The sequence below is a fragment of the Sphingomonas sp. PvP055 genome (assembly GCF_040546365.1).
In the GTDB taxonomy this organism is placed as follows: Bacteria; Pseudomonadota; Alphaproteobacteria; order Sphingomonadales; family Sphingomonadaceae; genus Sphingomonas; species Sphingomonas echinoides_A.
In genome coordinates this window covers 3,253,287-3,307,026 of the sequence record NZ_JBEPNS010000001.1, presented here as the reverse complement: position 1 = coordinate 3,307,026, position 53,740 = coordinate 3,253,287, and the positions used below count along the sequence as shown (strand labels likewise).

Genomic DNA, 53,740 nt, shown 5'->3' with positions numbered 1-53,740 from the left:
GTTGTCGCCTCGGCGAGCGGGAGCGTGACGATGGTCGTGAAGGTGAACGCCATCGCGGCGAGCCCGAGGACCGCGCGAGAGATATGCGTGCCGATTCGCTGCGTGGCGACCGAACGCCAGCCGGGGCCTGCCAAGACGATGCCGCCAATCAGGAATGACGCGCCCAGCTGTCGGAAGAACAGGATTTCTCCGAGCGCCGCACCGTGCCGTTCGGCGAGCTTGATGACGACGTTCATCACCGCGAAAAGGATCACCGACATGAGCCGCATGCCGATCGCGGCGCGAATGCGGTCAGTCTTGCGCTCGGAAAGCTGCGCCGTCGACGTCATCGCGCCCTCCTACGGCCCTGGTCGGGAATGGACGAGCCACTCCGATCAGGCAAGCGCGTCCCACGCGCTGACGAACGCGGCACGTTCCGTCTCGCTCAGGTGCAGTCCGATCTTGGAGCGCCGCAGCAGCACGTCGTCCGCGCTGCGCGCCCATTCGCGCGTCCGCAACCAGCGCGCCTCGACTTCGGTCACGCCGCCGCCCAGGTCAGCACCGAGATCGTCCACCGCCGTCACATTTTTCAACATATCCGGGAGCATCGATCCATACGCATGCGCCATCCGTTCGGATCGGGTTTCGCCGAGGAACGGCCAAGTCGCACGGACCTGATCGACGAAATGCCGAAAGTCGGTGATGGCACCGCCTGGGAACACGCGCGTGCGCGTCACCGGATGCGCGACGAACCCCATCGGTGCGGCCAGCTTGCCGAGGGCTTCCTCAGCGAGATGCCGCGCGGTGGTGATCTTGCCGCCGAAAATCGACAGAAGGACGGGGCCGTTGGTGTCGAGTTCGAGGACATAGTCCCGCGTGACCGCCTTTGCCTCGCTGGCCCCATCGTCATACAGCGGACGCACGCCGGACCAGGTGGATGTTACGTCGGAAGGCGAAATCTGCCGCGTAAAGTGGCGGTTCGCGGCGTCGCAGAGATAGGTGATCTCGTCCTGATCGATCACCGCGTCTTCCGGCATCTCGACCGGCACGTCGGTGGGTGCCGATCTCGGTAAAGCCGTCCTGATAGGGAATTGCGAAGACGATACGCCGATCGGGCTGTTGCAAAATGTATGCATGGTCGCCCTCATACAGGCGTGGCACGACGATATGGCTGCCCTTGACCAGCCGGACCCCCGAGGCGGCATTGACGCCGAGCCGTCCGAGCAGTTGCGCCACCCAGGGTCCTGCTGCGTTGACCATCCCGCGGGCGCCAACCGTGCTGCCGTCGGACAGGCGGGCTTGCCACAGTTCGCCCTCGCGCCGCGCGGAGTCGAGCGCGACCCCGACCCGCACGTCCGCGCCATTCGCGGCGGCATCCATCGCGTTGAGCACCGTCAGTCGCGAATCGTCGACGAAGGCATCGGAGTAGACGAAGCCTTTGGCCGTGCCTTTGAGCGGGGCAAGAAATGCCGCGTCACTCTTGCGAAGTCCGCGCGAGCGCGCGAGCGTCATTTTTCCGCCGAGGAAATCGTAAAGGTACAGCCCGAGTCGCACCATCCACCACGGACGCACTGCGTTCTCGTGCGGTAGGACGAAGCGAAGCGGATGGATGATGTGCGGCGCCGCTTTCACCAGCCGTTCGCGTTCGCGCAGCGCTTCGGCGACGAGCTTGAACTCGTAATACTCGAGATAGCGTAACCCGCCGTGAATCAGCTTGGTTGATGCCGACGAAGTGTGCGCCGCGATATCGTCGCGTTCGACGAGCAGCGCCTTGAGCCCAAGCAGGCTCGCCTCGCGCGCGATTGCGCACCCGTTGATACCGCCGCCGACGATGAGAAGATCATATGTCACCGCTGTCCTGTATCGTACAGTTACGGAGGATGCGACCCGCGTTTAGAAGGAGAGGCGATGCGGATTGCAGTCCGATCGCCCCGCTGCCATTGGCCCTGCCATGCCAGACAAATTGATCGCCGCTTTCGTGGGCGCGCTGCAGCGAGGCGCCGCGCCAAGTGCCGCATGGGTTGCATTGGCGGCGGGATCTCCAGTGCCGTCCCCCGTCATCCTGTCCGAAATGATCGACCCGTCGCCGCCCTATCCCCAGGCGCATGCGTCGACGATCGTGCAGTTGGCGGACGGCACGCTCGCTGCGGCGTGGTTCGGCGGGTCGGGTGAAGGGCGACCGGACGTCTCGATCTGGTTCGCGCGGCGGCTGGCGACGGGCTGGGAGAAGCCCGTGGCCGTTGCGATCGGGCGCCTGAAGGACGGTACTCGGACTCCGACCTGGAACCCGGTGCTGTTCCAGCCGCCCGGCGGTCCGTTGCGACTGTTTTACAAGATCGGCCCGAATCCCCGGGCATGGCAGGGTATGGAGATCGTCTCGAGCGATCGCGGGTGGCATTGGAGTGCTCCGCACTCTTTGCCGGAGGGGATCCTCGGACCAATCAAGAACAAGCCCGTCGCCCTCGCCGACGGCAGCTGGCTGTCCCCGTCGAGCCGCGAAGAGGGCACGCCCGAACATAATCGCTGGTTCCTCCGAATGGAACGATCGACCGATCGCGGGACAACGTGGCGCGCGCTGGACCCGATCGCATCCCCGATGGGGATAGAGGCGATTCAACCGAGCGTGCTGACCTATCCTGATCACCGGCTCGAACTTGTTGCGCGGACGCGGCAGGGGGCGCTTGCGATGAGCTGGTCGCGCGACAATGGGATATCGTGGAGCCCGCTCGCGGCAATCGATCTGCCCAACCCCAATGCGGGCACCGACGCGGTTACGCTGGCGGATGGACGGCAATTGATCGTGTATAACCACAGTGCGCACTGGCCCGACCGACCCGGTGATGGACCCCGCTGGCCCCTGAACGTAGGCCTATCCAGCGACGGCGTGCATTGGCGCAACGTCCTGACGCTGGAAGACAAGCCGATTCCCGATGGGTATGCCTATCCTGCGGTCATCCAGTCGCGCGATGGCCTGGTCCACATTACCTACACGTGGAACCGGGTTCGGATTAAACATGTGGTCATCGACCCGGCGCGGCTGGCCGAGTAAGGAAGCCGGACTCCTGCCGTACCGTTCGATTCCATAGGGGTGAACGAGCGATTCGGTTGACCCCGCTTGCGTCCCGCTGTATGCGCACCTCCGCTCGACCGGAGGTTTTCTCCGGGACGGTGCTTGAACATTGCTGGATGCATTCCAGGACCCGTGGGGCATATGTCCCTGACGGTCCTTTTTGTATTCCCGAAATTTTGTTCTCGGGGGGCGTCATGGCTCCAGCAAAGTAACCATCGATCCAAGGTGAAGAGATTCAATGCCGACAATCAACCAGCTGGTCCGCAAGGGCCGCGATCCGCAGAAGGCCAAGTCCAAGGTCCCTGCGATGGAAGCCAACCCGCAGAAGCGCGGTGTTTGCACCCGCGTCTACACGACGACCCCGAAGAAGCCGAACTCGGCTCTGCGCAAGGTGGCCAAGGTTCGCCTGACCAACCAGCGCGAAGTCATCAGCTACATTCCGGGTGAGGGCCACAACCTGCAGGAGCACTCGGTCGTGCTGATCCGCGGCGGTCGCGTTCGCGATCTTCCCGGCGTGCGTTACCATGTCCTGCGCGGTGTCCTCGATACACAGGGTGTCAAGGATCGTCGCCAGTCCCGTTCGAAGTACGGCGCCAAGCGTCCGAAGTAAGCCGGTCGGCTCTGATAGCCGACCATCTTATGGCTGAAGTTAGAAAAGGTTTTTGATATGGCACGTCGTCGTCGGCCCGAAAAGCGGGTCATTCTTCCGGATCCCCAGTATGGGGACGAGGTTCTCTCCAAGTTCATGAACAGCGTGATGCTCGACGGTAAGAAGTCGGTCGCGGAGCTGATCGTCTACGGTGCGCTCGCAACCGTCGAGACGCGCGCCAAGAAGGACCCGATCGCGGTCTTTCATGACGCGCTGACCAACGTGAAGCCTGGCATCGAAGTTCGCAGCCGCCGCGTCGGTGGTGCGACCTATCAGGTCCCGGTCGAGGTTCGCCCCGAGCGTGCCCAGGCCCTGGCGATCCGCTGGCTGATCACTGCCGCCCGTGCGCGCAGTGAGAACACCATGTCGGCACGTCTGTCGGGTGAGCTGATGGATGCGGCGAACAATCGCGGCAACGCGGTCAAGAAGCGTGAAGACACGCATCGCATGGCCGAAGCCAACCGCGCCTTCTCGCATTATCGCTGGTAATCGTTCAGACGGCGGCTTTTCGCCGACAGAACTAACACCTATATATTGGGGAGCCGGTTTCGCTGGCTCCCCATATCCTTAAGGAAGCACGATCATGGCCCGCAGCCATCCGCTGGACCGCTATCGCAACATCGGCATCATGGCGCACATCGACGCCGGCAAGACGACGACGACCGAGCGTATCCTCTATTACACCGGCAAGTCCTACAAGATCGGCGAAGTGCATGAAGGCACTGCGACGATGGACTGGATGGAGCAGGAGCAGGAGCGCGGGATCACGATCACGTCCGCTGCTACGACGTGCAAGTGGCGCGCCGAAGAAGGCAAGGGCGAAGAGCACCTGATCAACATCATCGACACCCCCGGCCACGTCGACTTCACGATTGAAGTCGAGCGCTCGCTGCGCGTGCTCGACGGTGCGGTCGCCTGTTTCGATGGCGTTGCCGGCGTTGAGCCGCAGTCCGAGACGGTGTGGCGTCAGGCTGAAAAGTACAAAGTTCCGCGGATGTGCTTCGTCAACAAGCTCGACCGGACCGGAGCTGATTTCTATTTCTGCGTTCAGTCGATCATCGATCGCCTGGGTGCGCGTCCCGCTGTGCTGTATCTCCCGATCGGCATGGAAGGCGGCTTCAAGGGTCTCGTCGATCTCGTCGAGAACCGTGCGATCATCTGGCTAGAAGAGAGCCTCGGCGCGAAGTTCGAATATGCCGAGATCCCCGAGGATCTTGTCGACAAGGCAGCGAAGTATCGCAGCGACCTGATCGAAATGGCGGTCGAGCAGGACGACGCGCTGATGGAGGCGTATCTCGAGGGCAACGAGCCGAGCACGGCCGACCTGAAGAAGCTGATCCGCAAGGGCACGCTCAACTTCTCGTTCGTTCCGGTGGTTTGCGGTTCGGCGTTCAAGAACAAGGGCGTCCAGCCCCTGCTCGACGCGGTCGTCGACTATCTGCCGTCGCCGCTCGACGTTCCGGCAATTCAGGGCCTCAAGCTCGACGGCACGACCGTCGACGAGCGTCCTTCGTCGGACGAGGCACCGTTCTCGGCGCTGGCGTTCAAGATCATGAACGATCCGTTCGTGGGGACGCTGACCTTCGCGCGCATCTACTCGGGCAAGCTCGAGACCGCGTCGCAGGTCACGAACTCGGTCAAGGACAAGAAGGAAAAGGTCGGTCGCATGCTGCTTATGCATGCGAACGAGCGCGAGGACATCCAGGTGGCATATGCGGGCGACATCGTCGCTCTCGCGGGCCTCAAGGACACGACCACGGGCGACACGCTCTGCGCGATGAACGCTCCGATCATCCTCGAGCGGATGGAATTCCCCGAGCCCGTGATCGAGCTGTCGGTCGAGCCGAAGACCAAGGCCGATCAGGAGAAGATGGGCGTCGCGCTCAATCGTCTCGCGCGCGAGGATCCGTCGTTCCGCGTTTCGTCGGACTCCGAATCGGGCCAGACCATCATCAAGGGCATGGGCGAGCTCCATCTTGAGATCCTGGTCGATCGCATGAAGCGTGAGTTCAAGGTCGAGGCCAACGTCGGCGCGCCGCAGGTTGCTTACCGTGAATATCTCGGCAAGCCAGTCGACGTGGATTACACCCACAAGAAGCAGTCGGGTGGTACCGGCCAGTTCGGTCGCGTGAAGGTCAAGGTCACGCCAGGCGAGCGCGGTTCGGGCATCATCTTCAAGGATGAGATCAAGGGCGGTAATATTCCGAAGGAATATATCCCGGCGATCGAAAAGGGCTTCCGTGAGACGGCGGCGACCGGTTCGCTGGTCGGCTTCCCGATCATCGATTTCGAAATCCTCGTCTATGACGGCGCCTACCATGACGTCGACTCGTCGGCGTTGGCGTTCGAAATCTGTGCTCGTGGCGCGATGCGTGAAGTCGCGCAGAAGGCCGGGATCAAGCTGCTCGAGCCGATTATGAAGGTCGAGGTCGTGACGCCTGAGGATTACCTGGGTGACGTGATCGGCGACATGAACAGCCGCCGTGGCCAGATCCAGGGCACCGACACCCGCGGCAACGCGCAGTCGGTGGACGCGATGGTTCCGCTGGCGAACATGTTCGGTTATGTGAACGCGCTGCGCTCGTTCACGCAGGGTCGTGCGAACTACTCGATGCAGTTCTCGCATTACGAGGAAGTTCCCGCGAACGTTGCCGACGAAGTGAAGGCCAAGCTGGCCTAAGGCACCAAACCTGACGCCCTCTTTGGGCGTCAGGGCTGGCGCTACCCAAAAACTCCCGCTATGGGGCGCGCTTCGCGTAGCGCTCCGGGCGAACCGAAAACGATCAATAAGGTAGGAAATCATGGCGAAAGCAAAGTTCGAGCGGAACAAGCCGCATCTCAACATCGGCACGATCGGCCATGTCGATCATGGCAAGACGTCGCTCACGGCTGCGATCACCAAGGTGCTCGCTGAGACCGGTGGCGCTACGTTCACCAGCTATGCCAACATCGACAAGGCTCCCGAGGAGCGCGAGCGCGGCATCACGATCTCGACCGCACACGTCGAGTATGAGACCGAAGCACGTCACTACGCGCACGTCGATTGCCCGGGCCACGCCGATTATGTGAAGAACATGATCACCGGTGCGGCACAGATGGACGGCGCGATCCTCGTCGTTTCGGCGACCGACGGCCCGATGCCGCAGACCCGCGAGCACATCCTGCTCGCACGCCAGGTCGGCGTGCCGACGATGGTCGTGTTCATGAACAAGGTCGACCTCGTCGACGACGCCGAGATCCTCGAGCTCGTCGAGCTGGAAATCCGCGAGCTGCTCTCGTCGTACGACTTCGACGGCGACAACATCCCGGTCATCCAGGGGTCGGCTGTTGCAGCCCTCAACGACGTCACGCCTGAGATCGGCCATGATGCCGTCCTCAAGCTGATGCAGGCTGTTGACACGTACCTGCCGCAGCCCGAGCGTCCGCTCGACAAGCCGTTCATGATGCCGATCGAGGACGTCTTCTCGATCTCGGGTCGTGGTACGGTTGTTACCGGCCGCGTCGAGACCGGCATCGTCAAGGTTGGCGAAGAAGTCGAGATCGTCGGTATCCACCCGGCAGTCCGCAAGACGACCGTCACGGGCGTTGAAATGTTCCGCAAGCTGCTCGACCAGGGCCAGGCAGGCGACAACATCGGCGCGCTGATCCGCGGCGTCGGCCGTGAAGAAGTCGAGCGTGGCCAGGTTCTCTGCAAGCCCGGCTCGATCAAGCCGCACACCGACTTCAACTCGGAAGTGTACGTACTGTCGAAGGACGAGGGTGGCCGTCACACGCCTTTCTTCGCCAACTATCGCCCGCAGTTCTACTTCCGGACGACGGACGTCACCGGCACGGTCGAGCTGCCTGAGGGCACCGAGATGGTCATGCCCGGCGACAACGTTGCCCTCGGCGTCAAGCTGATCGCACCGATCGCTATGGACGTTGGTCAGCGCTTCACGATCCGTGAAGGTGGCCGTACGGTCGGTTCGGGCATCGTTAGCGCGATCGCCAAGTAAGACACATCGTCTGAAAAAAAAGCTGCCGCCCGTGCCTCAAATCGAGGCGCGGGCGGTTGCCTTTTTATGGAGGCCGCTGTAATGCCCCGCCTCCGGTTTTAATTGAAACTAACTAGCGCCCGGTAACGGGCCCGCTCTTTCGCATTGGTAGGGACTATGGACAGCAACATCCGCATCCGTCTGAAGGCGTTCGATCACCGCGTGCTCGATCAGGCGACCGGCGACATCGCCGACACTGCGCGCCGCACCGGCGCACTCATCCGTGGCCCTATTCCCTTGCCGACGCGCATCGAGAAGTTCACGGTCAACCGTGGACCGCACATCGACAAGAAGTCCCGTGAGCAGTTCGAAGTCCGCACCTACAAGCGCATGCTCGATATCGTTCAGCCGACCCCGCAGACGGTCGATGCGCTGATGAAGCTCGATCTCGCCGCAGGCGTTGACGTCGAGATCAAGCTCGCCTAATAGCGACGCTTCGCAAGAGATTCGGCCCGTTTCGACGGGCCTGATAGGGATACCGCCAGCATATGCTGGGTCTGCGTCCCCCGACACGTTTCCCGCCATGGCGGGGGCACCAGCCCGGGTCGGGGCAGCAGTATAAAAGAAAATTGGGCTGAACCGGGTTCTCGTCGGAGCGATGCTTCGACGGGGGCCCAGCACGCATGTTTCGGAATGGTCCGGGATGTGCCTCTGCACTGATTGGAGCATTGGTCATGCGCACTGGCGTGATCGCGAAAAAGTTGGGGATGACCCGCTTGTTCCAGGACGATGGGCGCCATGTGCCCGTCACCGTCCTGGCACTGGAAAATCTGCAAGTGGTGGCCGTTCGCGAGGCCGACCGTGATGGATATACTGCCGTACAGCTCGGTGCTGGCGTTGCGAAGGCGAAGAATGTCGCCAAGCCGCAGCGTGGCCACTTTGGCAAGGCCGAAGTCGAGCCCAAGGCGAAGGTCGCCGAATTCCGTGTCGCCGAGGATGCAGTCCTCGAAGTCGGCTCGACGATTTCGGCAGATCATTATGTTGCTGGCCAGATCGTCGATATCCAGGGCGTGACCCAGGGTAAGGGCTTCCAGGGCGGCATGAAGCGTTGGGGCTTCGGCGGTTTGCGCGCGACCCACGGCGTCTCGGTCTCGCACCGTTCGCTCGGTTCGACCGGTCAGCGCCAGGATCCGGGCAAGGTCTTCAAGAACAAGAAGATGGCCGGGCAGATGGGCGACAAGAATCGCACCCAGCAAAATCTCGAAATCGTATCGACCGACGTCGAGCGTGGCCTCATCTTCGTCAAGGGTTCGGTCCCTGGCTCGAAGGGTGGCTGGTTGCTCGTCAAGGATTCGGTGAAGGTCGCGCGTCACGCCGATGCGCCTTACCCCGCCGGTCTCCGTCAGGTCGCCAACAACAACGACACCGCTCCCGCCGAGACGTCTTCCGACGTCGCGACCGTGGATGCGACTGACGGCCAGGAGGGCTGATCATGAAGGTTACCTCTCAGTCTTTCGACGGCGCAGCCGGCACGGAAGTCGAGCTCAACGACGAGGTCTTCGGCCTCGATCCGCGCGCTGACATTCTGCACCGCGTCGTCACCTGGCAGCTCGAAAAGCGTCGTGCGACCGCAAGCGGTACGCGCGAGCGCGCCGACGTTGCTCGCACCGGTAAGAAGTTTGGTCGCCAGAAGGGCGGCGGTACGGCGCGTCACGGCGATCGCCGCGCACCGATCTTCGTCGGTGGTGGTAAGGCGCACGGTCAGCGGACTCGCGACTTCAATCCCGGCCTGAACAAGAAGGTTCGTGCGCTCGGTCTGAAGATGGCGCTTTCGAGCCATGCGCAGGCTGGCACGCTGGTCGTCATGGACAGCCTGGCTGTCGCCGAGAACAAGACCAAGACGCTCATCGGCAGCTGGTCGAAGGTCGGCGCGGGCAAGACCGCGCTCGTGATCGACGGCGACATGGTCGACAACAGCTTCGCACTGGCCGCGGGCAACCTGCACACGATTAACGTGATGCCGGCTGCTGGCGCCAATGTGTACGACATCCTGAAGCACGACACGCTGGTTCTGACCCGCGCTGCCGTCGAAATGCTGGAGGCGCGCTTCAATGGCTAAGCCAAAAACCGCGATCGACGCGCGTCATTACGACGTGATCGTTGCACCGCACATCACGGAGAAGGCGACGTTGCTCAGCGAGCATAACGCCGTTGTGTTCAAGGTCACCAACGACGCGACCAAGCCGCAGATCAAGGCTGCAGTCGAGGCGCTGTTCGACGTGACCGTTCTGGGGGTCAACACGATCGTCCAGAAGGGCAAGACCAAGAAGTGGAAGGGTGCGCCCTACACGCGGTCCGACATCAATCAGAAGGCGATCGTGACGTTGAAGGACGGTCAGTCCATCGACGTGACGACGGGGATCTGATCCGATGGCACTGAAGCATTATAATCCGACCAGCCCCGGCCAACGCGGGCTCATCCTCGTCGACCGTTCGGCGTTGCACAAGGGCGGCCCCGTCAAGGCGCTGACCGAAGGCAAGCGCAAGACCGGTGGGCGCAACAACAAGGGCCATGTGACCTCGCGCGGCATCGCCGGCGGTCACAAGCAGCGCTACCGCATCATCGACTTCAAGCGCCGTAACTGGGGCGTCGATGGCGTGGTCGAGCGGATCGAATATGATCCCAACCGCACTGCCTTCATCGCACTGATCAATTATGGTCAGACCGCCGATGGCAAGGAAAACGTCGCCTACATCATTGCGCCGCAGCGCCTCGCCGTTGGCGACAAGGTGATCGCGGACAAGAAGACCGACGTGAAGCCGGGCAACGCGATGGAACTGGGCCAGATGCCGGTTGGCACGATCGTCCACAACGTCGAGATGAAGCCGGGCAAGGGCGGTCAGCTCGCACGGTCGGCTGGCACCTACGTGCAGGTCGTCGGTCGCGACAAGGGCATGGTCATGGTCCGCCTGAATTCGGGCGAGCAGCGTTACCTCCACGCCAATTGCATGGCGACGGTCGGTGCGGTGTCGAACCCGGACAATGGCAACACCAACCTGGCGAAGGCCGGTCGCAACCGTTGGTTGGGCATCCGCCCGCTGACGCGTGGCGTCGCGAAGAACCCGGTCGACCATCCGCACGGCGGTGGTGAAGGCCGCACCTCGGGTGGTCGTCATCCGGTCACGCCATGGGGCAAGCCGACGAAGGGTGCGCGCACCCGTCACAACAAGTCGACGGATAAGATGATCATCCGTTCGCGTCATTCGACGAAGAGGAAGGGCTAAGATGGCTCGCTCAGTCTGGAAGGGTCCGTTCGTGGACCTTCATCTGCTCAAGAAGGCAGAAACCGCGCAGGAAACCAACGCGCGCGGTGCGATCAAGACCTGGTCGCGTCGCTCGACGATCCTGCCGCAGTTCGTCGGCCTCACGTTCAGCGTCTATAACGGCCGCAAGTTCGTGCCGGTCTCGGTCAACGAGGACATGGTGGGCATGAAGCTCGGCGAGTTCGCGCCCACCCGCTATTTCCCCGGCCATGCCGCGGACAAGAAGGGCAAGCGCTAATGTCTAAGGCAAAAGCTCCCCGCCGCGTGGCGGATAACGAGGCGCTCTCGGTCGGCACGCAGATTCGTGGTTCGGCGCAGAAGCTCGGTCTGGTTGCAGCGCTGATCCGCGGCAAGAAGGTCGGCGACGCGATGAACATCCTGCAGTTCTCGACCAAGGGCATGGCGGACGACGCGCGCAAGGTTCTGGCCTCGGCCATCGCCAATGCGGAGAACAACCACAACCTCGACGTCGACTCGCTCGTCGTTGCAGAGGCTTCGGTTGGCAAGTCGATCGTGATGAAGCGTTTCGCGACCCGCGGTCGCGGCAAGTCGACGCGCATCCTCAAGCCGTTCAGCCGTCTGCGCATCGTCGTGCGCGAGCAGGAAGAAGCATAATGGGTCAGAAATCAAACCCGATCGGTCTGCGCCTGCAGATCAACCGTACGTGGGACAGCCGTTGGTACGCCGAAGGCGCCGACTATGGGCGTCTTCTTCTCGAAGACCTCAAGATGCGCGCTTACATCATGAAGACGCTGCCGCAGGCCGCGATTTCCAAGGTGGTGATCGACCGTCCGGCCAAGCTGTGCCGCGTCTCGATCTTCGCTGCACGCCCCGGCGTGATCATCGGCAAGAAGGGTGCCGACATCGAGAAGCTGCGTCGTACCCTCGGTGCGATGACGTCTTCGGACGTCAGCCTCAACATCGTCGAAATCCGCAAGCCGGAAGTCGACAGCAAGCTCGTCGCTCAGGGCATTGCCGATCAGCTCGAGCGTCGTATCGCTTTCCGTCGCGCCATGAAGCGTGCGGTTCAGTCGGCGATGCGTCTCGGCGCCGAAGGCATTCGGATCAACTGCGGTGGCCGTCTTGGCGGCGCCGAGATCGCACGGTCGGAATGGTATCGCGAAGGTCGCGTTCCGCTCCACACGCTGCGCGCAAACGTTGATTACGCTGAAGCGCAGGCACACACCGCGTACGGCGTGTGCGGCGTGAAGGTCTGGATCTTCAAGGGCGAAATCCTGGGTCATGACCCGATGGCGACCGACCGGCTGATGATGGAAGCACAGACTTCCGGCGTCCGGCCTGATCCGCGCCGCTAAGGAATAGATCATGCTGCAACCGAAAAAGACCAAGTTCCGCAAGGCCTTCAAGGGCCGCATCCATGGCGACGCCAAGGGTGGCACCACGCTCAACTTTGGGTCGTATGGCCTGAAGGCGATGGAGCCGGATCGTCTCACCGCACGTCAGATCGAGGCGGCTCGCCGCGCGATCACGCGTCACATCAAGCGTCAGGGCCGTTTGTGGATCCGCGTTTTCCCGGACGTTCCCGTCTCGGGCAAGCCCGCCGAAGTTCGCATGGGTAAGGGCAAGGGTTCGCCGGAATATTGGGCAGCCCGCGTCAAGCCAGGCCGCATCCTGTTCGAACTGGATGGCGTTCCCGGTGACATTGCCGCTATGGCGTTCAGCCGCGCAGCGATGAAGCTGCCGATCAAGGTGAAGGTCGTTGCCCGTCTCGGCGACACCTCGCATCTGGGAGTTGCATAAGATGGCCCGCATTGACGACCTCAAGGCGAAGTCCGAGGACCAGCTGGGTGAAGAGCTCGGCAACCTGAAGCGCGAGGCCTTCAACCTCCGTTTCCAGGCCGCGACCAATCAGCTCGAAAAGCCGAGCCGGGTTCGGGAAGTCCGTCGCGACATCGCTCGCATCAAGACCCTGCAGACCGCGCGTTCGCGCGACACTGCGGCAAAGTAAGGATTTAGACATGCCAAAGCGCGTGCTGACGGGGCTGATCGTCTCCGACAAGGGCGACAAGACGGTGGTCGTGAACGTGGAGCGCAAGGTGAAGCATGCGCTCTACGGCAAGATCATCCGTCGTACCAAGAAGTACCATGCCCATGATGAGGGCAACGAGTTCAAGCTCGGCGAGATCGTGCGGATCGAAGAGACCGCGCCGATTTCCAAGCTGAAGACGTGGAAGGTGATCGAGCGGGTCAACGCCCACGCGACGCCGCAACGAGTTGACGTCGACGCGTAAGCGTCAATGTTTATTGAGGCGGGGACCGGTCGGTATCGGCCCCAGATGAGAAGGAAGCGGATCCAATGATCCAGATGCAATCCAATCTCGAGGTCGCTGACAACAGCGGCGCGAAGCGGGTTATGTGCATCAAGGTGCTTGGGGGTTCCAAGCGTCGTGTTGCAGGCGTTGGCGACATCATCGTCGTCAGCGTGAAGGAGGCCGCACCGCGCGGCCGCGTGAAGAAGGGCGACGTGCACCGTGCCGTCATCGTGCGGACGGCGAAGGACATTCGCCGCGCCGATGGCACCGTGATCCGCTTCGATTCGAATGCGGCCGTGCTGGTCAACAAGAACGAGGAGCCGATCGGCACCCGTATCTTTGGCCCAGTCGTGCGTGAGCTTCGCGGCAAGAAGCACATGAAGATCATCAGCCTTGCGCCGGAGGTGCTGTAATGGCCGCTGCACGTATCAAGAAAGGCGACCGCGTCATCGTCCTGTCCGGCAAGGACAAGGGCAAGACCGGTGACGTGACGATGGCGATGCCGAAGGACGGCAAGGTCGTTGTTTCCGGCGTGAACATCGCCGTTCGCCACACCAAGCCGAGCCAGGGTGACCCGCAGGGTGGCCTGATGCGTTCGGAAGCGCCGCTGCACGTTTCGAAGGTCGCGCATGTGACCGCCGACGGCAAGCCGACGCGCGTTCGTTTCGAGACCCAGGACGGCAAGAAGGTTCGTGTTGCGGTCAAGACCGGAGACAAGATCGATGGCTGATGCAGCTACCAAGCCCCGCATGAAGGGCATCTACGACGACAAGGTCGTCGCAGCGATGACCGAGAAGTTCGGCTACAAGAACGCGATGGAAGTTCCGCGCATCGAAAAGATTACGCTCAACATGGGCGTGGGCGAAGCGACGCAGGACAAGAAGAAGGTCGACCAGGCTTTCGGCGAAATGGAATTGATCGCAGGGCAGCGCCCGGTCGTGACCAAGGCCAAAAAGTCGATCGCGCAGTTCAAGCTGCGTGAGGGCATGCCGATCGGCGTCAAGGTCACGCTTCGTCGTGAGCGGATGTACGAATTCCTCGACCGTTTCATCACGATCGCCCTTCCGCGCGTTCGCGATTTCCGCGGGCTCAACCCCAAGTCGTTCGACGGACGCGGCAACTATGCCTGCGGTCTGAAGGAGCAGCTGGTGTTCCCGGAAATCAGCTACGACAAGATCGACAAGATCCGCGGTCTCGACGTGATCGTCACGACCAGCGCGAAGACCGACGACGAGGCGCGCGAGTTGCTCCGCCTGTTCGGCTTCCCGTTCCCGCCAGAAGTGACTGGCTCAGAGTCTGCTGACGACCAGAAGAAGGCGGCATAAGATGGCCAAGGTAAGTTCGGTGAACAAGAACGAGCGTCGTAAGATGCTCGTCAAGAAGTACGCTCCCAAGTACGCCGCGCTGAAGGCAATCGCTGCCGACAGCACGCTGAGCGACGGCGAGCGGATCGAAGCCCGCCTCAAGATGGCCGAGATTCCCCGCAACGGGAACCCGACGCGCATCCGCAACCGCTGCGAGCTGACGGGTCGTCCGCGCGCATATTATCGCAAGTTCCGTCTCTGCCGTATTCAGCTGCGCGATCTGGCCAACAAGGGCCTCATCCCCGGCGTTACGAAGTCGAGCTGGTAAGGATCACGAGATGGCATTGACCGATCCCCTGGGTGATATGCTCACCCGCATCCGCAACGGCCAGCGCGCGCGCAAGGACTCTGTCCTGACGCCGGGCTCCAAGCTGCGGACCCACGTTCTCGATGTGCTCCAGCGCGAAGGCTACATCCGTGGCTATAGCGAAGAGCAGATGGGCCCTGCGGCCGGCATCCGCATCGAGCTGAAGTATTTTGAGGGCCAGCCCGCGATCAAGCACGTCGCTCGTGTCTCGAAGCCCGGTCGTCGCGTCTACTCGGGTTCGACCGAATTGCCGCGGATCATGAACGGCCTCGGCATTACGATCGTTTCCACCCCCAAGGGTGTTCTGTCCGACGCGGAAGCGCGTGAGCAGAACGTCGGCGGCGAAGTCCTCGCGGAGGTGTTCTGATGAGCCGCATCGGTAAAAAGCCGGTCACCGTTCCCGCAGGCGTTACTGCGACGATCGACGCCGGGCAGATCAGCGTGAAGGGCCCCAAAGGCACCCTCGCGATGCCGCTGCGCGACGAGATCAGCTACACGCTTGAGGACGGCGGTATTTCGGTCGTTCCGGCGAACGAGACGAAGCGCGCGCGGGCCTTCTGGGGCATGCAGCGTACCATGGTTCAGAACCTGATCACCGGCGGTGTCGGATGGCTTCACCAAGAAGCTGCTGATCAACGGCGTTGGTTATCGTGCTGCGGCCCAGGGTCGCAACCTGAACCTCAAGCTGGGCTATAGCCACGACGTCAACATTAACGTGCCGGAGGGGATCGAGGTCAAGACCCCCGACAACACGACGATCGAGATTTCGGGCACCGACAAGCAGAAGGTCGGCCAGTTGGCCGCTGAAATCCGTCGCTGGCGCAAGCCCGAGCCGTACAAGGGCAAGGGTATCAAGTACGACGGCGAGTTCATCTTCCGCAAGGAAGGGAAAAAGAAGTAATGGCTACCAAGGGTATGTCTCTGTTCGAGAAGCGGCGCCGCCGCAACCGCACCGCGCTCCGCGCGCGTGGCTCGGGGCGTCCGCGCCTTTCGATCCATCGCTCGGGTCGTCACATCTATGCGCAGATCATTGACGACGCCAAGGGCGTGACGGTCGCTTCTGCCTCGACGCTGGAGAAGGACGTGCGCGACACGACCGGAGCCAACATCGATGCAGCGACTGCAGTCGGCACGCGCGTTGCCGAGGCTGCCAAGGCAGCCGGCGTGACGCAGGTCGTGTTCGACCGTGGCGGCTTCCTGTTCCACGGCCGCGTCAAGGCGCTGGCGCAAGCCGCGCGCGAAGCCGGATTGGAGTTCTAAGACATGGCGGATGAGATCAACACCGGCGAAACCGCCGCTCCGGCAACGACGCCGAACGACGCACCGCAGGGCCGTGGCCCGCGTGGTGGTCGTGGTCGCACCGGTCCTGGTGGCGGTGGCCCCAACCGGGGTGGCCGTGATAGCCGTGGCGGTCGCGACAATCGTGGGGGCCGTCCCGGTTCCGACGATGGTGGCGAAGAGCTGATCGAGAAGCTGGTTCACATCAACCGCGTCTCGAAGACGGTCAAGGGTGGTAAGCGCTTCGGCTTCGCAGCGCTGGTCGTCGTGGGTGACGGCAAGGGTCGTGTTGGCTTCGGTCATGGCAAGGCACGCGAAGTGCCGGAAGCCATTTCCAAGGCGACGGCTGCTGCCAAGAAGGCAATGGTTCGCGTTCCGCTCAAGGAAGGCCGTACGCTGCATCATGACGGTCGCGGGCACTTCGGTGCAGGCCTCGTTACGCTGCGCTCGGCACCTCCGGGCACGGGCATCATCGCAGGCGGCCCAATGCGCGCCGTTTTCGAAGCACTCGGCGTCGGCGACGTGGTGACCAAGTCGGTCGGTACGTCGAACCCCTACAACATGATCCGTGCAACCTTCGAAGCACTGACCGCACAGGTCAGCCCGAAGGCGGTAGCGCAGCGTCGCGGCAAGAAGATTGCGGACCTGCTCGGCCGTGGTGGTGCGGACAAGGACGTCGCCGAGGCCCAGGCCGAAGCGATTGCGGAGTAATATCGATGGCGACCATCAAGATCACGCAGACCGGTTCGCCGATCCGCCGCGAGAAGGACCAGCGCGCAACGCTGATCGGTCTCGGCCTCAACAAGATGCACAAGACGCGCGAGCTCGAGGATAGCCCGGAAGTCCGCGGCATGATCCGCAAGGTTGCGCATATGGTGAAGATCGAGGCGTAAGCTCCAAGGTTGCGGCGCAGGCCGTAACCTAGGTTCAAACCGCTCCACATCTAAGCTTGTTTTGCTGCCTCGGCAGGAACTCTAGTGACAAATTTGGAGAAGGGGGCTAACGGCCCCTTTCTCTTTTTATCAGCGCGACAAAAGCGAAAGCGAGTGCACCATGAAGCTCAATGAAATCCGCGACAATCAGGGCGCGCGTAAGTCGAAGATGCGGGTCGGCCGTGGTATCGGTTCCGGCAAGGGCAAGACCGCAGGACGCGGCCAGAAGGGCCAGAAGAGCCGCGAGGGCGTTTCCATCGCCGGCTTCGAGGGCGGCCAGATGCCGCTTCACATGCGTCTGCCTAAGCGCGGCTTCAACAACATCTTCGCCAAGGATTATGCCGAGGTGAACCTCGGTGCGATCCAGAAGGCAATCGACGCGGGCAAGATCGAAGCCGGTGCGGCGATCGATCACGAGGCGCTCAAGGCCGCTGGCCTTGCGCGCGGCGGCAAGGACGGCGTTCGTCTGCTCGGTAAGGGCGAGTTGACCACGGTTCTCAAGTTCACTGTCGCTGGCGCTTCGAAGGGCGCGATCGAAGCCGTTGAGAAGGCTGGTGGTTCGGTCGACGTGATTTACGTCATGCCCGCCAAGGAAAAGGCTGCTGCCAAGAAGGGCGTGAAGTACAAGGAGCGCCAGGCGCATAAGGCGTCGTTCAAGGCGTAACTGTCGCTCTGGCGTAGCGTTTCCGATCTTGCCTTCGCCCTGGGCTCGTCCCGGGGCGAAGCGCATTTTGGTCGAGCGTAAACGCTAGGCATTAGACAAGCCCGTTCGGGCCCCTATATGAAGCGGCGGGGCGGTAAAACGTTTCCCGCCGTTTTTGTTTCCGTCGATTCCGTTTCCAGGACGATCAACCGCATGGCATCCGCAGCCGATAAAATGGCCTCAAGCATCAGCCTGTCGAAGTTCGCGCAAGCGACCGACCTCAAGAAGCGGCTGTGGTTCACCATCGGCGCGCTGATCGTGTTCCGCTTGCTCAGCTACGTGCCGCTGCCGGGGATCGACCCGACCGCGCTGGCCGCGCTGGCGAGCCGCACGAATGGCGGCGTGCTCGACTTTTTCAACGCTTTCTCCGGTGGTTCGCTCAAGCGTGCCAGCCTGATCGCGCTGGGCGTCACCCCGTACATCACCGCTTCGATCGTGGTGCAGCTCGCGACCTCGCTGTCGCCGACGCTTGCCGCGATCAAGAAGGAAGGCGAGAGCGGGCGCAAGCGGCTTAACCAGTACACGCGCTTCGGCACCGTCGCACTGACTGTCATTCAAGGATATTTCCTCAGCCTCGGGTTCCAGAGCCAAGGCGTGGTGGTCGATCCCGGAATGCTGTTCATCGTCGGGTCGGTGATCAGCCTCGTCGGCGGTACGATGTTCCTGATGTGGATCGGTGAGCAGATCACCAGCCGCGGGATTGGCAACGGCATGTCGCTGATCATCATGGCCGGTATCGTCGCTAACCTGCCGACAACGCTGTTCAATCTTGCGCAGACTGCGCGGACCGGGGGCGGGAACGTCACTGGATTCACGCTTGTTGCGATCATCGTTGCGGTTGCCGGGCTGATCCTGTTCATCTGCTTCATGGAGCGCGCGCAGCGCCGTATCCTGATCCAGTATCCGAAGCGTCAAACGCAGCGCGGAATGCAGTCGGATCGCAGCCATTTGCCGCTGAAAATCAACACCGCGGGTGTGATTCCACCCATCTTTGCGTCGTCTTTGCTCCTAATGCCGCTGACAATTACGCAGTTCGCGGGCAAGAACGTGTCGGGCGATACCTGGTGGGGGTCGGTCGTGATCACGCTCAACCAGTATCTGCAGCATGGCAGCGTGGCCTACATGCTGCTGTACGGTGCGGGCATCATCTTCTTCTCGTTCTTCTACACCGCGGTCGTGTTCAACCCGGAAGAGACTGCGGACAATCTGAAGCGGCATGGCGGCTTCATTCCGGGCATCCGTCCGGGCAAGAACACCGAGACCTATTTCGATTATGTGCTGACGCGCATCACCGTAATCGGTGCGGGCTATCTCGCGATCATCTGTCTGCTGCCCGAGTATCTGGTGTCGGCCTTGTCGATTCCCTTCTACCTTGGCGGGACCAGCCTGCTGATCGTCGTCAACGTGACGATGGATACGGTGACGCAGATCCAGAGCCACTTGCTCGCGCACCAATATGGTGACTTGATCAAGAAGGCGAAGCTGAAGGGCGGGCGCCTGCGCTAAGCGCGGCAACGGTAAACGGGAGAGTCGCGTGAACATCATTTTGTTGGGCCCCCCGGGCGCGGGCAAGGGCACTCAGGCGGCGCGCCTCGAGACCGACCGGGGCATGGTACAGCTCTCGACAGGCGACATGCTGCGCGCAGCCGTCAAGTCGGGGAGTCCGGTCGGGCTCCAGGCAAAGGCCGTGATGGAGGCGGGGCAGCTTGTCTCCGATGAGATCGTTTCCGGCATCATCGGCGAGCGGCTCGACATGGGGGACACCGACAAGGGTGTGATCTTCGACGGCTACCCGCGTACCGCGGCACAAGCCGAACAGCTCGACGCGATCCTCGCCGCACGCGGCCGGACGCTCGACAAGGTGATCGAACTGACGGTCGACGAGGACAAGCTCGTCGAGCGGATCGTCGGGCGTTTCACCTGCGGTAATTGCGGTGCCGGGTATCACGACCATTTCAAACAGCCCAAGGTTGCCGGCACATGCGACGTGTGCGGGCACCATGAGTTCAAGCGGCGTCCGGACGATAACGAAGAGACCGTGCGCACGCGCATGGCCGAATATCGCGCGAAGACCGAGCCGATCATCCCGATCTACGAAGCGCGTGGACTTCTCGCGCGAGTCGACGGGATGAAGGACATGGATAGCGTGTCCAAGGCGATCGAGGGCATTCTCGACGCGGTTTGATGTGGTGCGGGGGCTGGCGCTGGGCGCTTGACGGCATGCACCCCCCACGCCCGTCATCCTGAACTTGTTTCAGGGTCCAGCCCTCCACGAGTTCGGACCGTCCTTGTTGGGCGGTGGATGCTGAAACAAGTTCAGCATGACGGCAGAAGAGTGGCGGGCGGCGGTGTGCTCCCCGCTGCATCCGCGCGACATCCTAGAACCCCAAATGACATTTTCGTCACCTCAATGTCACCGGATCGCACGGGCGATTCGGTGCAAACCTCGCCTTGTGGCCGTTGCACGCGGCCGGAAATGATCACCGAGATCGGCACTCGCACTCCCGGGGGTGCCGTTGGCCGGCGGAAGGCTCGCTTTCCGTCGGCCTCATTTCATTCTAGGCATGAGGAAACCGCCCGGAATGCCGCCTGTGACCCGCAAGATTCTGATCGTCGAAGACGATAGCTCGACCGCCGCTTATCTCGCCAAAGGGTTGGCGGAGGCTGGCTATGCCGTGGAAAGTTGCGGCGATGGCCGCGACGGCCTGTTCCTGGCCAGTGAGGGGATCTTCGATCTCATCATCGCGGACCGGATGCTGCCGGGTCTGAACGGCCTGGCGATGCTCGGCGCGATTCGCGCTGCGGGCGTCAGCACCCCGACGTTGGTCCTCTCGGCGCTGGGAACGGTCGACGACCGGATCGACGGGCTTAACGCGGGCGCGGATGACTATCTCGTCAAGCCGTTCTCCTTCGCAGAACTCACCGCGCGAATCGATGCGATCTTCCGCCGGGTCGATCGCAACGCGGCAGAAGGCCAGACCACGCGGTTGTCGGTCGGTGACCTTGAGATCGACCTGCTCGCACGCACGGTCGCGCGGCAAGGGAAGGCGATCATGCTCGGCGCGCGCGAGTTCAACCTGCTCGAATATCTGGCGCGCCATGCCGGGCAGGTCGTCACGCGGACAATGATGCTCGAGAAGATCTGGAATTACCATTTTGACCCGGGCTCGAACGTGGTCGACGTGCATATCGGGCGCTTGCGGCGCAAGCTCGAGGAAGGTTTCCCCGCGCCGATCCTGCATACGGTGCGCGGTGCCGGGTATCGGTTGTCGGTCGAGCCTTGATCCGCCTGTCGGTCACGGCGCGGATCGCGCTGCTGTCGATCCTGCTCGCGCTGGTGTCCAATCTCGTGCTCGTCGCCTTCGTCTGGAAGGTTGTGCGCGACGATGCGATCGATGAATTGCGCCGCGACACGGTCGAGCAGTCCGACGCGTTGATCGCGGTGTATCGCACCGGTGGCCTGCCCGCGCTCGGTCGGACGATCCGCGAAGCGCGTGCGCCTGGCGATGTTTCGCGAATCGTCGCGGTGATTGCACGCGATGGGCGGTTGATCGCCGGGGTCGGTCCTGAACTCGATGGACTCGCGCGGTGGCCCAATCTCGGCTTCCGGATTCGCGCGATGGGAACGCCGTGGTCGGACCGCGAGGTCGGCTATGCGGTGCGCCAGATCGGGCCGTACCGGCTGGTGAGCGGTCGGGTGCTCGACGATTGGGATGCCGAGCAACGCGGGATCGAGCGCGCGCTGGCCGCCGCGATGCTGCTGTCGCTCGCATTGGGTATCGGGGGCGGGCTGGTGGTGACGCGGTATGTCGGGCGACGTCTCGACCGGGTCGCGGACGTCATCGAAGGCGTCGCGGCGGGCGATCTGTCGCGGCGGGTCGGCAATGCCGCGAGCGGCGATGCGTTCGACCGGCTGGCGGTGCGGCTCAACGAGATGCTCGACAAGACCGAGCGGTTGATGAGCGAACTCAGGATCGTCACCGACGGGCTCGCGCACGACCTGCGCTCGCCGCTCGCGCGGCTGCGCGCCAAGGCGGAGGCGGCGGTGCTCCAGGCCGATCCCGCGCAACGCGAGGCGGCAATGGGGGGCTTGCTGATCGAGACCGATCTGGTGATGCGGATGCTGTCGACGATGATCGAGATTACGCGCGCCGAGAGCGTATCGCGGGACCGGCTCGCGCGGATCGACCCGGCGACGCTGGTCGAGGAAATCGCCGACCTGTACGCGCCGGTGGTGGAGGATGCCGGAATGCGGTTCGAGGCAATCGTCGCGCCCGCGCTGCCGCAGATCACGCTCCACCGCGAATTGATGACGCAGGCGATCGCCAACCTCATCGACAATGCGCTGCGCCATGCCGCTAATGGCGGTGAGATCGTGCTGCGGCTCGCGCTACGGGACAATGAAGCGCGCTTCCAGGTCGAGGATCGCGGGCCCGGTATTGCGGAAGCGGATCGGGCGGAAGCGCTGCGGCGGTTCGGGCGGCTCGACCGGGCGCGTAGCTTGCCGGGAGCAGGGCTGGGCATGGCGCTGGTCGAGGCGGTTGCGCGGTTGCACGATGGGCGCGTCGAACTCCACGACAATGCACCGGGGTTGATCGCGGCGATCGTGGTTCCCATCTCTCGTTAAGCATTCGATGGCGCGTGCTTGACAGGCGCCGAGTCGATGTTTACCAGCCCGGCATTCCAAACCACCGGTCTCCGGCGGCGCATGCGTGCGTTCGTCGGTATGTTGCGTTCCGCAACGGGACACGGAGTTCGGTAGCGCAACGCGATGAGATGGGATGTGCAGCCATGCAGGTCCCGTGGAGCAGGAGAACCAAGTTCATGGCACGTATCGCCGGGGTCAACATCCCGACCAACAAGCGCGTAGTTATCGCGCTCACCTACATCCACGGCATTGGAGACACCAAGGCCAAGGAAATCGTCACCAAGCTGGGCATTCCGATGACGGCGCGCGTGCAGGACCTGACCGACCAGGAAGTCCTCCACATCCGCGAAACCATCGACGCCGATTACACGGTCGAGGGTGATCTTCGTCGCACCGTTGCGATGAACATCAAGCGCCTGATGGATCTGGCCTGCTATCGCGGACTGCGCCATCGCAAGGGCCTCCCCGTTCGCGGCCAGCGCACGCATACCAATGCGCGCACCCGCAAGGGCAAGGCAAAGCCGATCGCCGGTAAGAAGAAGTGAGCTTGAGCCGCGGGTGACCGCGGCTCGCTCCTGCAGTAGGGTTAGGACAAGACAATGGCACGTGAACCGCAACGCATTAAGCGGCGTGAGCGCAAGAACATCACTTCTGGTGTCGCGCATGTGAACGCAAGCTTCAACAACACCATGATCACGATCACCGATGCCCAGGGCAACGCGATCTCGTGGTCGTCGGCCGGCGCAATGGGCTTCAAGGGCTCGCGCAAGTCGACCCCGTATGCGGCACAGGTCGCAGCGGAAGACGCGGGCAAGAAGGCAGCCGAGCACGGCGTCCGCACGCTCGAAGTCGAAGTGAAGGGCCCGGGGTCGGGCCGTGAGTCGGCGCTTCGCGCGCTGCAGGCGGTCGGTTTCCAGATCACGTCGATCCGTGACGTCACCTCGATCCCGCACAACGGCGTGCGTCCTTCGAAGCGTCGCCGCGTCTGATTTCGTCTCGGCCGTGCGCGGTTGATCGCGCTGCACGGTCCGATTCCCACTTGGTCGGCATCGCCCGTGCCGACCCAAAATCAAGGGATAGCCTATGTCCGTCAATGCAAAGAACTGGCAGGAACTGAAGAAGCCGTCCGGCCTCGAAAAGAAGCCCGGCGGTGACGGCAAGCGCAAGGCGACCTTCATCGCCGAGCCGCTGGAGCGTGGTTTCGGCCTGACGCTCGGCAACGCGCTGCGGCGCGTTTTGTTGTCTTCGCTGCAGGGCGCGGCGGTGACGTCGATCAAGATCGAGAACGTGCTCCACGAATTCTCGTCGCTGGCGGGCGTCCGCGAGGACGTGACCGACATCGTTCTCAACGTGAAGCAGATCGCTTTGCGGATGCAGGGTGAAGGCCCCAAGCGGCTCCAACTGTCGGCAACGGGCCCGGGTCCGGTCAAGGCGGGTGACATCGCGGTTTCGGGCGACATCGAAGTAATGAACCCGCAGCTCGTGCTGTGCCATCTCGATGATGGCGCGACGCTGAACATGGAACTGACTGCAGACGTCGGCAAGGGCTATGTCCCCGCCGTCGCCAACCGTCCGGCCGACGCGCCGATCGGCCTGATCCCGGTCGATGCATTGTATTCGCCGGTCAAGCAGGTCAGCTACAAGGTCGAGAACACCCGCGTCGGGCAGGAACTCGATTACGACAAGCTGACGCTGACGATCGAGACCGACGGCACCGTTTCGCCTGAGGAAGCCGTCGGTTATGCCGGTCGCATCCTGCAGGACCAGCTTGCGCTGTTCGTCGGGTTCGACGATTCGAGCGTTACGCGTCAGGCCCCGATCGGTCAGGCAGCGCCTGCCGCTGGTGGCACCGAGGTTTCGGGCGACACGCAGCAGATCAACCGCTACCTGCTCAAGAAGGTCGACGAGCTCGAGCTTTCGGTTCGCAGCGCCAACTGCCTCAAGAACGACAACATCATCTACATCGGCGATCTGGTCCAGAAGACCGAAGCCGAGATGCTGCGCACGCCGAACTTCGGCCGCAAGTCGCTCAACGAGATCAAGGAAGTACTGTCGAGCATGGGTCTCCGCCTCGGGATGGAAATCCCCGGTTGGCCGCCTGAGAACATCGAAGAGATGGCCAAGAAGCTCGAGCAGGAGATCATGGGCTAAGGCTCATGCGTCTTACGGGCCCCCGCAGTCGCGGGTGCGACGGTATTTCGGGTGGGCCACCGTCCCCACCGGCTCTGGGGTACCTCATACGGCCCCTTAACGAACGAAGGACATACCATGCGTCATCGCGTAGGCGGCCGTAAGCTTCAGCGGACCTCGGCTCACCGCATCGCCCTGTTCCGCAACATGAGCGCCGCGCTCATCAAGCACGAGCAGATCACCACGACCGTCGCCAAGGCGAAGGAACTGCGTCCTTACGTCGAAAAGCTGATCACGCTGGCGAAGAAGGGTGGCTTGTCCAACCGTCGCCTCGCGCATGCCCGCTTGCTCGACGATGCGCAGCTGACCAAGCTGTTCGACGTTCTGGCCGAGCGTTATGCCGGCCGTAACGGCGGCTACACCCGGATCGTCAAGGCCGGTATCCGTCTGTCGGATGCGTCGCCGATGGCGATCATCGAGTTCGTCGACCGTGACGTCACTGCAAAGGGCCAGGACTCTGGCCCGGTGATGACCGGCGAAGAGTATGACGAGGCGGCATAAGCCCTTCGTCATCGGACGTTGAGAAAGGAGTCGCACTCGCTAAGAGTGCGGCTCCTTTTGTCGTTTTCGGGGTTTGCATGCGTCCTTTTCCGATCCTCGCGGTTCTCCTGGCTTCCCCCGCTTTCGCGCAGACACAGGCTCCCATTATGCACTATCCCGAAACCCGCCGCACCGCGCAGGTGGACGAACAGTTCGGCGTCAAGGTTGCCGATCCCTATCGCTGGCTCGAGAACGACGTCCGGACCGATCCGGAAGTCGCAAAATGGGTGGCGGACCAGAACACGGTCACCAACGCGTATCTCGCGACGCTGCCCGGGCGCGACATCTTCGCGGCGCGGTTGAAGCAGTTGCTCGATTACGAACGGTTCGGCGTCCCGGTGAAGAAAGGCGGGCATTATTTCTACAGTCGCAACGCGGGGCTGCAGAACCAGGCGGTGCTGTACGTCCGCGACAGCGTGGACGGGCAGGGGCGCGTGCTGATCGACCCCAACGGCTGGTCGAAGGACGGCGCGACGGCGCTGGCAGAATGGTCGCCATCCGAGGACGGGAAGAAGCTCGCTTATGCGGTGCAGGATGGCGGGACCGACTGGCGCACGGTCAAGGTGCTCGACGTCGCGACGGGTGCGGTGTCGGATCAGGTCGATTGGGTGAAGTTCTCCGGGCTGTCCTGGGCGAAGGACGGGTCGGGATTCTATTACTCGCGCTTCGCCGCCCCAGCGGACGGCGCCAAATTCCAGGCGCTGAACGAGAACCAGCAGGTCTATTTCCACAGGCTCGGCACCGCGCAGGCGGCGGATACGCTGGTCTATGCGACGCCGGACCAGCCCAGGCTTGGGCACAACGCGCAGGTGACGGACGACGGCAAGTGGCTCGTCATCACGACGCACGAAGGCACCGACAACCGCTATCAGATCACCGTGATCGACCTGACCGCGCCCAAGCCGGCGCCGCGCACGATCGTCAAGGGCCTCGAGAACGAGTGGACCTTGGCCGGGAACGTCGGTGGTAATTTCTACTGGGTGACCAACAAGGGCGCGCCGCGGGGCCGGATCGTCGCGACCAACCTGTATGCGCGGTCGGCGGAAGTGCCCGAGCATGAAGTCGTCGCGCAGGGGAAGGACGTGATCGACGGCGCCAGTCTCATCGGTGGTCGTCTGCTCGTGTCCTATCTCGCGGACGTGAAGAGCGAGGTTCGCCGGTTTACGATCGACGGCAAGCCCGACGGAGTCGTGGCGTTGCCCGGGATCGGGACCGTCGGCGGGCTCGGCGGCAATGCGGACGACAGCGAGACCTTCTACGCGTTCACCAGCTTCGCCACCCCCACGACCATTTACCGGTACGACGTGAAAAGTGGGCAGGCGACGCCGTGGGCGAGCCCGAAGGTTGCGTTCGACCCGGCACGCTATCAAGTCGACCAGCGCTTCTACACAAGCAAGGACGGCACGCGCGTTCCGATGTTCATCGTCCGGCGCAAGGACGTGACCGGGCCCGCGCCGACGCTGCTGTACGCGTATGGCGGGTTCAACATTTCGGTGACCCCGAGCTTCTCCGCGACTCGGCTTGCGTGGCTCGAGCAGGGGGGCGTCCTTGCGGTCGCGAACATCCGCGGCGGGGGCGAATATGGCAAGGCGTGGCACGATGGCGGACGCCTGGCGCAGAAGCAGAACGTGTTCGACGATTTCATCGCGGCGGGGGAATATCTGAAGGCGCAGAAGATCACCGGGAAGGACCAGCTCGTCATCCAGGGCGGGTCGAACGGTGGGCTGCTCGTCGGCGCGGTGACCAATCAGCGCCCGGACCTGTTCGCGGCGGCGATCCCGGCGGTCGGCGTGATGGACATGCTGCGGTTCGACCGGTTCACCGCCGGGCGCTACTGGGTCGACGATTACGGCTATCCGTCGAAGGAAGCCGACTTCAAGACGCTGTACGCTTACTCGCCGTATCACAACATCCGCGCGGGCAAGCCGTATCCGGCGATCCTCGCGGAGACTGCCGACACCGATGACCGCGTCGTGCCGGGTCATACGTTCAAATATACCGCGATGCTTCAGTCGATGGATCTGGGCCCCAAGCCCCGGATCGTTCGGATCGAGACGCGCGCCGGGCACGGATCGGGCAAGCCGACCGACAAGGTCATCGCCGAGACGGCGGATGCCTGGGCATTTGCCGCAAAATGGACCGGATTGCAGGTCAAGCCGGTTAAGTAAGGGTCGTTAGACTCAAAAGGTGTACTTGATATTGGACAACAGTATGACATGATCCCTGTCTTGGGGGAGATGGGACATGCGCAAGCTTTTTCTTTGTTTGACTGTGGTTCCACTCTTGGGTGGGTGCAACGTCATCTTAAAAGAGGTGCGGTATCCCGGCGGTTACCCCGGGCATATCTTGGACGAGCGGACATTCGACGCAAGCGCGAACAAGCAGTTGCAGCTCCTGCGAGGGGCCATGGTCCTTGCGATCGCTGCGCGGGTGGGGGAGGCATCTGTCCGGGGCGAAGACGGCGACGGCTTCGCCCGCCTGTTGGGCAACGCGGCAGGGGAGATCAACCATGCTGCTGCCAATCTGGGGATGGGCAATGCAAGGACATGCTTGGTTCGAACACCAAGTCCCACGCCCACGCCCACGCCCACGCCTCCGGTAACTCCGATGCAGGCCGACGCCCAATGTGACGGCTATTACGTCAATTACGAAGCTGACGTGGCGCGGATCGAGGCTAGGGTCACCCGGGCGATGATAGCGGCTCTGCCGACCGATCGGGCACGCGCGTTCCTCAACAAGCTGGCCAAAGGCGATGTGTTGTCGGCGGCTTGGGGAGCATTGGGGGCCACGGCAGACATGGCTGGGGCATTTCACCGCGGGGCAGGGGTGTATCGCGCCGGGATGGAAACCGTAGCGGCGGGCATGACCACCAAGTGTCACAGCAGTAAAGCAAATCTGGAGAAGGAAATGACTGTCCTGGACGCGGCGGACTGTCTCGGGCTGGATCGCAACTCCCTGTTCGATAGCGAAGATGCGCCAGCCTCGGATTTAACGGATCCGGTCAGCCCCCAAGCCTTTAACGCCGTGATGCGGATCGTTCGTACCTCCTGCGTCGCCTTGCCCTTGTCGAACGAACTCAATCCAAGCCAGCTTGCACAGAGTCGCATCGTCCGTCGCGACACGTGCGCACTCCTCGTGTTCGATCCTCAGAGGCGGCGCGATCAAGTCGCGTTGTAGGCGGATACTTCCCTACAAAGTCTAGTGCAGCTATGCGCTGCCGCATGACCCATCCCAGCGACTCCATCCTCATCGTCGATTTCGGTAGCCAGGTGACTCAGTTGATTGCCCGGCGCGTGCGCGAAGCGGGGGTCTATAGCGAGATTGCGCCGTTCACGACCGCCGCCGATGCGTTCGAGCGGATGCAGCCCAGGGGCGTGATCCTCTCCGGCAGTCCCGCTTCGGTGCTCGACGAGAACAGCCCGCGCATCCCGCAGGCAATCCTCGACAGCGGCGTGCCGCTCCTGGGGATCTGTTACGGTCAGCAGGTGATGATGCACCAGCTCGGCGGGACGGTGACGCTCGGGGACAGCGGCGAGTTCGGCCACGCGGTGATCGAGATCCGCGACACCTGCGCGTTGTTCGATGGCGCATGGGAAACCGGCGAATCGCACCAGGTGTGGATGAGCCACGGCGACAAGGTGACCGAGCTTGCCCCTGGCTTCCGTCCGGTCGCGGCGAGCCCGGGTGCGCCGTTCGCGGTGATCGCCGACGATGCGCGGCATTATTACGCGATGCAGTTCCACCCGGAAGTCGTCCACACCCCAGATGGTGCAAAGCTGATCGCGACCTTCGCGCGGCACGTCTGCGGGCTGAGCGGCAACTGGACGATGGCCGAGTTCCGCGCGACCAAGATCGCCGAGATCCGCGCGCAGGTCGGCAGCGGCAAGGTCATTTGCGGTTTGTCGGGCGGGGTCGATTCGGCCGTCGCAGCGGTGCTGATCCACGAGGCGATCGGCGAGCAATTGACGTGCGTTTTCGTCGACCATGGGCTGATGCGCAGCGGCGAGGCCGATCAGGTCGTCACGCTGTTCCGCAACCATTATCATATCCCGCTGGTCCATGTGGACGCCGAGGAGACCTTCCTGGCCGGCTTGGCGGGCGTCACCGACCCGGAGGCGAAGCGCAAGTTCATCGGCGGCGCGTTCATCGACATCTTTGAGGCAGAAGCGAAGCGGATCGGCGGTGCGGACTTCCTTGCGCAGGGGACGTTGTACCCCGACGTGATCGAGAGCGTCAGCTTTACCGGCGGGCCTTCGGTGACGATCAAGAGCCACCACAATGTCGGCGGCCTGCCCGCGCGGATGAAGATGCAGCTGGTCGAGCCGCTCCGCGAATTGTTCAAGGACGAAGTCCGCGCGCTCGGTCGCGAGCTCGGGTTGCCCGAGATCTTCGTCGGGCGGCATCCGTTCCCCGGACCGGGGCTCGCGATCCGCATTCCCGGCGAAGTGACCAAGGAGCGCTGCGACATTCTGCGCAAGGCCGACTCTGTCTATCTCGACGAGATTCGCCGCGCCGGGCTGTACGACACGATCTGGCAGGCGTTCGCGGTGCTGCTGCCCGTCCGCTCGGTCGGCGTGATGGGCGACGGACGCACCTATGACAACGTGTTGGCGTTGCGGGCCGTGACGTCGACCGACGGCATGACCGCGCAGGCGTTCCAGTTCCCGGGCGACTTCCTGCCGCGGGTCGCAACGCGGATCGTCAACGAAGTCCGCGGCGTCAATCGCGTGACCTACGACTATACGAGCAAGCCGCCCGGCACGATCGAGTGGGAATAATGAGGAAGACCTACCCCCTCCGATATCGGGCACGACCCACGATCTGACGGCCGAGGCAGCGCCGTAGCGCCCACACGGCTGGCGTCACCAGAAGACCGTGTCCATCCGCTTGGCGGGTTCCTCTGCGACCCAGCATCCGTTCTTGAGGATGAAGTGGCACTCCGGGTACCATTCGAAGGTCGTTTCGCCATATCGGCGCTCCGGCGCCGGGGGCGGCGGCGGGCTGTTTTGCGAGAGCCGGAATTGCCAGTGTCGGTCGTAGATCGCCGGTGATGCCCAGGACTCCAGCAGCGCGAGATTCTCGGGGAAATCGACGCTGCGGAAAAAGATGAACTCCAGACAGCCTTCTTCTTCCCGTGTCCCGGACGATAGGGCGACCAGCGGTTGGGCCGGATCCGTCGGATCGCCCGTTACCTGAATCAGAATGCGGATTGGCCCGGGCGCTGCGGGCCAGCGCAGGGTGTCGCCGCGCGCGTCGCTATCCACGGCGACCCAGGCCGGGCCGGTCGGCGCAAAGCGCGCGAACTTGTAGAATTCCAGCCTGTACGCGAGCGCGGTCAAGGCTTCGGTACGCGCGGCATAAGCGGCGTCCCAGGCTCCGGGTGTCTCCCACAGCTCGACATGCAGGAATTGCGAATCGGATTCGAGCGCGACGAAATCCTCGGAGTGCAGGCATCCCGGCAGGGCGCGCGCCGCTTCGGTGAGCGCTGCGAGGCGCGGCATCCGGGCCCTCTGCGCGCAGAAGCATTCTTACACTGGTCATCGCGCTCTCCTCATCCCGTTGCAATTCTGCATAATGGTGACACAATCTGGATAATATGATAACGACATGGCTACAAGCTCGTAATGAGCGGGCAGCCGAAGCAATGGAGACGGCAATGCAGATTCCAGCGGACAAGCTCCACCATATCTCCCTCGTCGTTCATGATGCGCGCGCATCGGCGGCCAAGCTGGCGCGGATGTACGGCATTGCGGAATGGCACGTGGTTGGCGACAGCGGGCATCTGGACGAAACCGTGGTCGGGGGGTTCCGCTCGGATTTCGGCTATGTCACGGCGACGGGCACGGTGATGACCGGGACGGGTCCCGTGACGTTCGAGCTGGTGCAGCCGACGTCCGGCTGGACCATCTACCAGCAATGGCTGATCACTCGCGGGGAAGGCATCATCGGCGTAGCCGTTGCCGAGATTGGCGTGGAGGCGTTTGCCGCGTTGAAGCCGTGGCTGGCGGAGCAGGGCATCGCGATTGCCCAGTCCGTTCGGGCCGATGGTGTGGTCGACCGCGTGACGCTCGATACGCGGGCGGCGCTGGGCGGTTTCTATGTCGAACTGCTCGTCGCCCGCGAGGCCGACTGGCGCGCGAAGGTCCGGATCGATGAAACCTGGGATCTCTCGGGCGAAATTCCCGCGGAAGGGGCGTTGCTCCCGATTCCCGCTTTCCTGCATTTCGGCGTGGTGGTGACGGACCTGATGAAGGTCGTGGAGCGGTGGAACGGTTTGTTCGGCCAGACCGATTTCCTGTTCATGAACTGGCGTAAAGCCCCCGGCCTGCTTACCGACCCGGAAAACAACGGGGTGCAGGTCGATCACGCCTATTTCACGACGACCCCGTCGATCGGGGAACGGCTGAGCTTCGAGTTGATCCAGCCCACCTTCGGGCCGAGCCACTATAAGGAGGACTTCCTGCAGCCGCTGGGCGAAGGCATTCACCACATCTTCGCGGGCTTCCTCCCCGACCGTGCCGCCTGGGAGACCATCAGGGCGCGGATGGAGTCGGTCGACGTGCCGGTGTGCATGGGCGGCGGCCTCGGCGACGACGTGGCGTCGTTCTATTATCTGGATACGCGCAAGGCGCTGCCGGGATATGTTACCGAACTCGTCCATCCGGGGGCGAACGCGCCTGCGCCGGATGCCGGGTTCCCGTTTACGCCGACGATGGTGGTCCGCCTTGGGGAGCGGGTGTAGCCGCTGCCGGCGCGCCATTGACCGGGGCAGCGACGGACGCATGGCGCACGACCGCGCCCCAAAGCCTGATGATGCAAAAGCCCGTCACCGCGGAGGGCGTTGCCAGAGCCGTCGAGACCTTTTCCGCCCGACTGGCCGGAAACCACGCAAGCGGTCTTTCAGACCGCGTGGAAAGCCTGCAGTTCAGCTTGAATCGAGCTGAAGACTCTGGGGCAGGCGGAAGCACCGAGGGCTAAACCGGTGCGATAGGCTTCAAACATCGCACGGGCTCAGTGCGGCGGTGATCGCGTTGCGAAGCTTATGGCTCGACACGGGCTTGAACAGGATCGCGCAGGGGTGATCGGTACGCATCCGGGCCACGCTGTCCGGCTCTTGCGAACCGGTGATGAAAATGACCTTCGAGCCGATCTCTTCGTGGATGACCATGGCCGCATCGACACCGTCCTTGGTGCCGTCCAGGCGGAGGTCCATCAGCACGACCATCGGCCGATGTTGGCGCGCGAGTGCGACCGCTTCGTCCGCCGTCGCCGCCGAACCGCACACGGTCAAACCCATTTCCTCGACCTGATCGATGAGACCCATGACGATGATGAACTCGTCATCCACCACCAGAACCTGGCGCTGCAGCGCGCTCATTCTATTGCGGCGATATGGATGGCGACTCGCGTGCCGTGTTCGGAATGCATTGTCATCGTCGCCCTGAGCTGCCGTACGAGCGCCGTGATGATCTTGGTTCCAAGACCGCCAGCGGAAGGCCCGAGCGCGTTGGTGTAGCCTATCCCCGTGTCCGACACCACCAAGGCGAAGGATCCATCGGCGTTTCGAGACAGTTGGACGTCGATGTGACCTTGCCCACCGGGAAAGGCGTGCTTCAGCGCATTGGTCACGAGTTCCGTAACCAGAAGCGCCAATGGGATCGCGAAGTCGAGGCCAACGTCAAGCGTGTCGGCATGAACGCTGATGCCTACGTCATGTGAGGCGCTTCCATCCAAGATATTGTCGGCAAGTTCGCGAAGGAACGGTGCGATATCGAAGGTCGTCAGATTACCGGATTGCATCAACTGGTGATGGACCAGACCCAAGGCGTGAACGCGTTTACGAAGGCTGGTCAAAGCGTTCTTGGCCACCGGGTCGGTTAGAGCGGCCTTTTGCAACACCAGGAAACTGTCGACCATCTGCATGTTGTTCTTCACCCGGTGATAGACTTCCTGGAGTAGCAGGTCGCGTTGTACCAACGCCGCGCTGAGGCGCCCGTTGGCCACCGTCAAAGCCTCGGTCTGGCTTTCCAGTTGGGCGTTGAGCCGACCGAGCTCGGCCTCACTCGCTTTTTGCGCGCTGATGTCGACGGATAGTCCGATGATGCCGGTGACGGTGCCGTCGGCGTCTCGCAATGGCGCCTTGGTCGAGAGCCAGGTCACGGCCGCGCCATTCGGCAGGCTCACTTGCTCCTCGATCTGTTCGGTCGTGCCGGTTTCCATCACTCGACGATCGTTCGCCATAACGGCGTTGGCTTGTGCCGGATCGTCCAGGAACTCGGCATCGGTCTTGCCGAGGAAGTCGTTCTTTGCCTTGCCGATCAGCGCGGCGGTGCCGTCATTCGCGAACACCATGCGGCCTTCGCGGTCCTTGGCAAAGATCACCCCCGGAATCGCGTCGGTGAAACCGCGTAGCAGATCGTTCGTGCGCGCCAGCGCCTGTTGCGCTTCGATTTCGTCCCGAACATCCCGAAGCGTGATGAATCCCAGCAGTAAGGTGCCGTCGGCTGCGTAGATCGGCGCACCATTATAAACCGCGTCGAACGATCGACCCGTATCCGCCCGCTCGGCGTGGAGATACTGGTTCCGGACACGCTCGCCTCGAAGGACGCGTAGCAGCGGCCATTCCTCGAAGGGCAGAAGCTCCCCTTCACGGGTCCAGCCACGCCACTGGACAGGCAATTCGTCACGATGGAATAGCCCATCGGATTCGTGCTCGATCCCGTGAATCCGTGCGGACGCGGGATTGTGGAAGGTCACGGCGCCGTGCGGGTCGAAGATCATCAGCCCCTCGGACATGTGCTCGACAACCGCGCCGAACTTCTGTTCGCTGTCGCGCAAAGCCTCCTCGGTGCGATCCACCTTGACCGCGAGCGCCGCGCGCGCGGCGTCCAGCGCGAGCATCGTTTCGCGATGTGCCCGGATTTCGATCCGCATCGCTTCGGCCGACGGAAGCGCGAGCGCTTGCGGCACGAGCTTCGTCAAGCCGATCGCCGTCGCAACCGAAACTACCGCCGTAATCGCCTTCAGCCACCCTTCGATGATGTAGATCGGCACCCAGAGAACATAGATGCTGACGACATGCGTCAGGCCGCAAAAGGCGATGAAGGCAGCGAAGAGCAGCGCCATGCGCTGATGCCTGGGCTCGAGATCGTTCCGCCCCTGGACGAATCGCAAGATTGCAAAGGGGATCGTGAAATACGCCAGCGCGATCAACGCGTCCGATACGACGTGGAGAGACATTAACTCCGGCTGCCACAGGAAACACATTCCGTGCGGCATGAAAAGCTCATATTGCGAGCGCCAATTCATCGCGGTGCTTCGGGTAAATGGGACATGCACATCATCCTGTAAGCGGTAGCTTTTCTGAAATCTTTCAGTCGCTGCAGGCGTGGTCAAGTCATTCAGAATATTAGACCGAAACATAGATTAAGAGCGTTTGCGAAGGGGTAGTCGCGGACCGAAAACATCAGTTCTGTTTTTTGCAGGAGGTGTCCCACCCGGCAGTTCCAACGCGCCGCTATTTTCGGAACGGGATCATTTGCGCGCGGGATCGCGAACCGTTTCCAATCGGCGAAATTGCAGGAGCGTGGCATCGGTGGTTTTGGCGCGCCCGGAGGGAGTCGAACCCCCGACCGAGGAGGTAGAAGCTCCTTGCTCTATCCAACTGAGCTACGGGCGCGCGCCGGGCAGGGCTGTAGCGCGGATTGCGTGACAACGAAACGGTCTTCATACCGGAGCGCTCGGAAGGAACGGGGGGCGCATGAACGGACCGCAGGGGATAGCTGCACGCGACCTGGGTGGCCGCGCGTTCCGATATTACGATTTCATCATGGTTGCGTTCGTCGTGATCCTGTTGCTGTCCAATGTGGTCGGGGCGGGCAAGCGCTCGGTGATCGAGCTTCCGGGGATCGGGCCGTGGCCGTTCGGGGCGGGCATCTTGTTCTTCCCGGTCAGTTACGTGATCGGCGACGTGCTGACCGAGGTCTATGGCTACGCCCGCGCGCGGCGCTGCGTCTGGGCGGGCTTCGGGGCACTCGTGTTTCTCGCGGTGATGGAACAGGTCGTCGTCGCGCTGCCGCCCGCGGCGGGGTGGAGCGGACAGGCGGCGTATGAATATGTGTTCGGAAGGTCGGTCCTGATCGACCCCGCGGCCGCGACCGGGTTGCGGATCATCGTCGCGTCCGTCGCCGCCTTCTGGGTGGGGGAACTCGCCAACAGCTTCGTGCTCGCCAAGCTCAAGATCCTGACCGAAGGGCGGATGTTGTGGACCCGCACGATCGGCAGCACGATCGTCGCTCAAGGGTTCGACAGCCTCATTTTCTATCCGCTGGCGTTCCTGGGCGCGCCCGACTGGCCGATCGAAGCGATGATGCTGGTGATGCTCAGCCAGTTCGTGCTCAAGGTCGGTTGGGAAGTGCTGCTGACCCCCATTACCTATCTGGTGGTTGGGTTCCTCAAGCGCCGCGAGGGGATCGACGTCTATGATCGCGGGACGGACTTTTCGCCCTTCAAAACGAGCGTCTAAAAATCGGTATGCTCGCGATGTGGACCAAGCGCCTTGCGTAGCGCTAGCCGTGCGGGGATTTCGGGCTTACGGTAGGCGCGGAAGGAGAGTCCGATGACGATCTCATATGACAAGCAAAAGAAGCTGCATTTCGATCTCACCAACGTCGGGTTGCGGGCACAGGCGACCGCGGTCGGGTTGGTCCAGCTCTGTCACGAGCTGAAGCGTGCCAACGTGCTCGATGATTCAGCGCTCGACCGGATCAAGGATGCGATTGCCGACGAGGTGTCGGTGACCGCCCCGCGTTCGCTCGCGGCCAAGGGCTATCGTGGCGAAATCCGCGGGCGGCTTGATCGGCTGTTCGACGGGGAACAGCATGTCGGCCCCGCGGATGCGCTCGCGATCGGGAGGCCGCTGGACTAGACCGGGTCGGGCTCAGGCCCGAACCGTCTCCAGCAAGCCTTCGAACATCCGTCGTCCATCATTGCCCCCGTGCGCCGCGCCGTCGATGCGGCGTTCGGGGTGGGGCATCAGGCCGAGGACGTTGCCCGCCGCATTCAGCACGCCGGCGATGTTGCGCGACGAGCCGTTGACGGGCTCGGCATAGCGGAACGCGACGCGGCCTTCGCCTTCGAGCCGATCCAGCGTTTCGGCGTCGGCCGAATAGTTGCCGTCGTGATGCGCCACCGGAATGACGATCTTCTCCTGCGCGGCGTAGCGGCTGGTGAACGCGGTTTGCGCATTTTCCACCGTTAGCGCGACTTCACGGCAGACGAAATCGAGACCGGCATTGCGCATCAGCGCGCCCGGCAACAATCCGGCTTCGGTGAGAACCTGGAAGCCGTTGCACACGCCGAGCACCGCCACGCCACGCCCTGCGGCTTCGGTGACGGCCTTCATGATCGGCGAACGGGCACCGATCGCGCCAGAGCGCAGATAATCGCCATAGGAGAAGCCGCCGGGGAGGGCGATCAAGTCGATTCCGTCAGGGAGCGCGGTGTCGCCGTGCCACACCATCGTCGGTGCGGTCCCGCTCACCTCCCGCAAGGCAACCGCGACGTCGCGGTCGCAGTTCGATCCCGGAAAGACGATGACCGCGGTCTTCATGCGCGTTCCACCCGGAAATTCTCGATCACGGTGTTGGCGAGCAGCTTGCGGCACATCTCGTCGACCTGCGCGTCCTGCATGTCGTCGGCAACGTCGAGTTCGATCAGCTTGCCCGCGCGGACATCGTTGACACCGGCGAAACCGAGGCCGTCCAGCGCCTTGTGAATTGCGCGACCCTGCGGATCGAGCACGCCGGGCTTCAGCGTGACGAAGATGCGGAGCTTCATAGATATGTCCTGCTGCGACGGTAGGGAATGTGGGTCGCTATGCTCGCGCACGGCGCGGGTCGCAAGGGGGTGATGGTATTCGCGCTTGCCGCGTCCCCGTTGCTGCAATTGCCGTACTCCCCCGGCGCAGGTCTGCGCCGGGGGAGCGGATCGCGGAGGGCCGCGTTTACTTGCCCTTGTTGAGGCGGTGCTGTTCCATGTCGAGGACCGCGCCGTCGGCGTCCTCGGGGAGCAAACCGAGACGGCGGGCGACTTCCTGATACGCCTCGACTTCGCCGCCGAGGTCGCGACGGAAGCGATCCTTGTCGAGCTTCTCGTTGGTGGTCATGTCCCACAGACGGCAACCGTCGGGGCTGATCTCGTCCGCCAGGATCACGCGCGGGTAATCATTGTCCCATACGCGCCCGAATTCGAGCTTGAAGTCGACCAGGCGGATGCCGATCCCGGCGAACAGGCCGCACAGGAAATCGTTCACGCGAATCGCCAGGTCGGCGATGTCGGCCATCTCTTCCTGTCCGGCCCAGCCGAACGCGGCGATATGCTCGTCGGTGATCATCGGATCGCCGAGCGCATCGTCCTTATAGTAATATTCGATGATCGTGCGCGGCAGCTGCGTGCCTTCCTCGATGCCGAGGCGAGTCGAGATCGAGCCAGCGGCGACGTTGCGGACGACGACTTCGATCGGGATGATCTCGACCTGGCGAATCAGCTGCTCACGCATGTTGAGCCGGCGGATGAAGTGCGTCGGCACGCCGATCGCGCCGAGCAGGGTGAAGATGTGCTCGGAAATCCGGTTGTTGAGCACGCCCTTGCCGCTGATCGTGCCCTTCTTCTGGGCGTTGAAAGCGGTCGCGTCGTCCTTGAAATACTGGATCAGCGTCCCAGGCTCAGGACCCTCGTACAGGATCTTGGCCTTGCCTTCGTAGATCTGGCGGCGGCGTGCCATATGTGCGCTAACCCTCGGAAATGAGCGGCCCCGGCAACGCGGATCACGCGGGCCGGGGCGGGAAGCCCAACGCTATACCGAATCGATGCCGGGGGTGCAATCAATCGCTTGGCAATCGCTCGGCAATCGCTTGGCCTTTACGCTGGAGGGCGTCAGGTTACTGCGTTTCGGTTGCTGAATGCTGGATCGTGATGGGTGTCGTTCGCGAGAATATCGCCAAGGATCTCGCCTGCCCGAACCACGTCTTCGAACCCGAGATACAGCGGGGTAAGCCCGAATCGAAGGATATCCGGATCGCGAAAATCACCGATCACGCCGTGCGCGATCAGTGCCTGGCACAGCGCATAGGCATCCGGGTGACGGAAGGAGATGTGGCTTCCGCGTTGCGCCGGGTCGGCGGGGCTCACGCAAACGAGCCCCAGCTTCCTGCCGATCGCGGCCATGACGTCGAACAATGCGGCACTCTTCTGCGCGACATGCTGCTGATCGACGTCCTGCCAGACGTCGAGGCCCGCTTCCAGCGCAGCAAGCCCGAGCATCGGTGGAGTCCCCGCCAGCCAGCGCATCATGCCGGGGGCAGGGGCGTAGGCATCCGCGAACCCGAAGGGCGCGGCGTGGCCCATCCACCCGGACAAGGGGCTGGCCAGTTGCTCCTGCAAACGCTTCGACACGTACAGGAAGGCCGGCGCGCCAGGGCCGCCGTTGAGATATTTGTAACCGCATCCGACCGCGAGATCGGCACCGGCGGCGTTGAGGTCGACCGGTATCGCGCCAACACTATGGCTTAAGTCCCAGAGGCTTAGCGCGCCTGCTTCCCGAGCTATCGAGGACCATTGAGACATATCGAAACACTCGGATGTCTTGTAATGGACATGGGTCAGCATCAGCACCGCGGTATCGGCGTCGACCGCCTGCCGGAGGGACTCGCGCGGGACTGCCTTGAGCCGTGCGCCGGGAACGCAGCCGACGGCGCCTTCCGCGATATGGAGATCGGTTGGGAAGTTCCCCGTCTCACTGAGAATCGTCGTGCGCGGTGCGGCATGGCGCAGCGCGCCGACGAGCAGCTTGAACAGATTGACCGAGGTCGAATCGGCGACGATCACTTCGTCCTCGGCGGCACCGATCAACCGCGCGATCTTACCACCGACTCGACGGGGCGCTTCGATCCAGCCTTCGTTCCAGCTGCGGATGAGCCGCTCGCCCCATTGCCGTTCGGCGATGTCCGCGAGCGCCGCCGGTGTCGCGCGCGGAAGCGGGCCGAGCGAGTTGCCGTCGAGATAAATCACGCCGTCCGGCAAGGCGAACGCGTCGCGATAGACGCGGAGCGGATCGGCGGCGTCGCGTGCGCGGGCTTCCTGCGGGGTCACTTGGCCAACGCCGCGCGAATCAGGCGCTTCGCTTCCGCCCACGCCGGGGTTTCGGGAGCAATCAGTTCGACATGGCCGGTGTGTTCGACCACGTGCAGGTCGGCCCGGTCGCCTTTGGCGCGGGCGGCCGCCACATAATCCGTACCCATCCGAAGCGGTATGATCTTGTCCTCCCGTCCATTGACGAGGTCCTGTGGCACGCCGATCGGCAACAGCCGCGGGACGGATGTGTCGGCATAGACATCGGGCCGCACGCCCGGCGCGCCGACGAGTTTGGCGACGACCTCGACGCCGCAGCCATTGTCTGGGCTGCCGGCCGTCGCTTCCAGATCTGGGAGGCCACCGAGGCTGATGGCGTGGGCGATCTTGAGCGGATGTCGTTGGTACAGCGCACTGCTCTTCGGAATCCTGCCGCGTGCCGCCAGCCAGAGCGCGAGATGCCCGCCAGCGGAATGGCCTATGGCGACCACACGCCTGGTATCGAGGTGGTAGGTGTGTGCCGAGGTGCGCAGCGCGTCCGCAGCGGCGGCGGTGTCCGCGAAGGTTCCGGGATAGCCGCCGCCCGGTCGATCGACGCCGCGATAGTCGATGTTCCACACCGCCATTCCATCGCGGCGCAGATCGTCCGCGATCCAGTTCATCAGGGTGCGATCCGCGATGCTGGTGGTCCAGCAGCCGCCGTGGACCATCACGACGGTCGGGAACGGGCCCTTGCCCTTGGGCACCCAGACGTCGACCTTCTGGTACGGGTCGGTGCCATAGTCGATCGTGGCATCGGGCGCTGGCTTTGCGCGTTCGGTCAGATCGGGCCAGGTCAGCAGCGGTTTTTGGGGATCCTGCGCCGGGAGCGCGGTGGCGGTGAGCAGCGTGGCGGCGGCAAGGGCGAATCTTAGCATCGCTCCTTCGATACGACGGCATCGGGCGCTTGTCGAAGGGGCTGCGTCGCGGTGGACGCGGGGCGCCCCGGCCTGCTAACCGGAACAGATGGCGACCGACATCATCGACCCCAACGATCCTTTTAACGCGATCGCCGACGCGCCGTTCGATAGCGCGCTGTCGGATCGCTATCTCGTCTATGCGCTGTCGACGATCACCGCGCGCTCGCTGCCTGATCTGCGCGACGGGATGAAGCCGGTGCATCGCCGCCTGTTGTGGGCAATGCGCGCGCTCAGGATGGACCCGAGCAGCGCGTTCAAGAAATCCGCGCGCGTCGTCGGCGAAGTGATCGGCAAATATCATCCGCACGGTGACCAGTCGGTCTATGACGCGATGGTCCGGCTCGCGCAGGATTTCTCGGTGCGCTATCCGCTGGTCGAGGGGCAGGGGAACTTCGGTAACATCGACGGCGATAACGCCGCCGCCTTCCGCTACACCGAGGCCCGGCTGACGCAGGTCGCGATCGACCTGATGGACGGGCTCGACGAGGACGCGGTTTCCTTCAAGCCCACGTATAATAACGAGGAACAGGAGCCCGAGCTGTTCCCCGGTGCCTTCCCCAACCTGCTCGCCAATGGCGCGGCGGGGATCGCGGTCGGCATGGCGACCAACATCCCGCCGCACAATGTCGCCGAACTGTACGACGCCGCGATCGCGCTGATCGACCGGTCGGGCGATCTGAACGGCTTCAACATCCTCGATCACGTCCGCGGGCCCGATTTCCCGACCGGCGGGCTGGTGGTCGATTCGCCCGCCGCGATCGCCGAGAGCTATGCGACCGGGCGCGGTGGCTTTCGGGTGCGTGCGCGCTGGCAGGTCGAGGATCTCGGGCGCGGCACGTGGACCGCGATCGTCACCGAAATCCCGTATGGCGTGCAGAAGGGCAAGCTGATCGAGCAGCTCGCCGCGATCGTCAACGACAAGAAGCTGCCGATCATGGCGGACGTCCGCGACGAATCGGACGCGGCGATCCGAATCGTGATCGAGCCGCGCAGCCGCACGGTTGACCCGGTCGTGCTGATGGAGAGCCTGTTCAAGCTGTCCGACCTCGAAAGCCGTTTCAGCCTCAACCTCAACGTGCTCGATGCGAGCCGGACGCCGCGCGTGATGAGCCTTGCGGAGGCGCTCAACGAGTGGGTCCAGCACCAGTTTATCGTGCTGCGGCGGCGCGCCGAGCATCGGCTGCGCAAGATCGCGGACCGGATCGAGCTGCTCGACGGCTATATCGTCGCGTATCTCAACCTCGACCGCGTGATCGAGATCATCCGCACCGAGGACGAACCCAAGCCGGTGATGATCGCCGAGTTCGAATTGAACGACCGCCAGGCCGAGGCGATCCTCAACATGCGGCTGCGCAGCTTGCGCCGGCTCGAGGAAATGGAGTTGCGCAAGGAGCGCGATCTGCTCGATCGCGAACGCACCGGGCTGGAGGGCTTGCTTGCCAGCGAGGCGAAGCAGCGGACGCGGTTGAAGCGCGATTTCGGCAAGCTGCGCGATCGCTACGGCCCCGAGACGACGCTCGGACGGCGGCGGACGACGATCGAGCAGGCGACGCCGTTGCGCGACATTCCGCTCGACGCGATGATCGAGCGCGAGCCGATCACGGTGATCCTGTCGCAACGCGGATGGATCCGCGCGATGAAGGGGCATGTCGATGCCGCCGGGGTCGCAGCGGTCAAGTTCAAGGACGGCGATGCGCCGCTGTTCGATTTTCACGCGCAGACAACCGACAAGGTCCTCGTCGCGGCGGAGAACGGGCGCTTCTTCACCTTGCCGGCGGACAAGCTGCCCGGCGGGCGCGGGTTCGGCGAACCGCTCAGGCTGATGATCGACCTCGACGGCGACATCGGGATCGTCGGAGTGTTCCGGGCGAGTCTGGCCGATCGATGGATCGTCGCGGCGACGGACGGTCGCGGGTTCATCGTGCGCACTGCCGACACGTTGGCCGAAACGCGCAAGGGGAAGACCGTGGTGACGCCGCGGCTTGGCGCAAAACTCAAGATCGTGCGGCCGATTTCGGTCGAGGATGATTATGTCGGCGCGATCGGGGACAATCGGCGTCTGCTCGTCTTCCCGCTGGCGGAACTGCCCGAGTTGACGCGCGGGCAGGGGGTGCAGTTGATGCGCTTCCGCGACGGTGGTCTGTCCGATGCGATCACGTTCGTCTTCGCGAACGGGCTGAGCTGGCCAATGGGCGGCGACAGCGGTCGTGTTCGGACCGAGACCGATCTCGGCGCTTGGCGGGCGGCGCGGGGTGCTGCCGGGCGGATGCCGCCGAACGGCTTCCCGCGGGACAACCGATTCGGCTGACCGGGCGCTTCTGGAAAGCGCAGCCCAGCCGGGAGTGGAGATGGTCTGCGCGCATGAATCCGCCAGCTAAGATCTATACAAAGCCGGCTGAAATTGGCCTTCGCAGCAGCTTATTAACTATTCGACCCTAGCACCGCAGCCATGGCGCTCAGGACTCATCCTGTCTTGGTAGAAGATCCCGTGGTCGGTGCGCTGATCGCGATGGATAACAATGCCTTGTCGGTCATGCTCGTATCGCGTGCGATCGACTTGCTGCCGATTCCGGCAGCGCTGGTCACGCTCGCGTCGGGCGGGGTGCGGGTCGAAGCGTCCAATACGGCGTTCAACCTCGCGGGGCTTGGCCCGGTCGACCGGCGCCCCTCCCTCATCGTTCAGATCGAGGCGCAAATCGAAACCTTTATCCGCAGCGATGCCTTGCGGACGGAATTTCGAATCGATTTCGGCGACGTAGTCGATGGTCGGCACTATCAGGCGACGCTGGCGCGGTTGATCCGCAACCCTGAACAACGCTGCATCCTGACGCTGGTCGATCAGACCGCCGAGTTGCGCACCGAACATAATTTGCGCCGCGAGATGCTGACCGACAGCCTGACCGGCCTACCTAATCGCGCTGGGTTCAGCGACCGGCTCGAAACGCTGATCGAAAACCCGCTGACGCGTGATCGCTACGCGGTGCTGGTGATCGATCTCGACCGGTTCAGCCGAGTCAATGCGTGCCTCGGATCGATGGCGGGGGACGAACTGCTCATCACCGTGGCGCGGCGCCTGAAGGGGGCCCTTCGCGCGCAGGATGTGCTCGCGCGCACCGGGGGCGATGAATTCGCGATTCTCTTGACCCTCGAGGATGGCGCGATCGATGCGGAGCATGTCTCCAAACGTATTTTTGGCGCGCTTTCGACGCCGTTTCGCTTGTCCGATTTCGAAATCCGCGTGGCCTGTTCGATAGGCATTGCGTTCGGCGCGGCAGAGATCGACGATGCCGAGGAACTGATCCGCCACGCGCAGTTCGCAGTGAAGCGGTCGAAAGTGACCGGCAAGTCGGAGGCATACCAGACCCAGGCGTTCGACATCGCGCGCGAACAATTCGGGATCGAAACCGCGCTTCGCCGGGCGATCGAGCGCGGGCAATTGCGGTTGTGCTATCAGCCGATCATCGATCTCGCGACGGGCAAGCTCGTCGCGTTCGAAGCGCTCGCGCGGTGGCGCGACGAGGTCGGCACCGAATATTCGCCGAACGATTTCATTCCTGTTGCGGAAGAATCCGGGCTGATTGTTCCGCTTGGTCGCTGGGCAATTCAGGAGGCGGCGGCGACATTGGCCGGTTGGGACGCGCGGCTTGGCGGGGATTGCGGCATCAAGCTCGCGGTCAATTTGTCGGCGATCCAGTTGCAGCGGGATTCGATCGCGGCGGTCGTGCAGGCCGCGCTGGATTGCAACGGCCTGAGCGGACAGCGCTTCACGCTCGAGCTCACCGAAAGCGCGCTGGTCACCGATCCCGATCGCATTGCCGGAATCATGCAGGCGCTAAAGGCACTTGGCACGACGATCGCGATGGATGATTTCGGGACAGGCTATTCGAACCTCGCCTACCTCCAAAAACTTCCGATCGACGTGCTCAAGATCGATCGCAGCTTTGTGACCGGAATGCTCGCCGACCGTGACAAGATCGCGATCGTCCGTGCGATCCTGAGCCTCGCGCAGGCGCTTGGGATGAAGACCACCGCCGAGGGCGTCGAGACGATCGAATTGTCACAGACACTCGCGGCTTTGGGCTGCACCTTCGGGCAGGGCTATTATTATGCTCGCCCGTTGGAAGCGGAGGCGGCCTATACGATGCTGCTTGAGCGCCGCCACTGATCGACCGCCTCGTCGGCGAGTTGCGCGGTGCGCTCGGCGTCCGGGAAACCCTCCGCGATCCACGCATTTTCGACTTCGCGGAGCATCCGCGCAACGTCCGGCCCCTTGCCGACGCCGCGCTGGACCAGCGCGCCGCCGGTCAGCGGGAAGGCGGGGATCGCGAACGCCGCGATTGCTCGTGCGCCGTCCACCGCTGGCGTTCCAGAGGTCGTCAACAACCAGCGATCGAGTGCACCATCGCGACCTAGGCGATATGTCAGTTCCGGCGGCGTGCCTCCAGGCGCACCCAGCGCAGAGACGATCCGCTTGCGCTGTGCATTCGACAGTTTCAGGCGATTGGCGATCGCCTCGCCAAGTGCAGTGTCCCGCGGGAGGAGCGCGGCAAGCCGTCGCAAAGGGTCGGGCTTCAGGTCCGCAGCGGCTTCATAGCCCGCGACCTCGGCCAATTTGGCGACGCCCTCGATCGAGATTTCCGGCAACACCGGCAGCAGGATGTCGTGCGCGATCATCAGTTCGAGCGTGGCCACCGCGCCTTGCGCGACGAGCAGCTTGAGCAGCTCGGCCGCGATTCTTTCCCGCGACAAGGCCATCAGGTCATTCGCGCGCGCCGTGCAGGCCGCGAGCGCCGCCGCATCCGGTAGGCTGCCGAACCGCGCGTGAAAGCGGAAGAATCGCAGAATGCGCAGATGATCTTCCGCAATCCGCTGCAAGGGATCGCCGATAAAACGGACACGCCCCGCGGCGAGATCGTCGATACCGCCGAAATAATCGAAGATTTCGCCGCTCGCGGGGTCGGCATAGAGCGCATTGATCGTGAAATCGCGGCGTGCGGCATCCTCGCGCCAGTCGTCGGTGAAGGCGACGACGGCATGGCGCCCATCGGTCGCGAGGTCGCGCCGCAGGGTCGTGACTTCGACCGGCCCATCCGACAGGACCGCGGTGATCGTGCCGTGTGCCAAGCCGGTGGGAACCGCCTTGACGCGGGCGCGCTGAAGCGCCGCTAAAACGTCTTCTGGCGCCTGACGAGTCGCAAGGTCGATGTCGGACACCGGGCAGCCGAGCAACGTGTCGCGCACCGCACCCCCGACGACGCGCGTATCGCCCCCGTCCGCGCCGAGGACCCGGCACAACGCCTGCAATTCTTCGCGGTCACGCCAGCCTGCCGCGGGAAGAGTCACCCGTTCCATCGCAACCGCCGCGACAGGTTGACGATCATTGCCGCGGTCGCGCCCCAGATACGGTGCTCCCCCCACAGGATCTCGTAATAATGGCGATTGCGCCCCTGCCATTCGACACTCGTTTCGATGTGGTTGCCCGAATCGAGCAGGAAATCGAGCGGCACTTCGAAGACGGCCGCGACTTCCGCTGGATTGGGTGTCAGCACCAGGTCCGGCGGGACGACGCCGATCACCGGGGTCACTTCGAATCCGGTGATGGTGCGATAGCGATCTGCCTCGCCGACGATCCTAACGGCGGCGCGGGGGAGCGCGATTTCCTCCTCCGCCTCGCGCAGCGCCGCGGCGACTGGGTCGGCATCGCCGGGGTCGATCCGGCCACCAGGGAAGGCGACCTGTCCCGCATGGCGTGTCATCGTATCGGTACGCCGAGTGAGGATGACCCCGGGCGCCGCGCGGTCGGTCACCGGCACCAGCACCGCCGCCTGCGTCAGCACGGTGGGAAGCAGATCGTGATCGACATGGTCGCCGGTGAGCAGCACGGCATCGACCGAAGACCCAGCGGTCAGCGCGTGACGGAGTCGTTCGACCAGCGTCATTCGACTGGCTCGATCGAGAAGAACGTCCCGGCGCTCCAAACCCCCGGCGGCGTGTCGGCCCCATCGATCGCGCGTTGTGCCAGATCGTAATAGACGGCGCGCGCGATCACTGCGTCCAGGCCACCGCGGACCCGCAGATACGGGCGTGGGCCGTCCTCGCCAGGTTCGAACCGCAAGGGATGGTCGGCATCCGCCGTCACGATGTCGCCCGTGTTGAGCCGAAAGGCGAGCACTGCATCACGACCGTCGCGTTCCACCTTCATCTCGACCGCAACGAACGGCGCGTCCTCCACGACGATGTCGAGCTTTTCAACCGGCGTCACAAGGACATAGCCGCCATCCGGTTCGCGTCGGAGGATCGTCGAGAACAAGCGCACCATTGCCGGGCGACCGATCGGGGACCCCTGGTGAAACCAAGTGCCGTCCCGCGCGATGCGCATTTCGCTGTCGCCGCAATGAGTCGGGTTCCAACGCTCGACTGGGGGCAGTTTATGGTCTTCGGCCAGCCGGGCGATGTCGGCGAGCGATAAGGACGAAAGATCGGGGATCGGCTCCATGGGCATGCCGACGGCGGTAGGACAGCGGGATGCGGGCGTAAAGCGGTGGCTGCGCGAAGTGCCTCGAACGCCGGTCAAGCCAGCGCATGGATCCGGGGGCAAAGCATTCCGGCGCGGGCAGGAACCGCCGCGCCCCGCGCCAGCAAGCGGTGCGGCTCGACCGGGCCCGGGACACGCCACTGGGCCGTGCGGCTGGCATCGAAACCGAAGAAGCGTCCATAATATTCCGGATCGCCGATCAACGTAAGCGCATCGCCAAGCCCCTCCTGCGCTGCTGCGTCCAGCGCCCGGTTGGTCAGCATTCGCCCGATCCCGCCGTGTTGGTGCGCCGGGTCGACCGCGACCGGTCCAATCTGCACCATCGCCACATCGTTTCCGGCATCACAAGCGAAGCGAATGGGCCAGCATTGAATCGTCCCCAGCAGGGATTCTTGTGCCAGCGCAGCGAAACTCAGCGCCGGGAGGACGGGCATCCCTTTCCGGATCCGGTATGCCGTCCTGTCGTGGCGCTCGACACCAAAAGCCTGATCGAGCAGGCGCTCGACGCGCTCGGACGCGATGTCGGCAATCGGGACGATAGTGATCGGGCTATCGATCTTTGCGGCGACCACAGGCGAGTCCTCACCGCGTCCGGTCCCGGATGAACCGACGGGGCGGGGCGCTTTAGCCGTCATGGCGTCGAACGCAAGAAAGAAGCGGTCCTGGTCATGTGGCTATTCAATCCCGTTGGCGTGCCGCGGCGGCGGCGTCAGGACGGTTCCCCTGACGCGCCGATCTGCTATGGCGCGCGCGCGTCCCTTTTATGACGTGACCGAAGTGAAGGGCTTTCCTTGGACGACCGACTGACGCTCAACGTGCACGACCTTGAAGTGCAGGTGCTGACCGGAATCTATTCCGAGGAGACGCATTTGCCGCAACCGCTGCGCATCTCGCTGACGGTCGACCTGATGATGGCGGAGCGCTATACGCCCGATACGCCGCTGAGTGCCTCGAAGAATTACCTCGATTTGAAGCATGCGGCGACCACCGCTCTGCCGGAAGGCGTGCACTTTACGCTGATCGAAGCGGTGGCAGACCACATTTGCGAAACGCTGTTCCTGCAGGACCGGCGCGTGACGCGGGTCGAAGTGACCATCGTCAAGCTCGCGATTGCAGAGGCGGGGGAATCGATCGGGATCACGTTGACGCGGCACCGCCGGTGACCGCGTGCTGCTGAACGAGGCGGTGGGTGCCGCGCTTCCGGCAACGACTGCGCTCGTCGTGGCAGACGCGGATGCTGTCTTGGTAGATGTGCTGGCGCGGCTTCGGGGGGCGGCCGCGGACGAGGCGATCGTCGTGCTGATCCAGCCCGACTTCGCGGCAATCGACCGGGCGATGCTGATCGCGGCACTTGGGCGCCTCGCGCTCGAGCTTGCGCCCAGACGGATCAACGCCATTTCGCTGGCGGATGGCGCCGCGAGCGAACGCGTTGTGGCTGCCGCCCGCTATTTAGCATTTGCGCGTTCTACCACCGGGCAGAGTCTCGTCGTCGGCTAAGCCGGCAGAAGCGGTGCCCCTGCCGCAGCGATCACTGTCCTGCTGGGTTAGCCCTTCGACCGCAGGGGCCTAGGCCGCTCAGAACCGTTGCATAATCTTCCCGTACAATCGCATTGTCGGCTTCGCTCCCGTGAAGTGCGGTATCGGGCATGGCGGCCGGCAAGCTGCACGCGAGCCGGTACCACAGCAGCGTCTCCCGGGGCGGGGGCGGGGCGGCCTGATCGACGACTTCGCTCAACGCTACTGACCACCGCGGCGGCTGGTCGGGCTGGCGCTGGACGTTGAGCGAGATCGGGCGGTGATCCGTCGTCGTGAGGAAGATTTGCGTCTCCCCTTCGCCAGGCAGAGCGCCCGCCGCGTAGAAGGCGTTGCCAATCCCGGTGACCGTTGGTGGCGCATCCGGCGCCAGCACTTCACGCACGATCCGCCGCGTGAGGGCATCATTGGTTGGCGTCCAATTGCGTTGCGCATCCGACCGGACCAGCTGAATCTGCCCCTGGTTGTTCGCCACGCCGCGCGCGAACAGCAAGACACGCATTTTGCGGTAGCGCGGCGGTCGACCATGCGAATCCAGTGGAACGTCGATCGTATACCCGATTCTCGGCGGAACGGCGCCCGTTCCGCGAATCAGAGCCGTTACGTCTGCCTCGATATAAAGCCGAACCGCATTTTGTAGGACATCTGGAGCCTCGGCCGGTTTCAGCCGAACTTGGCTTCTTATGGTCGCATCGATGATCACCGGAGAGGCGATGACCAGATCGGCATAATCCGAATAGGGTACAGCGGGGGTCTCAACCGAAACCGCGGATTCCGGCGCAATTGGAGCTGTTTGCTGTAGCGCGGCGAAGCTCGGCGTCGCTGCCAGAACGCAGGTGGCAAGCAGCCATTTCATCGGGTGAGTCATGGCGATCCGATACCCGACCGTGCCAGTTTTAAACAGAAATAATTCTGCCATGCTTAGCTTGTACGTTTGTTGCGTGAGACAAAGCGTTTGCGTCGTGGTTTTTGGCGCGATAGAGGTTGTGGCCTGTCCAGGATATATTAACCCATGACAGGCCGGATAACGAGCGGACGTTACGGATCGGGCTTGGACCGTCGTGCCGGAAAAGAGGAGTTTCGTTTCTGAATGGCTTACGCTGATCGCAATACAAGTGGCAGCCGCGCCGTGTCGATCGTGATCGTTTCGATCATCGTCGCGCTGTTCGCGTGGGGCTTCGTGAACGGTCTGACCTTCAAATACATTAAGAAGGTTACCGAGAAGTTAAACACGTTCGACGTCGTCGAGCCGCCACCGCCGCCGCCTGACAAGCCGCCGCCCCCGCCGCCTGAACAGCCGCAGCTGCAGACCCCGCCGGTCGTGTCGCCGCCGCCGATCGTGCGCGTGCAGGCTCCGCCGCCGCCGGTCACCACCGTCATCACCCCGCCGCCAAGCGCACCCATTACGGTTGTCGCCGCTGCGCCAGCACCCGTGCCTGTACCGGCTCCACCGGCGGCTCCGGTCGTCAGCAAGGCAGCTGGTCCCAAGGGTAACCCGGCCGACTGGATCACCAACGACGATTATCCGTCCGATGCGCTGAGCGCAGAAGCACAGGGTACGACGAAGATCCGTTGGGACATCAGTCCCGCAGGCCGTGTCGAGAATTGCACGATCGTCTCCTCCAGCGGCAACTCGTCGCTCGATCGCGCAGCTTGCAGCGCCTTGACGCGGCGTGGGCGCTACTCGCCTGCGCTCGACCAGAGCGGTGCGCCGATGCGGACCAGTGGCCAATCGCGCAACGTCGTCTGGCGTCTGCCCGAATAATCATCCGGCCGTGCGGCTCCCGGCGGGTCGCACGGCTTTTCAATCGAGAAGGAAGTACCCTCAATGTCGACCACCATCCTCGCCGCCGGAGCATCGGCTGCAGACAACTTTGGCTTCATGAACGCAATGAAGCAGGGCGGCCCCGTCACGTGGACGACTGCTGCGATCCTGACGATCTTCCTGTTCTTCACGCTCTACATTCTGTTCACCAAGATTTTCGAGCAGCAGAAGATCATCAACCAGGGCCGTCGCGTCCGGGCAACCTTCTGGAACTCGAACTCGCTGAAGGAAGGCGCTGCAAAGCTCGAGAAGAACTCGGCCTACAAGCAGATCGTCGACGACGGCATCGCGGCGCAAGAGCAGCACGGTCGCCTGACCGATCCGGTCGAAGCGCATGACTGGCTCCACGGTTCGCTGTCGCGTTCGGAAGCCATCATCAACTCGCAGCTGGGTGGCGGTCTCGCCTTCCTCGCAACGGTCGGCGCAACCGCACCGTTCGTGGGTCTGTTCGGTACGGTGCTTGGTATTTACCGCGCACTGATCGGCATCGGCCAGGCTGGCCAGGCATCGATCGACAAGGTCGCAGGCCCGGTTGGTGAGTCGCTGATCATGACCGCCTTCGGTCTGGTCGTCGCGGTTCCGGCAGTGCTCGCGTTCAACTATCTGCAGCGCCGCAACAAGGCGATCGCAGAGCATCTGAGCGCGTTCTCGACCGACGTTCTGGGCTACCTCGCTTCGAACGGCGCCGTCCGCCCGGCCGCTCCGCGCACCGCATCGGCCAAGGGTGCCGCTGTCGTTGGCGGCACGAAGGCTGCTGCTCCTGCAACGACCACCGCCGGCCAGGCTGGTGGCGTTCAGACGCGCGTCTAAGAACGACCCGGGGCCGTCCAGCCGGACGGCCCCGCTTTTCTCGCTACCCGGACGTGCCGGGTGGCCTGACTGATACGGATAGGATGGCCTTTCATGGCGATTAGTACTGGTGGTGCAGAAGACGCCCCGATGTCCGACATCAACACGACGCCGCTCGTCGACGTTATGTTGGTGTTGCTGATCATCTTCCTCATCACGGTTCCGGCCATTGTGCAGAGCGTCAAGCTGAAGCTGCCCGATGTGAAGTACGACCCGACCGTGACAAAGCCCGAGAACGTTTCGCTCTCGATCACGCGTGATCCCAGCGGTGCTTGCGCCGTTTATTGGGGCCTCACTCGCGTGACGCATGAAGAACTGCTCAAGCGGGCGACCGACAAGCTCAAGGAAATCGTCGACAAGGCAGGTGGCGCCGCCAACCTGACAACCGAGGATCTCCCCGAAGCGCATATCCGCGGCGACGTGGAAACGCCGTACAAGTGCATTGGCGGCGCGATCTACACGATGCAGTCGGCTGGCTTTGCCAAGGTCGGCTTCATTTCCGAGCCGCCCCCCACCGGCGGTCCGTCATCGTAAGTGTGCGCTAGCACCGAGGAGTAATACCCATGGCTATGAGTGTAGGCGGCGCCGAAGGCGAGCCCATGATGGACATGAACACGACGCCGTTGATCGACGTCATGCTCGTGCTCCTCATTATGTTCATCATCACGATCCCGATCCAGACGCACGCGGTGAAGGTCGATCTGCCGATCAACGATCCGAACCAGGTCAAGCCGGCGGTCGATCCGCAAAAAAACAAGATCGTCATAACCCCCGATGGCGTGGTTTTGTGGAACGGCGCACCGACTGACGCGGCGACATTGCAGCAGTACCTGACCCAAACGACTCAGCTGAACCCCGAGCCGGAACTTCACTTCCAGCCCGATCCGGCAGCACGGTACGAAAAGGTCGATCAGGTTCTCGCGATCATCAAGCGGTCCAACGTCTCGAAGCTCGGCTTCATCGGCAACGAGCAATATCGCGGCGAATTCTAAGCGCTATCGACATTGATCTACGTCTTTCAGGGCGGTCCTTCGGGGCCGCCCTTTTTGATTCTGGCGCCTAGAAATACGTCAAAGGTCTCGCTTGCCGACGTTTCACAAATGTGACACCTTACTGTCACAAAAATGAAACCTCTCACGCACGAGAGGGCTAGGAGGCGTGATGATGAAGTTCAGCGGTTTTGCCGTCGCGGCGATGGTGGCGGTCTCCAGTCCGGCGTTGGCGCAGGACGATTTCAACGGTGCGACGCAGATCCTTCAAGGGGACTACGCGAGCGCCGAGCGCATCATCCTCGCGCAGCAGCGGATGTTCCCGACCGATCCAGATCTGATGCTCAATCTCGCGGTCGCTTATCAGCGGACTGGACGGACGAGCGAGGCGCGTGCGCTGTACCGGACCGTGCTGTCCCGCCCAGACGAGCCGATGGACATGCCGAGCGCAACGGTGCCTCGGTCGTCCCACGCGCTCGCGAACGCTGCGCTTGGGCGTCTCGACGGGCTACAGTATAGCGCGCGCTAAACCGCGCGGCGCGGTGTGGGTTACAGCCGGGGCAGGGTAACCCCGCGCTGGCCCATGTACTTACCCGCGCGGTCGGCATAGCTCGTCTCGCACGGTTCGTTACCCTCGAGGAAAAGGAATTGGCAGGCTCCCTCGTTGGCGTAGATCTTGGCGGGAAGCGGGGTGGTGTTCGAGAATTCGAGCGTCACGTGGCCTTCCCAACCGGGTTCGAGCGGCGTGACGTTGACGATGATTCCGCACCGCGCATAGGTCGACTTGCCGAGGCAGATGACGAGGACGTCGCGCGGAACCCGAAAGTATTCGACCGTCCGCGCCAGCGCGAAGCTATTTGGGGGAATGATGCAGCAGTCGGTCTTGCGATCAACGAAGCTGTTCGATGCGAAGTCCTTGGGGTCGACGATAACGCTGTCGATGTTGGTGAAGACCTTGAACTCATCGGACACGCGCGCATCGTACCCGTAGGACGACAAGCCGTAGCTAATGCACCCGTCGCGCTTCTGGCCGTCGACGAACGGCTCGATCATGCGATGCGCGAGCGCCTGTTTACGAATCCAGCGGTCGGACATGATCGACATGCAATGCTCCTAATGAGGTGCGCCCGTTTCGCGCGATCGGCGCTAAGGAGCAAGAAATCAGTTCATCTTGCCGAGGCCAAGGTCCGCAGGCCCGAACGCGTGCGGCAGTAAAAGCGACAGCGGATAGCGTTCGACCGCATCCCCTTCAGCAGCGCCACACCAGACGATGACGTCCCTCCCGCCGACTTGCGCGGCTTCGTTGATGACTTGCCGACAGCGGCCACAGGGGCCGACCGGGCTTGTGCCGGTCGGGCGCCCATCACTGTCCATGGCACCGCCGATGATGCCGATCTCGGTCACGCGCGCTAGGTCGCCGGCGCTGCTGACCATCGCAAGCGCAACGGTTTCTGCACACAGCGAGAGGCCGTAGCTGGCGTTTTCGAAATTTGCAGCGGTGATGATACGACCGTCGTCGAGCATCACTGCCGCACCGACCGCGAAGCGTGAATAGGGTGCGTGCGCATTGAGCGCCGCGTGGCGTGCTGCAGCGATGAGAATGGCTCCGGTCGACGAATCTGTCATGGCGGCTTCCTTCATGGTCGGACGACGTCCCAATGCACCGGTTTTTCGACGCCTTCGATGTGA

65 protein-coding genes, 1 tRNA gene and 2 pseudogenes (2 of these 68 only partly in view) are annotated in these 53,740 nt (G+C 63.2%); 49 read left to right on the top strand and 19 right to left on the bottom strand.

What is annotated here, in order from left to right:
* Both ABIC16_RS15665 and glpD read right to left on the bottom strand, forming a co-directional pair.
* Nucleotides 1-329 carry the beginning of a DMT family transporter gene (locus tag ABIC16_RS15665; RefSeq protein ID WP_354291776.1) on the bottom strand. It extends 592 nt beyond the left edge of the window, so only the first 329 of its 921 coding nucleotides appear in the window; it begins with the start codon at nt 327-329; its stop codon lies beyond the left edge, outside the window.
* Between the two features lie 45 nt (nt 330-374).
* Nucleotides 375-1,830: pseudogene (gene glpD / locus ABIC16_RS15660) on the bottom strand (glycerol-3-phosphate dehydrogenase).
* Between the two features lie 100 nt (nt 1,831-1,930).
* On the opposite strand from glpD, the gene ABIC16_RS15655 reads away from it, so the two are divergent.
* The 37 genes and pseudogenes from ABIC16_RS15655 (at nt 1,931) to guaA (ending at nt 30,009) form a co-directional block, all read left to right on the top strand.
* Nucleotides 1,931-3,028, top strand: a complete 1,098-nt coding sequence (locus tag ABIC16_RS15655; protein WP_354291775.1) for a sialidase family protein — start codon at nt 1,931-1,933, stop codon at nt 3,026-3,028.
* A gap of 259 nt (nt 3,029-3,287) precedes the next feature.
* Entirely contained in the window at nt 3,288-3,659 is a 372-nt protein-coding gene (gene rpsL / locus ABIC16_RS15650) for a 30S ribosomal protein S12 (RefSeq protein WP_010164594.1), read from the top strand.
* 57 nt (nt 3,660-3,716) lie between these two features.
* Nucleotides 3,717-4,187: a 30S ribosomal protein S7 gene (gene rpsG / locus ABIC16_RS15645; protein WP_010164592.1), complete on the top strand. Its 471-nt coding sequence runs from the start codon at nt 3,717-3,719 to the stop codon at nt 4,185-4,187.
* A 94-nt stretch (nt 4,188-4,281) separates the two neighbouring features.
* Entirely contained in the window at nt 4,282-6,378 is a 2,097-nt protein-coding gene (gene fusA, locus ABIC16_RS15640; protein WP_354291774.1) for an elongation factor G, read from the top strand.
* Between the two features lie 121 nt (nt 6,379-6,499).
* Nucleotides 6,500-7,693, top strand: coding sequence for an elongation factor Tu (gene tuf / locus ABIC16_RS15635; RefSeq protein ID WP_277969162.1), 1,194 nt, complete (start codon nt 6,500-6,502; stop codon nt 7,691-7,693).
* Nucleotides 7,694-7,849: 156 nt separating this feature from the next.
* Nucleotides 7,850-8,158, top strand: coding sequence for a 30S ribosomal protein S10 (rpsJ, locus tag ABIC16_RS15630; protein ID WP_007406109.1), 309 nt, complete (start codon nt 7,850-7,852; stop codon nt 8,156-8,158).
* Nucleotides 8,159-8,406: 248 nt separating this feature from the next.
* The gene (gene rplC / locus ABIC16_RS15625; RefSeq protein ID WP_354291773.1) at nt 8,407-9,162 is read left to right on the top strand and encodes a 50S ribosomal protein L3; all 756 of its coding nucleotides are present in this window, start codon (nt 8,407-8,409) and stop codon (nt 9,160-9,162) included.
* Between the two features lie 2 nt (nt 9,163-9,164).
* Entirely contained in the window at nt 9,165-9,791 is a 627-nt protein-coding gene (gene rplD / locus ABIC16_RS15620) for a 50S ribosomal protein L4 (RefSeq protein ID WP_354291772.1), read from the top strand.
* Nucleotides 9,784-10,098 (top strand): 50S ribosomal protein L23, encoded by a 315-nt coding sequence (locus tag ABIC16_RS15615; RefSeq protein ID WP_354291771.1) that lies wholly within the window; start codon nt 9,784-9,786, stop codon nt 10,096-10,098. Before rplD ends, ABIC16_RS15615 begins: the two co-directional genes overlap by 8 nt.
* Nucleotides 10,099-10,102: 4 nt before the next feature.
* A complete protein-coding gene (rplB, locus tag ABIC16_RS15610; RefSeq protein WP_010164583.1) occupies nt 10,103-10,957 on the top strand; it encodes a 50S ribosomal protein L2 in 855 nt (284 codons plus the stop codon).
* 1 nt (nt 10,958) lies between these two features.
* Nucleotides 10,959-11,234: a 30S ribosomal protein S19 gene (rpsS, locus tag ABIC16_RS15605; RefSeq protein WP_010164582.1), complete on the top strand. Its 276-nt coding sequence runs from the start codon at nt 10,959-10,961 to the stop codon at nt 11,232-11,234.
* Nucleotides 11,234-11,611: a 50S ribosomal protein L22 gene (gene rplV, locus ABIC16_RS15600; RefSeq protein WP_277969166.1), complete on the top strand. Its 378-nt coding sequence runs from the start codon at nt 11,234-11,236 to the stop codon at nt 11,609-11,611. The genes rpsS and rplV overlap by 1 nt, the downstream gene beginning before the upstream one ends.
* On the top strand, nt 11,611-12,312 hold the full coding sequence (gene rpsC, locus ABIC16_RS15595; protein ID WP_131531376.1) for a 30S ribosomal protein S3: 702 nt from the start codon (nt 11,611-11,613) through the stop codon (nt 12,310-12,312). Before rplV ends, rpsC begins: the two co-directional genes overlap by 1 nt.
* 10 nt (nt 12,313-12,322) lie before the next feature.
* Nucleotides 12,323-12,757 (top strand): 50S ribosomal protein L16, encoded by a 435-nt coding sequence (gene rplP, locus ABIC16_RS15590; protein ID WP_010164579.1) that lies wholly within the window; start codon nt 12,323-12,325, stop codon nt 12,755-12,757.
* Between the two features lies 1 nt (nt 12,758).
* The gene (gene rpmC, locus ABIC16_RS15585) at nt 12,759-12,965 is read left to right on the top strand and encodes a 50S ribosomal protein L29 (protein WP_010164578.1); all 207 of its coding nucleotides are present in this window, start codon (nt 12,759-12,761) and stop codon (nt 12,963-12,965) included.
* A 10-nt stretch (nt 12,966-12,975) separates the two neighbouring features.
* Nucleotides 12,976-13,248 carry a 30S ribosomal protein S17 gene (rpsQ, locus tag ABIC16_RS15580; protein ID WP_010164576.1) on the top strand — a complete coding sequence of 91 codons (273 nt, stop codon included), beginning with the start codon at nt 12,976-12,978 and terminating at the stop codon, nt 13,246-13,248.
* A 65-nt stretch (nt 13,249-13,313) separates the two neighbouring features.
* Nucleotides 13,314-13,682: a 50S ribosomal protein L14 gene (gene rplN, locus ABIC16_RS15575; protein ID WP_010164574.1), complete on the top strand. Its 369-nt coding sequence runs from the start codon at nt 13,314-13,316 to the stop codon at nt 13,680-13,682.
* Complete coding sequence (rplX, locus tag ABIC16_RS15570; RefSeq protein WP_242137509.1) at nt 13,682-13,999, top strand: 50S ribosomal protein L24; 318 nt, start codon at nt 13,682-13,684, stop codon at nt 13,997-13,999. Before rplN ends, rplX begins: the two co-directional genes overlap by 1 nt.
* Nucleotides 13,992-14,594, top strand: coding sequence for a 50S ribosomal protein L5 (gene rplE, locus ABIC16_RS15565; protein WP_354291770.1), 603 nt, complete (start codon nt 13,992-13,994; stop codon nt 14,592-14,594). Before rplX ends, rplE begins: the two co-directional genes overlap by 8 nt.
* Nucleotide 14,595: 1 nt before the next feature.
* Nucleotides 14,596-14,901: a 30S ribosomal protein S14 gene (rpsN, locus tag ABIC16_RS15560; RefSeq protein WP_010164571.1), complete on the top strand. Its 306-nt coding sequence runs from the start codon at nt 14,596-14,598 to the stop codon at nt 14,899-14,901.
* Between the two features lie 10 nt (nt 14,902-14,911).
* On the top strand, nt 14,912-15,307 hold the full coding sequence (gene rpsH, locus ABIC16_RS15555) for a 30S ribosomal protein S8 (protein ID WP_277969168.1): 396 nt from the start codon (nt 14,912-14,914) through the stop codon (nt 15,305-15,307).
* A pseudogene (rplF, locus tag ABIC16_RS15550) lies at nt 15,307-15,841 on the top strand (50S ribosomal protein L6). Before rpsH ends, rplF begins: the two are co-directional and overlap by 1 nt.
* Entirely contained in the window at nt 15,841-16,200 is a 360-nt protein-coding gene (rplR, locus tag ABIC16_RS15545; protein WP_277969170.1) for a 50S ribosomal protein L18, read from the top strand. The pseudogene rplF and the gene rplR overlap by 1 nt, the downstream one beginning before the upstream one ends.
* Before the next feature lie 3 nt (nt 16,201-16,203).
* A complete protein-coding gene (gene rpsE, locus ABIC16_RS15540; protein WP_277969171.1) occupies nt 16,204-16,929 on the top strand; it encodes a 30S ribosomal protein S5 in 726 nt (241 codons plus the stop codon).
* 5 nt (nt 16,930-16,934) lie between these two features.
* Nucleotides 16,935-17,111 carry a 50S ribosomal protein L30 gene (rpmD, locus tag ABIC16_RS15535; RefSeq protein WP_277969172.1) on the top strand — a complete coding sequence of 59 codons (177 nt, stop codon included), beginning with the start codon at nt 16,935-16,937 and terminating at the stop codon, nt 17,109-17,111.
* A gap of 160 nt (nt 17,112-17,271) precedes the next feature.
* Nucleotides 17,272-17,814 carry a 50S ribosomal protein L15 gene (rplO, locus tag ABIC16_RS15530; protein WP_277969173.1) on the top strand — a complete coding sequence of 181 codons (543 nt, stop codon included), beginning with the start codon at nt 17,272-17,274 and terminating at the stop codon, nt 17,812-17,814.
* 192 nt (nt 17,815-18,006) lie between these two features.
* On the top strand, nt 18,007-19,359 hold the full coding sequence (gene secY / locus ABIC16_RS15525; RefSeq protein ID WP_277969174.1) for a preprotein translocase subunit SecY: 1,353 nt from the start codon (nt 18,007-18,009) through the stop codon (nt 19,357-19,359).
* Nucleotides 19,360-19,387: 28 nt separating this feature from the next.
* Nucleotides 19,388-20,038, top strand: coding sequence for an adenylate kinase (locus tag ABIC16_RS15520; protein ID WP_354291769.1), 651 nt, complete (start codon nt 19,388-19,390; stop codon nt 20,036-20,038).
* A 406-nt stretch (nt 20,039-20,444) separates the two neighbouring features.
* Nucleotides 20,445-21,137: a response regulator transcription factor gene (locus ABIC16_RS15515; RefSeq protein WP_354291768.1), complete on the top strand. Its 693-nt coding sequence runs from the start codon at nt 20,445-20,447 to the stop codon at nt 21,135-21,137.
* A complete protein-coding gene (locus ABIC16_RS15510) occupies nt 21,134-22,480 on the top strand; it encodes a HAMP domain-containing sensor histidine kinase (protein WP_354291767.1) in 1,347 nt (448 codons plus the stop codon). Before ABIC16_RS15515 ends, ABIC16_RS15510 begins: the two co-directional genes overlap by 4 nt.
* A gap of 197 nt (nt 22,481-22,677) precedes the next feature.
* The gene (gene rpsM / locus ABIC16_RS15505) at nt 22,678-23,046 is read left to right on the top strand and encodes a 30S ribosomal protein S13 (protein ID WP_010164558.1); all 369 of its coding nucleotides are present in this window, start codon (nt 22,678-22,680) and stop codon (nt 23,044-23,046) included.
* A 54-nt stretch (nt 23,047-23,100) separates the two neighbouring features.
* Nucleotides 23,101-23,490 carry a 30S ribosomal protein S11 gene (gene rpsK, locus ABIC16_RS15500; protein WP_010164557.1) on the top strand — a complete coding sequence of 130 codons (390 nt, stop codon included), beginning with the start codon at nt 23,101-23,103 and terminating at the stop codon, nt 23,488-23,490.
* 94 nt (nt 23,491-23,584) lie between these two features.
* Nucleotides 23,585-24,652 carry a DNA-directed RNA polymerase subunit alpha gene (locus ABIC16_RS15495; RefSeq protein ID WP_242137497.1) on the top strand — a complete coding sequence of 356 codons (1,068 nt, stop codon included), beginning with the start codon at nt 23,585-23,587 and terminating at the stop codon, nt 24,650-24,652.
* A gap of 117 nt (nt 24,653-24,769) precedes the next feature.
* Complete coding sequence (rplQ, locus tag ABIC16_RS15490; RefSeq protein WP_277969178.1) at nt 24,770-25,192, top strand: 50S ribosomal protein L17; 423 nt, start codon at nt 24,770-24,772, stop codon at nt 25,190-25,192.
* A gap of 146 nt (nt 25,193-25,338) precedes the next feature.
* On the top strand, nt 25,339-27,399 hold the full coding sequence (locus tag ABIC16_RS15485; protein ID WP_354291766.1) for a prolyl oligopeptidase family serine peptidase: 2,061 nt from the start codon (nt 25,339-25,341) through the stop codon (nt 27,397-27,399).
* Nucleotides 27,400-27,475: 76 nt separating this feature from the next.
* The gene (locus ABIC16_RS15480) at nt 27,476-28,408 is read left to right on the top strand and encodes a hypothetical protein (RefSeq protein WP_354291765.1); all 933 of its coding nucleotides are present in this window, start codon (nt 27,476-27,478) and stop codon (nt 28,406-28,408) included.
* 44 nt (nt 28,409-28,452) lie between these two features.
* A complete protein-coding gene (gene guaA, locus ABIC16_RS15475) occupies nt 28,453-30,009 on the top strand; it encodes a glutamine-hydrolyzing GMP synthase (protein ID WP_354291764.1) in 1,557 nt (518 codons plus the stop codon).
* Nucleotides 30,010-30,093: 84 nt separating this feature from the next.
* Here guaA and ABIC16_RS15470 read toward each other — a convergent pair whose 3' ends face one another.
* Nucleotides 30,094-30,732 (bottom strand): antibiotic biosynthesis monooxygenase, encoded by a 639-nt coding sequence (locus tag ABIC16_RS15470; protein ID WP_354291763.1) that lies wholly within the window; start codon nt 30,730-30,732, stop codon nt 30,094-30,096.
* A gap of 155 nt (nt 30,733-30,887) precedes the next feature.
* On the opposite strand from ABIC16_RS15470, the gene ABIC16_RS15465 reads away from it, so the two are divergent.
* On the top strand, nt 30,888-31,973 hold the full coding sequence (locus ABIC16_RS15465) for a VOC family protein (protein ID WP_354291762.1): 1,086 nt from the start codon (nt 30,888-30,890) through the stop codon (nt 31,971-31,973).
* Between the two features lie 252 nt (nt 31,974-32,225).
* On the opposite strand, the gene ABIC16_RS15460 is transcribed toward ABIC16_RS15465, so the two are convergent.
* The 3 genes from ABIC16_RS15460 to ABIC16_RS15450 all read right to left on the bottom strand — a co-directional run bounded on the left by ABIC16_RS15460 (nt 32,226) and on the right by ABIC16_RS15450 (nt 34,910).
* Entirely contained in the window at nt 32,226-32,609 is a 384-nt protein-coding gene (locus ABIC16_RS15460) for a response regulator (protein ID WP_277969184.1), read from the bottom strand.
* Nucleotides 32,606-34,627, bottom strand: coding sequence for a sensor histidine kinase (locus tag ABIC16_RS15455; protein WP_354291761.1), 2,022 nt, complete (start codon nt 34,625-34,627; stop codon nt 32,606-32,608). Before ABIC16_RS15455 ends, ABIC16_RS15460 begins: the two co-directional genes overlap by 4 nt.
* A gap of 206 nt (nt 34,628-34,833) precedes the next feature.
* Nucleotides 34,834-34,910, bottom strand: a tRNA-Arg gene (locus ABIC16_RS15450).
* Nucleotides 34,911-34,991: 81 nt separating this feature from the next.
* Here ABIC16_RS15450 and ABIC16_RS15445 point away from each other — a divergent pair.
* Together ABIC16_RS15445 and ABIC16_RS15440 are read left to right on the top strand one after the other, a co-directional pair.
* On the top strand, nt 34,992-35,756 hold the full coding sequence (locus ABIC16_RS15445; RefSeq protein WP_354291760.1) for a queuosine precursor transporter: 765 nt from the start codon (nt 34,992-34,994) through the stop codon (nt 35,754-35,756).
* A gap of 93 nt (nt 35,757-35,849) precedes the next feature.
* A complete protein-coding gene (locus tag ABIC16_RS15440) occupies nt 35,850-36,158 on the top strand; it encodes a hypothetical protein (protein WP_354291759.1) in 309 nt (102 codons plus the stop codon).
* 12 nt (nt 36,159-36,170) lie between these two features.
* Here ABIC16_RS15440 and purQ read toward each other — a convergent pair whose 3' ends face one another.
* The 5 genes from purQ to ABIC16_RS15415 all read right to left on the bottom strand — a co-directional run bounded on the left by purQ (nt 36,171) and on the right by ABIC16_RS15415 (nt 40,278).
* On the bottom strand, nt 36,171-36,842 hold the full coding sequence (gene purQ / locus ABIC16_RS15435; protein ID WP_354291758.1) for a phosphoribosylformylglycinamidine synthase subunit PurQ: 672 nt from the start codon (nt 36,840-36,842) through the stop codon (nt 36,171-36,173).
* On the bottom strand, nt 36,839-37,069 hold the full coding sequence (purS, locus tag ABIC16_RS15430) for a phosphoribosylformylglycinamidine synthase subunit PurS (RefSeq protein WP_277969189.1): 231 nt from the start codon (nt 37,067-37,069) through the stop codon (nt 36,839-36,841). Before purS ends, purQ begins: the two co-directional genes overlap by 4 nt.
* Nucleotides 37,070-37,235: 166 nt before the next feature.
* Entirely contained in the window at nt 37,236-38,015 is a 780-nt protein-coding gene (purC, locus tag ABIC16_RS15425; RefSeq protein WP_277969190.1) for a phosphoribosylaminoimidazolesuccinocarboxamide synthase, read from the bottom strand.
* Nucleotides 38,016-38,167: 152 nt separating this feature from the next.
* Entirely contained in the window at nt 38,168-39,382 is a 1,215-nt protein-coding gene (kynU, locus tag ABIC16_RS15420; RefSeq protein WP_354291757.1) for a kynureninase, read from the bottom strand.
* Nucleotides 39,379-40,278 carry an alpha/beta hydrolase family protein gene (locus tag ABIC16_RS15415; protein ID WP_354291756.1) on the bottom strand — a complete coding sequence of 300 codons (900 nt, stop codon included), beginning with the start codon at nt 40,276-40,278 and terminating at the stop codon, nt 39,379-39,381. Before ABIC16_RS15415 ends, kynU begins: the two co-directional genes overlap by 4 nt.
* 88 nt (nt 40,279-40,366) lie before the next feature.
* On the opposite strand from ABIC16_RS15415, the gene parC reads away from it, so the two are divergent.
* Together parC and ABIC16_RS15405 are read left to right on the top strand one after the other, a co-directional pair.
* Nucleotides 40,367-42,628: a DNA topoisomerase IV subunit A gene (parC, locus tag ABIC16_RS15410; protein ID WP_354291755.1), complete on the top strand. Its 2,262-nt coding sequence runs from the start codon at nt 40,367-40,369 to the stop codon at nt 42,626-42,628.
* Nucleotides 42,629-42,793: 165 nt separating this feature from the next.
* Complete coding sequence (locus ABIC16_RS15405; RefSeq protein WP_277969194.1) at nt 42,794-44,485, top strand: putative bifunctional diguanylate cyclase/phosphodiesterase; 1,692 nt, start codon at nt 42,794-42,796, stop codon at nt 44,483-44,485.
* On the opposite strand, the gene ABIC16_RS15400 is transcribed toward ABIC16_RS15405, so the two are convergent.
* The 4 genes from ABIC16_RS15400 to ABIC16_RS15385 all read right to left on the bottom strand — a co-directional run bounded on the left by ABIC16_RS15400 (nt 44,455) and on the right by ABIC16_RS15385 (nt 47,427).
* Nucleotides 44,455-45,672, bottom strand: a complete 1,218-nt coding sequence (locus ABIC16_RS15400) for a CCA tRNA nucleotidyltransferase (protein ID WP_354291754.1) — start codon at nt 45,670-45,672, stop codon at nt 44,455-44,457. The two genes, ABIC16_RS15405 and ABIC16_RS15400, sit on opposite strands and share 31 nt — an antisense overlap.
* Nucleotides 45,660-46,259, bottom strand: coding sequence for a CoA pyrophosphatase (locus ABIC16_RS15395; RefSeq protein WP_354291753.1), 600 nt, complete (start codon nt 46,257-46,259; stop codon nt 45,660-45,662). Before ABIC16_RS15395 ends, ABIC16_RS15400 begins: the two co-directional genes overlap by 13 nt.
* The gene (locus tag ABIC16_RS15390; RefSeq protein ID WP_354291752.1) at nt 46,256-46,822 is read right to left on the bottom strand and encodes a DUF1285 domain-containing protein; all 567 of its coding nucleotides are present in this window, start codon (nt 46,820-46,822) and stop codon (nt 46,256-46,258) included. The genes ABIC16_RS15395 and ABIC16_RS15390 overlap by 4 nt, the downstream gene beginning before the upstream one ends.
* 68 nt (nt 46,823-46,890) lie before the next feature.
* Nucleotides 46,891-47,427 (bottom strand): GNAT family N-acetyltransferase, encoded by a 537-nt coding sequence (locus ABIC16_RS15385; protein ID WP_354291751.1) that lies wholly within the window; start codon nt 47,425-47,427, stop codon nt 46,891-46,893.
* A 219-nt stretch (nt 47,428-47,646) separates the two neighbouring features.
* Here ABIC16_RS15385 and ABIC16_RS15380 point away from each other — a divergent pair, with 219 nt between their 5' ends.
* Nucleotides 47,647-48,018, top strand: a complete 372-nt coding sequence (locus ABIC16_RS15380) for a dihydroneopterin aldolase (protein ID WP_277969199.1) — start codon at nt 47,647-47,649, stop codon at nt 48,016-48,018.
* Between the two features lie 4 nt (nt 48,019-48,022).
* On the top strand, nt 48,023-48,352 hold the full coding sequence (locus ABIC16_RS15375; protein WP_354291750.1) for a Rossmann fold domain-containing protein: 330 nt from the start codon (nt 48,023-48,025) through the stop codon (nt 48,350-48,352).
* 31 nt (nt 48,353-48,383) lie between these two features.
* Here the strand turns inward: ABIC16_RS15375 and ABIC16_RS15370 are convergent, their stop codons facing one another.
* A complete protein-coding gene (locus ABIC16_RS15370) occupies nt 48,384-49,244 on the bottom strand; it encodes a hypothetical protein (RefSeq protein ID WP_502958354.1) in 861 nt (286 codons plus the stop codon).
* 234 nt (nt 49,245-49,478) lie between these two features.
* On the opposite strand from ABIC16_RS15370, the gene ABIC16_RS15365 reads away from it, so the two are divergent.
* From ABIC16_RS15365 to ABIC16_RS15345, 5 genes are all read left to right on the top strand, one after another.
* Nucleotides 49,479-50,153, top strand: a complete 675-nt coding sequence (locus ABIC16_RS15365) for an energy transducer TonB (RefSeq protein WP_277969202.1) — start codon at nt 49,479-49,481, stop codon at nt 50,151-50,153.
* A gap of 63 nt (nt 50,154-50,216) precedes the next feature.
* Nucleotides 50,217-51,023 (top strand): MotA/TolQ/ExbB proton channel family protein, encoded by an 807-nt coding sequence (locus ABIC16_RS15360; protein ID WP_277969203.1) that lies wholly within the window; start codon nt 50,217-50,219, stop codon nt 51,021-51,023.
* A gap of 93 nt (nt 51,024-51,116) precedes the next feature.
* Complete coding sequence (locus ABIC16_RS15355) at nt 51,117-51,596, top strand: ExbD/TolR family protein (protein ID WP_277969204.1); 480 nt, start codon at nt 51,117-51,119, stop codon at nt 51,594-51,596.
* Between the two features lie 29 nt (nt 51,597-51,625).
* Complete coding sequence (locus ABIC16_RS15350; protein ID WP_277969205.1) at nt 51,626-52,054, top strand: ExbD/TolR family protein; 429 nt, start codon at nt 51,626-51,628, stop codon at nt 52,052-52,054.
* Nucleotides 52,055-52,223: 169 nt separating this feature from the next.
* Nucleotides 52,224-52,580: a tetratricopeptide repeat protein gene (locus tag ABIC16_RS15345; protein WP_277969206.1), complete on the top strand. Its 357-nt coding sequence runs from the start codon at nt 52,224-52,226 to the stop codon at nt 52,578-52,580.
* A gap of 20 nt (nt 52,581-52,600) precedes the next feature.
* Here the strand turns inward: ABIC16_RS15345 and dcd are convergent, their stop codons facing one another.
* The 3 genes in view from dcd to ABIC16_RS15330 are tightly spaced (at most 57 nt apart) and all read right to left on the bottom strand, a layout consistent with a single transcriptional unit that may run on beyond the window.
* Entirely contained in the window at nt 52,601-53,155 is a 555-nt protein-coding gene (gene dcd, locus ABIC16_RS15340; RefSeq protein ID WP_354291748.1) for a dCTP deaminase, read from the bottom strand.
* Nucleotides 53,156-53,212: 57 nt separating this feature from the next.
* Nucleotides 53,213-53,677 (bottom strand): cytidine deaminase, encoded by a 465-nt coding sequence (locus tag ABIC16_RS15335; protein ID WP_354291747.1) that lies wholly within the window; start codon nt 53,675-53,677, stop codon nt 53,213-53,215.
* An 11-nt stretch (nt 53,678-53,688) separates the two neighbouring features.
* Nucleotides 53,689-53,740, bottom strand: the end of a protein-coding gene (locus ABIC16_RS15330) for a glycoside hydrolase family 25 protein (RefSeq protein WP_354291746.1). Its footprint extends 545 nt past the window's final position; 52 of the gene's 597 nt are visible here — the last part of the coding sequence; the start codon falls outside the window, past its right edge; its stop codon occupies nt 53,689-53,691.

Excerpts from the sequence above, each read along its gene's own strand:
- purS (WP_277969189.1), bottom strand. The coding sequence starts at position 37,069 with ATGAAGCTCCGCATCTTCGTCACGCTGAAGCCCGGCGTGCTCGATCCG.
- rplD (WP_354291772.1), top strand. The coding sequence starts at position 9,165 with ATGAAGGTTACCTCTCAGTCTTTCGACGGCGCAGCCGGCACGGAAGTC.
- secY (WP_277969174.1), top strand. The coding sequence starts at position 18,007 with ATGGCATCCGCAGCCGATAAAATGGCCTCAAGCATCAGCCTGTCGAAG.
- rplO (WP_277969173.1), top strand. The coding sequence starts at position 17,272 with ATGAAGCTCAATGAAATCCGCGACAATCAGGGCGCGCGTAAGTCGAAG.
- ABIC16_RS15445 (WP_354291760.1), top strand. The coding sequence starts at position 34,992 with ATGAACGGACCGCAGGGGATAGCTGCACGCGACCTGGGTGGCCGCGCG.
- ABIC16_RS15355 (WP_277969204.1), top strand. The coding sequence starts at position 51,117 with ATGGCGATTAGTACTGGTGGTGCAGAAGACGCCCCGATGTCCGACATC.
- rpmC (WP_010164578.1), top strand. The coding sequence starts at position 12,759 with ATGGCCCGCATTGACGACCTCAAGGCGAAGTCCGAGGACCAGCTGGGT.
- rplP (WP_010164579.1), top strand. The coding sequence starts at position 12,323 with ATGCTGCAACCGAAAAAGACCAAGTTCCGCAAGGCCTTCAAGGGCCGC.
- rpsS (WP_010164582.1), top strand. The coding sequence starts at position 10,959 with ATGGCTCGCTCAGTCTGGAAGGGTCCGTTCGTGGACCTTCATCTGCTC.
- rplX (WP_242137509.1), top strand. The coding sequence starts at position 13,682 with ATGGCCGCTGCACGTATCAAGAAAGGCGACCGCGTCATCGTCCTGTCC.
- ABIC16_RS15400 (WP_354291754.1), bottom strand. The coding sequence starts at position 45,672 with ATGGAACGGGTGACTCTTCCCGCGGCAGGCTGGCGTGACCGCGAAGAA.
- rpsJ (WP_007406109.1), top strand. The coding sequence starts at position 7,850 with ATGGACAGCAACATCCGCATCCGTCTGAAGGCGTTCGATCACCGCGTG.
- ABIC16_RS15370 (WP_502958354.1), bottom strand. The coding sequence starts at position 49,244 with ATGAAATGGCTGCTTGCCACCTGCGTTCTGGCAGCGACGCCGAGCTTC.
- ABIC16_RS15615 (WP_354291771.1), top strand. The coding sequence starts at position 9,784 with ATGGCTAAGCCAAAAACCGCGATCGACGCGCGTCATTACGACGTGATC.
- rpsK (WP_010164557.1), top strand. The coding sequence starts at position 23,101 with ATGGCACGTGAACCGCAACGCATTAAGCGGCGTGAGCGCAAGAACATC.
- ABIC16_RS15350 (WP_277969205.1), top strand. The coding sequence starts at position 51,626 with ATGGCTATGAGTGTAGGCGGCGCCGAAGGCGAGCCCATGATGGACATG.
- ABIC16_RS15460 (WP_277969184.1), bottom strand. The coding sequence starts at position 32,609 with ATGAGCGCGCTGCAGCGCCAGGTTCTGGTGGTGGATGACGAGTTCATC.
- guaA (WP_354291764.1), top strand. The coding sequence starts at position 28,453 with ATGACCCATCCCAGCGACTCCATCCTCATCGTCGATTTCGGTAGCCAG.
- rplN (WP_010164574.1), top strand. The coding sequence starts at position 13,314 with ATGATCCAGATGCAATCCAATCTCGAGGTCGCTGACAACAGCGGCGCG.
- rpsL (WP_010164594.1), top strand. The coding sequence starts at position 3,288 with ATGCCGACAATCAACCAGCTGGTCCGCAAGGGCCGCGATCCGCAGAAG.
- ABIC16_RS15335 (WP_354291747.1), bottom strand. The coding sequence starts at position 53,677 with ATGACAGATTCGTCGACCGGAGCCATTCTCATCGCTGCAGCACGCCAC.
- parC (WP_354291755.1), top strand. The coding sequence starts at position 40,367 with ATGGCGACCGACATCATCGACCCCAACGATCCTTTTAACGCGATCGCC.
- ABIC16_RS15480 (WP_354291765.1), top strand. The coding sequence starts at position 27,476 with ATGCGCAAGCTTTTTCTTTGTTTGACTGTGGTTCCACTCTTGGGTGGG.
- rplC (WP_354291773.1), top strand. The coding sequence starts at position 8,407 with ATGCGCACTGGCGTGATCGCGAAAAAGTTGGGGATGACCCGCTTGTTC.
- rpsN (WP_010164571.1), top strand. The coding sequence starts at position 14,596 with ATGGCCAAGGTAAGTTCGGTGAACAAGAACGAGCGTCGTAAGATGCTC.
- rpsH (WP_277969168.1), top strand. The coding sequence starts at position 14,912 with ATGGCATTGACCGATCCCCTGGGTGATATGCTCACCCGCATCCGCAAC.
- ABIC16_RS15395 (WP_354291753.1), bottom strand. The coding sequence starts at position 46,259 with ATGACGCTGGTCGAACGACTCCGTCACGCGCTGACCGCTGGGTCTTCG.
- rplB (WP_010164583.1), top strand. The coding sequence starts at position 10,103 with ATGGCACTGAAGCATTATAATCCGACCAGCCCCGGCCAACGCGGGCTC.
- ABIC16_RS15485 (WP_354291766.1), top strand. The coding sequence starts at position 25,339 with ATGCACTATCCCGAAACCCGCCGCACCGCGCAGGTGGACGAACAGTTC.
- rplR (WP_277969170.1), top strand. The coding sequence starts at position 15,841 with ATGGCTACCAAGGGTATGTCTCTGTTCGAGAAGCGGCGCCGCCGCAAC.
- purC (WP_277969190.1), bottom strand. The coding sequence starts at position 38,015 with ATGGCACGCCGCCGCCAGATCTACGAAGGCAAGGCCAAGATCCTGTAC.
- ABIC16_RS15390 (WP_354291752.1), bottom strand. The coding sequence starts at position 46,822 with ATGCCCATGGAGCCGATCCCCGATCTTTCGTCCTTATCGCTCGCCGAC.
- rplE (WP_354291770.1), top strand. The coding sequence starts at position 13,992 with ATGGCTGATGCAGCTACCAAGCCCCGCATGAAGGGCATCTACGACGAC.
- rplQ (WP_277969178.1), top strand. The coding sequence starts at position 24,770 with ATGCGTCATCGCGTAGGCGGCCGTAAGCTTCAGCGGACCTCGGCTCAC.
- tuf (WP_277969162.1), top strand. The coding sequence starts at position 6,500 with ATGGCGAAAGCAAAGTTCGAGCGGAACAAGCCGCATCTCAACATCGGC.
- rpsM (WP_010164558.1), top strand. The coding sequence starts at position 22,678 with ATGGCACGTATCGCCGGGGTCAACATCCCGACCAACAAGCGCGTAGTT.
- dcd (WP_354291748.1), bottom strand. The coding sequence starts at position 53,155 with ATGTCGATCATGTCCGACCGCTGGATTCGTAAACAGGCGCTCGCGCAT.
- ABIC16_RS15345 (WP_277969206.1), top strand. The coding sequence starts at position 52,224 with ATGATGAAGTTCAGCGGTTTTGCCGTCGCGGCGATGGTGGCGGTCTCC.
- ABIC16_RS15365 (WP_277969202.1), top strand. The coding sequence starts at position 49,479 with ATGGCTTACGCTGATCGCAATACAAGTGGCAGCCGCGCCGTGTCGATC.
- rpsC (WP_131531376.1), top strand. The coding sequence starts at position 11,611 with ATGGGTCAGAAATCAAACCCGATCGGTCTGCGCCTGCAGATCAACCGT.
- rpsG (WP_010164592.1), top strand. The coding sequence starts at position 3,717 with ATGGCACGTCGTCGTCGGCCCGAAAAGCGGGTCATTCTTCCGGATCCC.
- ABIC16_RS15440 (WP_354291759.1), top strand. The coding sequence starts at position 35,850 with ATGACGATCTCATATGACAAGCAAAAGAAGCTGCATTTCGATCTCACC.
- rpsE (WP_277969171.1), top strand. The coding sequence starts at position 16,204 with ATGGCGGATGAGATCAACACCGGCGAAACCGCCGCTCCGGCAACGACG.
- purQ (WP_354291758.1), bottom strand. The coding sequence starts at position 36,842 with ATGAAGACCGCGGTCATCGTCTTTCCGGGATCGAACTGCGACCGCGAC.
- rpsQ (WP_010164576.1), top strand. The coding sequence starts at position 12,976 with ATGCCAAAGCGCGTGCTGACGGGGCTGATCGTCTCCGACAAGGGCGAC.
- rplV (WP_277969166.1), top strand. The coding sequence starts at position 11,234 with ATGTCTAAGGCAAAAGCTCCCCGCCGCGTGGCGGATAACGAGGCGCTC.
- ABIC16_RS15470 (WP_354291763.1), bottom strand. The coding sequence starts at position 30,732 with ATGCCGCGCCTCGCAGCGCTCACCGAAGCGGCGCGCGCCCTGCCGGGA.
- rpmD (WP_277969172.1), top strand. The coding sequence starts at position 16,935 with ATGGCGACCATCAAGATCACGCAGACCGGTTCGCCGATCCGCCGCGAG.
- ABIC16_RS15655 (WP_354291775.1), top strand. The coding sequence starts at position 1,931 with ATGCCAGACAAATTGATCGCCGCTTTCGTGGGCGCGCTGCAGCGAGGC.
- ABIC16_RS15495 (WP_242137497.1), top strand. The coding sequence starts at position 23,585 with ATGTCCGTCAATGCAAAGAACTGGCAGGAACTGAAGAAGCCGTCCGGC.
- ABIC16_RS15465 (WP_354291762.1), top strand. The coding sequence starts at position 30,888 with ATGCAGATTCCAGCGGACAAGCTCCACCATATCTCCCTCGTCGTTCAT.
- ABIC16_RS15415 (WP_354291756.1), bottom strand. The coding sequence starts at position 40,278 with ATGCTAAGATTCGCCCTTGCCGCCGCCACGCTGCTCACCGCCACCGCG.
- fusA (WP_354291774.1), top strand. The coding sequence starts at position 4,282 with ATGGCCCGCAGCCATCCGCTGGACCGCTATCGCAACATCGGCATCATG.
- ABIC16_RS15360 (WP_277969203.1), top strand. The coding sequence starts at position 50,217 with ATGTCGACCACCATCCTCGCCGCCGGAGCATCGGCTGCAGACAACTTT.